Origin of the sequence: Aeromonas sp. R5-3 (genome assembly GCF_040908225.1) — a bacterium.
Lineage (GTDB): Bacteria > Pseudomonadota > Gammaproteobacteria > Enterobacterales > Aeromonadaceae > Aeromonas > Aeromonas dhakensis.
Map to the genome: position 1 here is coordinate 59,711 of NZ_JBFODH010000027.1, position 56,652 is coordinate 116,362.

General features: G+C 63.6%; 53 protein-coding genes (1 of these 53 running past the window's edge). 24 read left to right on the forward strand and 29 right to left on the reverse strand.

The window, feature by feature from the left end; all coding sequences use genetic code 11:
- From AB5Y95_RS18785 to AB5Y95_RS18820, 8 genes are all read left to right on the forward strand, one after another.
- Positions 1–886, forward strand: an 886-nt coding sequence (locus AB5Y95_RS18785) for a class II D-tagatose-bisphosphate aldolase, non-catalytic subunit (protein ID WP_368161805.1), incomplete at its 5' end; no start/stop codon positions are given.
- A gap of 12 nt (positions 887–898) precedes the next feature.
- The gene (locus AB5Y95_RS18790; protein ID WP_368161806.1) at positions 899–2,068 is read left to right on the forward strand and encodes an SIS domain-containing protein; all 1,170 of its coding nucleotides are present in this window, start codon (positions 899–901) and stop codon (positions 2,066–2,068) included.
- Positions 2,068–2,541, forward strand: a complete 474-nt coding sequence (agaV, locus tag AB5Y95_RS18795; RefSeq protein ID WP_005309404.1) for a PTS N-acetylgalactosamine transporter subunit IIB — start codon at positions 2,068–2,070, stop codon at positions 2,539–2,541. The genes AB5Y95_RS18790 and agaV overlap by 1 nt, the downstream gene beginning before the upstream one ends.
- Before the next feature lie 15 nt (positions 2,542–2,556).
- A complete protein-coding gene (gene agaW, locus AB5Y95_RS18800; RefSeq protein WP_368161807.1) occupies positions 2,557–3,333 on the forward strand; it encodes a PTS N-acetylgalactosamine transporter subunit IIC in 777 nt (258 codons plus the stop codon).
- Positions 3,323–4,201, forward strand: coding sequence for a PTS N-acetylgalactosamine transporter subunit IID (agaE, locus tag AB5Y95_RS18805; protein WP_368161808.1), 879 nt, complete (start codon positions 3,323–3,325; stop codon positions 4,199–4,201). Before agaW ends, agaE begins: the two co-directional genes overlap by 11 nt.
- Before the next feature lie 46 nt (positions 4,202–4,247).
- Complete coding sequence (gene agaF, locus AB5Y95_RS18810) at positions 4,248–4,682, forward strand: PTS galactosamine/N-acetylgalactosamine transporter subunit IIA (RefSeq protein WP_010635027.1); 435 nt, start codon at positions 4,248–4,250, stop codon at positions 4,680–4,682.
- The gene (nagA, locus tag AB5Y95_RS18815; protein ID WP_368161809.1) at positions 4,683–5,882 is read left to right on the forward strand and encodes an N-acetylglucosamine-6-phosphate deacetylase; all 1,200 of its coding nucleotides are present in this window, start codon (positions 4,683–4,685) and stop codon (positions 5,880–5,882) included.
- Entirely contained in the window at positions 5,873–6,727 is an 855-nt protein-coding gene (locus tag AB5Y95_RS18820; RefSeq protein WP_368161810.1) for a tagatose bisphosphate family class II aldolase, read from the forward strand. Before nagA ends, AB5Y95_RS18820 begins: the two co-directional genes overlap by 10 nt.
- Positions 6,728–6,852: 125 nt before the next feature.
- Here the strand turns inward: AB5Y95_RS18820 and pdxJ are convergent, their stop codons facing one another.
- From pdxJ to rpoE, 10 genes are all read right to left on the reverse strand, one after another.
- Complete coding sequence (gene pdxJ, locus AB5Y95_RS18825) at positions 6,853–7,590, reverse strand: pyridoxine 5'-phosphate synthase (protein ID WP_017779321.1); 738 nt, start codon at positions 7,588–7,590, stop codon at positions 6,853–6,855.
- 128 nt (positions 7,591–7,718) lie between these two features.
- Positions 7,719–8,429 (reverse strand): DNA repair protein RecO, encoded by a 711-nt coding sequence (recO, locus tag AB5Y95_RS18830; protein ID WP_017779322.1) that lies wholly within the window; start codon positions 8,427–8,429, stop codon positions 7,719–7,721.
- Positions 8,430–9,329: a GTPase Era gene (era, locus tag AB5Y95_RS18835; protein WP_005309385.1), complete on the reverse strand. Its 900-nt coding sequence runs from the start codon at positions 9,327–9,329 to the stop codon at positions 8,430–8,432.
- Entirely contained in the window at positions 9,326–9,997 is a 672-nt protein-coding gene (rnc, locus tag AB5Y95_RS18840) for a ribonuclease III (protein ID WP_005309383.1), read from the reverse strand. Before rnc ends, era begins: the two co-directional genes overlap by 4 nt.
- Positions 9,998–10,921 (reverse strand): signal peptidase I, encoded by a 924-nt coding sequence (gene lepB, locus AB5Y95_RS18845; RefSeq protein ID WP_005309381.1) that lies wholly within the window; start codon positions 10,919–10,921, stop codon positions 9,998–10,000.
- A 3-nt stretch (positions 10,922–10,924) separates the two neighbouring features.
- Positions 10,925–12,718 (reverse strand): translation elongation factor 4, encoded by a 1,794-nt coding sequence (gene lepA, locus AB5Y95_RS18850; RefSeq protein WP_005309379.1) that lies wholly within the window; start codon positions 12,716–12,718, stop codon positions 10,925–10,927.
- A gap of 118 nt (positions 12,719–12,836) precedes the next feature.
- On the reverse strand, positions 12,837–13,298 hold the full coding sequence (locus tag AB5Y95_RS18855) for a SoxR reducing system RseC family protein (RefSeq protein WP_005309378.1): 462 nt from the start codon (positions 13,296–13,298) through the stop codon (positions 12,837–12,839).
- Positions 13,299–13,391: 93 nt separating this feature from the next.
- Complete coding sequence (locus AB5Y95_RS18860; RefSeq protein WP_368161811.1) at positions 13,392–14,372, reverse strand: MucB/RseB C-terminal domain-containing protein; 981 nt, start codon at positions 14,370–14,372, stop codon at positions 13,392–13,394.
- A gap of 18 nt (positions 14,373–14,390) precedes the next feature.
- Positions 14,391–14,990, reverse strand: coding sequence for an RseA family anti-sigma factor (locus AB5Y95_RS18865; RefSeq protein WP_041203163.1), 600 nt, complete (start codon positions 14,988–14,990; stop codon positions 14,391–14,393).
- Between the two features lie 22 nt (positions 14,991–15,012).
- On the reverse strand, positions 15,013–15,594 hold the full coding sequence (gene rpoE / locus AB5Y95_RS18870) for an RNA polymerase sigma factor RpoE (RefSeq protein WP_005309371.1): 582 nt from the start codon (positions 15,592–15,594) through the stop codon (positions 15,013–15,015).
- Positions 15,595–15,776: 182 nt separating this feature from the next.
- Here rpoE and nadB point away from each other — a divergent pair, with 182 nt between their 5' ends.
- A complete protein-coding gene (gene nadB / locus AB5Y95_RS18875; RefSeq protein WP_017786464.1) occupies positions 15,777–17,384 on the forward strand; it encodes an L-aspartate oxidase in 1,608 nt (535 codons plus the stop codon).
- Positions 17,385–17,577: 193 nt separating this feature from the next.
- Here the strand turns inward: nadB and AB5Y95_RS18880 are convergent, their stop codons facing one another.
- Together AB5Y95_RS18880 and AB5Y95_RS18885 are read right to left on the reverse strand one after the other, a co-directional pair.
- Positions 17,578–17,955, reverse strand: coding sequence for a protein YgfX (locus tag AB5Y95_RS18880; RefSeq protein ID WP_017779326.1), 378 nt, complete (start codon positions 17,953–17,955; stop codon positions 17,578–17,580).
- Between the two features lie 19 nt (positions 17,956–17,974).
- Positions 17,975–18,244: a succinate dehydrogenase assembly factor 2 gene (locus AB5Y95_RS18885; protein ID WP_005309363.1), complete on the reverse strand. Its 270-nt coding sequence runs from the start codon at positions 18,242–18,244 to the stop codon at positions 17,975–17,977.
- A 113-nt stretch (positions 18,245–18,357) separates the two neighbouring features.
- Here AB5Y95_RS18885 and ygfZ point away from each other — a divergent pair, with 113 nt between their 5' ends.
- Positions 18,358–19,263, forward strand: a complete 906-nt coding sequence (gene ygfZ, locus AB5Y95_RS18890; RefSeq protein ID WP_368161812.1) for a tRNA-modifying protein YgfZ — start codon at positions 18,358–18,360, stop codon at positions 19,261–19,263.
- Positions 19,264–19,281: 18 nt separating this feature from the next.
- On the opposite strand, the gene AB5Y95_RS18895 is transcribed toward ygfZ, so the two are convergent.
- Entirely contained in the window at positions 19,282–20,160 is an 879-nt protein-coding gene (locus tag AB5Y95_RS18895) for a LysR family transcriptional regulator (RefSeq protein WP_010635038.1), read from the reverse strand.
- 124 nt (positions 20,161–20,284) lie between these two features.
- On the opposite strand from AB5Y95_RS18895, the gene AB5Y95_RS18900 reads away from it, so the two are divergent.
- Complete coding sequence (locus AB5Y95_RS18900) at positions 20,285–20,722, forward strand: PACE efflux transporter (RefSeq protein ID WP_005309357.1); 438 nt, start codon at positions 20,285–20,287, stop codon at positions 20,720–20,722.
- Positions 20,723–20,817: 95 nt separating this feature from the next.
- On the opposite strand, the gene AB5Y95_RS18905 is transcribed toward AB5Y95_RS18900, so the two are convergent.
- Positions 20,818–21,156 (reverse strand): hypothetical protein, encoded by a 339-nt coding sequence (locus AB5Y95_RS18905; protein ID WP_019839856.1) that lies wholly within the window; start codon positions 21,154–21,156, stop codon positions 20,818–20,820.
- A 193-nt stretch (positions 21,157–21,349) separates the two neighbouring features.
- Here AB5Y95_RS18905 and cutA point away from each other — a divergent pair, with 193 nt between their 5' ends.
- The 4 genes from cutA (at position 21,350) to AB5Y95_RS18925 (ending at position 24,469) form a co-directional block, all read left to right on the forward strand.
- Positions 21,350–21,667 carry a divalent-cation tolerance protein CutA gene (cutA, locus tag AB5Y95_RS18910; RefSeq protein ID WP_195879562.1) on the forward strand — a complete coding sequence of 106 codons (318 nt, stop codon included), beginning with the start codon at positions 21,350–21,352 and terminating at the stop codon, positions 21,665–21,667.
- The gene (locus AB5Y95_RS18915; RefSeq protein WP_323992741.1) at positions 21,664–23,454 is read left to right on the forward strand and encodes a protein-disulfide reductase DsbD; all 1,791 of its coding nucleotides are present in this window, start codon (positions 21,664–21,666) and stop codon (positions 23,452–23,454) included. The genes cutA and AB5Y95_RS18915 overlap by 4 nt, the downstream gene beginning before the upstream one ends.
- Positions 23,444–23,977, forward strand: coding sequence for a GNAT family N-acetyltransferase (locus AB5Y95_RS18920; protein WP_323992743.1), 534 nt, complete (start codon positions 23,444–23,446; stop codon positions 23,975–23,977). Before AB5Y95_RS18915 ends, AB5Y95_RS18920 begins: the two co-directional genes overlap by 11 nt.
- Before the next feature lie 78 nt (positions 23,978–24,055).
- Complete coding sequence (locus AB5Y95_RS18925) at positions 24,056–24,469, forward strand: hypothetical protein (RefSeq protein WP_005309347.1); 414 nt, start codon at positions 24,056–24,058, stop codon at positions 24,467–24,469.
- Positions 24,470–24,499: 30 nt separating this feature from the next.
- On the opposite strand, the gene AB5Y95_RS18930 is transcribed toward AB5Y95_RS18925, so the two are convergent.
- From AB5Y95_RS18930 to AB5Y95_RS18980, 11 genes are all read right to left on the reverse strand, one after another.
- Positions 24,500–25,039 (reverse strand): hypothetical protein, encoded by a 540-nt coding sequence (locus tag AB5Y95_RS18930; protein WP_279973934.1) that lies wholly within the window; start codon positions 25,037–25,039, stop codon positions 24,500–24,502.
- Positions 25,040–25,269: 230 nt separating this feature from the next.
- Positions 25,270–26,571, reverse strand: a complete 1,302-nt coding sequence (locus AB5Y95_RS18935) for an FAD-binding oxidoreductase (protein ID WP_337077137.1) — start codon at positions 26,569–26,571, stop codon at positions 25,270–25,272.
- Between the two features lie 221 nt (positions 26,572–26,792).
- Complete coding sequence (fbaA, locus tag AB5Y95_RS18940; protein ID WP_005309342.1) at positions 26,793–27,872, reverse strand: class II fructose-bisphosphate aldolase; 1,080 nt, start codon at positions 27,870–27,872, stop codon at positions 26,793–26,795.
- Positions 27,873–27,987: 115 nt separating this feature from the next.
- Complete coding sequence (locus AB5Y95_RS18945) at positions 27,988–29,151, reverse strand: phosphoglycerate kinase (RefSeq protein WP_005309339.1); 1,164 nt, start codon at positions 29,149–29,151, stop codon at positions 27,988–27,990.
- Between the two features lie 62 nt (positions 29,152–29,213).
- Entirely contained in the window at positions 29,214–30,224 is a 1,011-nt protein-coding gene (gene epd, locus AB5Y95_RS18950) for an erythrose-4-phosphate dehydrogenase (protein WP_010635047.1), read from the reverse strand.
- A 49-nt stretch (positions 30,225–30,273) separates the two neighbouring features.
- Entirely contained in the window at positions 30,274–31,203 is a 930-nt protein-coding gene (locus AB5Y95_RS18955) for an ROK family protein (protein WP_368161813.1), read from the reverse strand.
- A gap of 181 nt (positions 31,204–31,384) precedes the next feature.
- Positions 31,385–32,452: a uroporphyrinogen decarboxylase gene (hemE, locus tag AB5Y95_RS18960; protein WP_010635049.1), complete on the reverse strand. Its 1,068-nt coding sequence runs from the start codon at positions 32,450–32,452 to the stop codon at positions 31,385–31,387.
- Positions 32,453–32,595: 143 nt separating this feature from the next.
- Complete coding sequence (gene nudC / locus AB5Y95_RS18965; protein ID WP_368161814.1) at positions 32,596–33,375, reverse strand: NAD(+) diphosphatase; 780 nt, start codon at positions 33,373–33,375, stop codon at positions 32,596–32,598.
- 200 nt (positions 33,376–33,575) lie between these two features.
- Positions 33,576–36,740 carry a bifunctional proline dehydrogenase/L-glutamate gamma-semialdehyde dehydrogenase PutA gene (gene putA, locus AB5Y95_RS18970; protein ID WP_368161815.1) on the reverse strand — a complete coding sequence of 1,055 codons (3,165 nt, stop codon included), beginning with the start codon at positions 36,738–36,740 and terminating at the stop codon, positions 33,576–33,578.
- Between the two features lie 269 nt (positions 36,741–37,009).
- Complete coding sequence (locus tag AB5Y95_RS18975) at positions 37,010–37,615, reverse strand: TIGR04211 family SH3 domain-containing protein (protein WP_005309324.1); 606 nt, start codon at positions 37,613–37,615, stop codon at positions 37,010–37,012.
- A 151-nt stretch (positions 37,616–37,766) separates the two neighbouring features.
- Positions 37,767–38,588 (reverse strand): potassium channel family protein, encoded by an 822-nt coding sequence (locus AB5Y95_RS18980; RefSeq protein ID WP_017764773.1) that lies wholly within the window; start codon positions 38,586–38,588, stop codon positions 37,767–37,769.
- 31 nt (positions 38,589–38,619) lie between these two features.
- On the opposite strand from AB5Y95_RS18980, the gene AB5Y95_RS18985 reads away from it, so the two are divergent.
- From AB5Y95_RS18985 to AB5Y95_RS19000, 4 genes are all read left to right on the forward strand, one after another.
- Positions 38,620–39,870, forward strand: coding sequence for a methyl-accepting chemotaxis protein (locus tag AB5Y95_RS18985; protein ID WP_005309321.1), 1,251 nt, complete (start codon positions 38,620–38,622; stop codon positions 39,868–39,870).
- A gap of 77 nt (positions 39,871–39,947) precedes the next feature.
- Entirely contained in the window at positions 39,948–40,388 is a 441-nt protein-coding gene (locus AB5Y95_RS18990; protein WP_368161816.1) for a GNAT family N-acetyltransferase, read from the forward strand.
- Positions 40,389–40,518: 130 nt separating this feature from the next.
- The gene (glnE, locus tag AB5Y95_RS18995; RefSeq protein WP_368161817.1) at positions 40,519–43,392 is read left to right on the forward strand and encodes a bifunctional [glutamate--ammonia ligase]-adenylyl-L-tyrosine phosphorylase/[glutamate--ammonia-ligase] adenylyltransferase; all 2,874 of its coding nucleotides are present in this window, start codon (positions 40,519–40,521) and stop codon (positions 43,390–43,392) included.
- A 246-nt stretch (positions 43,393–43,638) separates the two neighbouring features.
- Positions 43,639–44,730 carry a type I restriction endonuclease gene (locus AB5Y95_RS19000; protein ID WP_042008926.1) on the forward strand — a complete coding sequence of 364 codons (1,092 nt, stop codon included), beginning with the start codon at positions 43,639–43,641 and terminating at the stop codon, positions 44,728–44,730.
- Positions 44,731–44,790: 60 nt separating this feature from the next.
- Here the strand turns inward: AB5Y95_RS19000 and AB5Y95_RS19005 are convergent, their stop codons facing one another.
- From AB5Y95_RS19005 to AB5Y95_RS19015, 3 genes are all read right to left on the reverse strand, one after another.
- Positions 44,791–45,327 (reverse strand): GNAT family N-acetyltransferase, encoded by a 537-nt coding sequence (locus tag AB5Y95_RS19005; protein ID WP_368161818.1) that lies wholly within the window; start codon positions 45,325–45,327, stop codon positions 44,791–44,793.
- 152 nt (positions 45,328–45,479) lie between these two features.
- Positions 45,480–47,636 carry an AsmA family protein gene (locus tag AB5Y95_RS19010; RefSeq protein WP_368161819.1) on the reverse strand — a complete coding sequence of 719 codons (2,157 nt, stop codon included), beginning with the start codon at positions 47,634–47,636 and terminating at the stop codon, positions 45,480–45,482.
- 189 nt (positions 47,637–47,825) lie between these two features.
- The gene (locus AB5Y95_RS19015; protein WP_368161820.1) at positions 47,826–49,973 is read right to left on the reverse strand and encodes a prolyl oligopeptidase family protein; all 2,148 of its coding nucleotides are present in this window, start codon (positions 49,971–49,973) and stop codon (positions 47,826–47,828) included.
- Between the two features lie 235 nt (positions 49,974–50,208).
- Here AB5Y95_RS19015 and AB5Y95_RS19020 point away from each other — a divergent pair, with 235 nt between their 5' ends.
- From AB5Y95_RS19020 to AB5Y95_RS19040, 5 genes are all read left to right on the forward strand, one after another.
- The gene (locus tag AB5Y95_RS19020) at positions 50,209–51,420 is read left to right on the forward strand and encodes a threonine synthase (protein WP_368161821.1); all 1,212 of its coding nucleotides are present in this window, start codon (positions 50,209–50,211) and stop codon (positions 51,418–51,420) included.
- Positions 51,417–52,082: an amino acid ABC transporter permease gene (locus tag AB5Y95_RS19025; protein ID WP_368161822.1), complete on the forward strand. Its 666-nt coding sequence runs from the start codon at positions 51,417–51,419 to the stop codon at positions 52,080–52,082. The genes AB5Y95_RS19020 and AB5Y95_RS19025 overlap by 4 nt, the downstream gene beginning before the upstream one ends.
- 74 nt (positions 52,083–52,156) lie before the next feature.
- Positions 52,157–52,819 (forward strand): amino acid ABC transporter permease, encoded by a 663-nt coding sequence (locus AB5Y95_RS19030; protein ID WP_258120048.1) that lies wholly within the window; start codon positions 52,157–52,159, stop codon positions 52,817–52,819.
- Positions 52,816–53,577 (forward strand): amino acid ABC transporter ATP-binding protein, encoded by a 762-nt coding sequence (locus AB5Y95_RS19035; RefSeq protein WP_368161823.1) that lies wholly within the window; start codon positions 52,816–52,818, stop codon positions 53,575–53,577. The genes AB5Y95_RS19030 and AB5Y95_RS19035 overlap by 4 nt, the downstream gene beginning before the upstream one ends.
- Positions 53,574–54,410 carry a transporter substrate-binding domain-containing protein gene (locus AB5Y95_RS19040; RefSeq protein WP_106553347.1) on the forward strand — a complete coding sequence of 279 codons (837 nt, stop codon included), beginning with the start codon at positions 53,574–53,576 and terminating at the stop codon, positions 54,408–54,410. The genes AB5Y95_RS19035 and AB5Y95_RS19040 overlap by 4 nt, the downstream gene beginning before the upstream one ends.
- Positions 54,411–54,715: 305 nt before the next feature.
- On the opposite strand, the gene AB5Y95_RS19045 is transcribed toward AB5Y95_RS19040, so the two are convergent.
- Positions 54,716–56,652 carry the 3' portion of a MacB family efflux pump subunit gene (locus AB5Y95_RS19045; RefSeq protein WP_368161824.1) on the reverse strand. Its footprint extends 10 nt past the window's final position, so the window shows 1,937 of its 1,947 coding nt (coding positions 11–1,947); its start codon lies beyond the right edge, outside the window; the stop codon is at positions 54,716–54,718.

Below are 56,652 nucleotides of genomic sequence, written 5' to 3' on the forward strand. Positions count from 1 at the left end.
GGTGGCGGCGCGCGCCGCCCGGCTGGCAAACGTGGCCGAGCAGACCGCCACAGAGCAATTTGGCCACTGCGACCTGGTCTATGTGATTGGCACCGAAGTGCCGGTGCCGGGCGGCGCCCACGAAGAGCTGGCCGAGCTGGCGGTCACCACGCCGGAGGCGGCACGCCACACCCTGGCCGCCCACCAGCAGGCCTTCGAGCAGGCCGGGCTGGCCCAGCTCTGGCCAAGGGTGATCGGTCTGGTGGTGCAGCCCGGGGTGGAGTTCGACCATACCCACGTCATCGACTACCACCCCGAGCGGGCCGCCCCCTTGAGCCGGATGATCGAGGCCTATCCCCATCTGGTGCTCGAAGCCCACTCCACCGATTACCAGACCCCGGACGCCTACCGCCAGCTGGTGCGCGATCACTTCGCCATCCTCAAGGTCGGCCCCGCCCTCACCTTCGCCCTGCGCGAGGCGCTGTTTGCCCTCGCCGCCATCGAGGAGGAGCTGGTGGTGGCCAAGGCCTGCTCGGGCCTGCGCCAGGTGCTGGAAGAGACCATGCTGGATCGGCCCGACTTCTGGCGCAGCCACTATCAGGGCAGCCCCAACGAGTGCCGGCTGGCCCGTGGCTACAGCTACTCCGATCGCATTCGCTACTACTGGCCCGACAGCCGGGTCGACGACTGTTACGCCCGGCTGCTGGCCAACCTGGCCGCCGAACCCATTCCCCTGCCGCTGCTCAGCCAGCACCTGCCGCTGCAATACCGCAAGGTGCGTCAGGGCTCGCTCTCGGCCAATCCCCATGACCTCATTCTCGATCAGGTGCAGGAGGTGCTGCGCCAATACGCGGCGGCCTGCAGCGCCGCCCCCGCCAGCCACTCCCGGCTGACCCCGGTTGTATAAGGAGTTGTAGAGATGATCCTTGGTTATCCAGAAGAGACGCTGCGGTCGGCCAACGGCCTGGCCACCGCCCGTGAAATTCGCCAGCAACCCGCCACCTGGCTGGAGACCCTCACCATGGTGGAGGAGTGCCGCGCCACCATTGAACGCTTCCTGCTGCCCCTGCTGTCACGGGGCAACCTGCGGGTGATCCTGACCGGAGCCGGCACCTCCGCCTTTGCCGGCCGCGCCCTCGCCCCCTATCTCAGTGCCCGCCTCAACGGCCGTTTCGAGGCGATCGCCACCACCGACATCGTCACCGATCCGGGCGAATACCTGGCACAGGACTGCCCGACCCTGCTCATCTCCTTCGCCCGCTCCGGCAACAGCCCGGAGAGCGTGGCGGCGGTCGAGCTGGCCAGCCAGCTGCTGAGCGAGTGCCACCACCTGGTGTTGACCTGCAACGGTGAGGGGGAGCTCTATCGCCGCTGTCAGAAGGATGCCCGCTCCCTGGCGCTGCTGATGCCGCCCCAGACCCACGACCGCAGCTTTGCCATGACCAGCAGCCTGACCAGCATGATGCTGAGCTGTCTGGCGGTGTTTCTGCCACGCCAGTTCAACCCGATCGCCAGCCAGCCGCTCATCGCGCTGGGGGATGCCATCCTGCCCCAGGCCGAACTGAAGGTGCCCGAGTGGGATCGACCGTTGCCGGAGCGGGTCATCTACCTTGGCAGCGGCAGCCTACAGGGGGTAGCCCAGGAGGCGGCCCTCAAGCTGCTGGAGCTCACCGCCGGCCAGGTGATGGCCATGCACGACTCCCCCACCGGCTTTCGCCACGGGCCCAAGTCGGCCATCAATCGGCAGACCCTGATCGTGCTGATGGTGTCCAACGATCCCTATACCCGCCAGTACGACCTGGACCTGCTCGGCGAGCTGCGCCAGGACGGCCATGCCGCCCGGGTGGTCGCCCTGGCCGACCGGCCGGATCCGCTCATCAGCGCCGGCGAACACATCTATCTGCCCGCCCCCCTCAACGGTGACGACGCCGAGCTGGCGCTCTGCTACCTGCTCTACGCCCAGTACTACGCCTTCCACACCGCGCTGGTGCTGGGCATCACCCCGGACAACCCCTGCCCGAGCGGGCGGGTCAACCGGGTCGTGCAGGGGGTCAACATCTATCCGTTCAACCAGCAAGGAGGCGCCTGATGCCGAACATAGTGCTGAGCCGTATCGACGAGCGCCTGATCCACGGTCAGGTCGGCGTGCAATGGGTCGGCTTCGCCGGCGCCAATCTGGTGCTGGTCGCCAATGACGAAGTCGCAGAGGACCCCATCCAGCAGAACCTGATGGAGATGGTGCTGGCAGAAGGCATCGCAGTGCGCTTCTGGCCGCTGCAGAAGGTGATCGACAACATCGGCAAGGCCGCCGATCGCCAGAAGATCCTGTTGGTGTGCAAGAGTCCGGCGGACTTTCGCACCCTGGTAGAGGGCGGGGTGCCCATCCCCCGCATCAACGTCGGCAACATGCACTACGCCGACGGCAAGCGTCAGATCCACAAGACGGTATCGGTGGACGAGTCGGACATAGCGGCGTTTCGCGCCCTGCAGGACGCCCACGTCGCCTGCTTTGTCCAGGGGGTGCCGACCGAACCGGCACAGGACATTTTCAACCTCATCTAATTAAGGACAATTGTGATGGAAATCAGTTTGTTGCAAGGGCTCTTGCTGGGCATGCTGGCGTTCTTCGCCGGGCTTGACCTGTTCAACGGCCTGACCCACTTCCACCGGCCCGTGGTACTGGGCCCGCTGGTGGGCCTGATCCTCGGCGACCTGCCCACCGGCATTCTGGTGGGCGGCACCCTGGAGCTGGTCTGGATGGGGCTGGCCCCGCTGGCGGGGGCGCAGCCGCCCAACGTCATCATCGGCACCATAGTCGGCGCCACCTTCGCCATCACCACCGGGGTCAAGCCGGATGTGGCGGTCGGGGTCGCGGTACCGTTCGCGGTGGCGGTCCAGATGGGGATCACCTTCCTCTTCTCGGTGATGTCGGGGGTCATGTCCCGTTGTGACCGGATGGCGGAACAGGGGGATGTGCGCGGCATCGAGCGGGTCAACTACCTGGCACTGCTGGCGCTCGGTTCCTTCTACTTCCTGTGCGCCTTCCTGCCCACCTACTTCGGGGCCGAACACGCCAAGACCGCCATCGACGTGCTGCCTGCCCGTCTCATCGACGGCCTCGGCGTCGCCGGCGGCATCATGCCCGCCATCGGCTTCGCCGTGCTGCTCAAGATCATGATGAAGAACGTCTACATCCCCTACTTCATCCTCGGTTTCGTTGCCGCCGCCTGGCTCAAGCTGCCGGTGCTGGCCATCGCCGCGGCCGCCCTGGCCATGGCCCTGACCGATTTCATGCGCAAGGACCCGGCGTCACAAGCCCGCCCCATCCAGGAGGAAACTGAAGATGGCATCTAACAACACCGCCACCCGGCTGGCCCAGGCGACCGAGCCGCAACCGACCCGCACCGTCTCCGACGACGTCTACGAAGATCAGCACCTCGGGGCCGAGCTGACCCGCCAGGACATCAACCGCTTCGCCTGGCGCTCCCTGCTGCTGCAGGCCTCCTTCAACTACGAGCGGATGCAGGCCTCCGGCTGGCTCTACGGCCTGCTGCCGGCCCTGCAAAAGATCCACACCAATCCCAAGGATCTCTCCCGGGCGATGAAGGGGCATATGGGCTTTTTCAACACCCACCCCTTCCTGGTCACCTTCGTGATGGGGATAGTGCTGGCGATGGAGCGCTCCAAGCAGAACGTCAACAGCATCCAGAGCACCAAGATCGCGGTCGGCGCCCCGCTCGGCGGGATCGGCGATGCCATGTTCTGGCTCACCCTGCTGCCCATCTGCGGCGGCATCGGCGCCGATTTGGCGCTGCAGGGTTCCATCATGGGGGCGGTGGTCTTCTTCCTGCTGTTCAACCTGGTGCACTTCGGCCTGCGCTTCGGTCTGGCGCACTACGCCTATCGCATGGGGGTGGCCGCCATTCCGCTCATCAAGGCCAACACCCGCAAGGTGGGCCATGCCGCCTCCATCGTCGGCATGACGGTGATCGGCGCCCTGGTCGCCACCTATGTGCGGCTCGGCACCACCCTGGAGATCACCGCCGGCGATGCGGTGGTGAAACTGCAGGCGGACGTGCTCGACAAGCTGATGCCCGCCTTCCTGCCGCTGCTCTACACCCTGGCCATGTATGGGCTGATCCGCCGCGGCTGGAGTCCGCTGCGCCTCATCGTCATCACGGTCGTGCTGGGCATCGTCGGCAAGTTTGCAGGCTTCCTCTAATCCGGTGCCGGCACCAGGCCGGCCCTTTGCTGTAAAGGAACAGATTATGTTGGGCATCATCATTTGCGGACACGGCGGCTTCGCCAGCGGCATGGAACAGGCCATGTTGCAGATCCTCGGCGAGCAGGAGGCGGTGGTCGCCATCGACTTTCCCGAGTCCTCCACCACGGCCCTGCTGCAGGATCAGTGCGAAACCGCCCTGACCCAGGTGGAACGAGGGGATGGGGTGGTCTTTCTGACCGATCTGCTGGGGGGAACCCCGTTTCGGGTCGCCTCCACCCTGGCGCTGCGCCAGCCCGGGCGAGAGGTGGTCACCGGCACCAATCTGCAGCTGCTGCTGGAGATGGTGATGGAACGCGGCGAGCTGACCCCGTCCCAGTTTCGCGAACAGGCGCTGTGCTGCGGTCATCGCGGCCTCACCAGCCTGGTGGACGAGCTGGCGCGCGAGCGGGCCGAGACCCTGGCCGAGGAGGGGATCTAGATGGCAGAGCGGATCCGCGCCCGCCGCCTGCTGACCGAGCAGGGCTGGCTGGAACATCAGGTACTGACCCATGAGGGGGGCGTCATCACCGCCATCGGCCCCATCCCGGCCAACGACCCGGTGCGGGAGGTCGAGCTGCTGGTGCCCGCCCTTATCGATGGCCATGTCCACGGCGGGGCCGGCGTCGACGTGATGGACGAGGCGGCCGACGCCCTGGCCCATCTCTCCCTTGCCAAGGCGGCGGAAGGGGTGGGTGCCTTCCTCGCCACCACGGTCACCGCCCCGCTGCCCGCCATCCTCAGCACCCTGGGTCGCATCGCCGATGCCATGGCGAGCCCCCTGCCGGGCGCGCAACTGCTCGGCAGCTATCTGGAGGGGCCCTATTTTACCCCGGACAACAAGGGTGCCCATGACCCGGCCCTGTTCCGGGAGCTGGACCTGGCGGAGCTCGACCGGCTGCAACAGGTGGCGCGAGGCACCCTGAAAGTGGTCGCCCTCGCCCCCGAGAAGGCCGGGGCGCTGGCCGCCATCCGTCATCTCAAGCAGGCCGGCATTCGGGTGATGCTGGGTCACTCCGCCGCCGACCACGACACCACCATGGCGGCGTTGGCGGCGGGGGCCTCCGGGCTGGTGCACTGCTTCAACGGCATGCGCGGCCTGCACCACCGGGAACCCGGCATGGTCGGCGCGGGGCTGGTGCATCCCGGTGCCTGGCTGGAGCTCATCGCCGACGGCCACCACGTTCACCCGAGCGTGCTCAGACTCTGTCACTGCTGCGCCAGGGATCGCCTGCTGCTCATCACGGATGCCATGCGCGCCGCCGGCATGCCGGACGGCCACTACCTGCTCGGCGACTATCGGGTGGAGATGAAGGACGGGGTGGTGCGCACCGAAAGCGGCGGCCTGGCGGGCAGCACCCTCACCCTGCTCGGCGCCGTGCGCAACATGGTGCAGCTGGCCGGCGTGCCGCTGGAGGAGGCCATCCGCATGGCTTCGCTGGCACCGGCCAGGATGCTGGGGATGGAACATCGCCTCGGCTCGCTGGCCGTCGGCAAGCAGGCCAACCTGCTCGCCCTGACAGCGGAACTCAATCAACAACACATCTGGGTGGCCGGCCGGGAGATCCTCCCCGCCCCAACCCCGCTCTCTTTCCCTGAAGCTGGTGCCCGCCAGGGTGCCAAGGAGTCCTCATGTATCTGATCTCGTCCCACGAAATGCTTAAAGATGCCCAGCGCCGCGGCTATGCGGTGCCCGCCTTCAACATCCACAACCTGGAGACCGTCGAGGTGGTGGCTCGCACCGCCGCCAAGCTGAACTCCCCGGTGATCCTGGCCGCCACGCCCGGCACCTACCGCCACGCCGGGGTCGAGTACCTAGTTTCCATCTGCGCCTCGGCCGCCCACCAGTACCGCATTCCGCTGGTACTGCATCTGGACCACCACGAGGACGAGCAGGATATCCACTACAAGGTCGAGGCCGGCATCCACTCCGCCATGATCGACGCCTCCCACCTCTCGTTCGAGGAGAACGTCGCCAAGGTGCAGCGGGTCGTCACCTTCTGCCACCGCATGGGGGCGAGCGTGGAAGCCGAGCTGGGCCAGCTCGGCGGCCAGGAGGATGACCTCATCGTGGACGCCGCCAACGCCCATCTGACCGACCCGGACAAGGCGGCCGAGTTTGTGGCGCGCACCGGCATCGACTCCCTAGCCGTCGCCATCGGCACGGCCCACGGCCTCTACAAGGAGGAGCCGCGCCTGGACTTCGAGCGCCTCGCCGCCATCCGGGCCAGGGTAGCGGTGCCGCTGGTGCTGCACGGTGCCTCCGGCATTCCCGACCGGGACGTGCGCCGCTGCATCGAGCTCGGGGTGTGCAAGGTCAACGTGGCAACCGAGCTCAAGATCGCCTTCTCCGACGCCATGAAGGCGTTCCTAGCCTCCAACCCCGATGCCAGCGACCCGCGCCAGTATCTGGTGCCCGCTATGGCCGCCATGGAGGAGGTGGTCGCCGCCAAGATCCGCATGTGCATGAGCGACGGCAAGCTCTGAACATCGCAGGAGGCAGTGCAAGTCTGACCGCCACCGACCTTTCCATCATGCTTGGTTACAACAAAAAGGGACGCCGTGGCGTCCCTTTTCTCTTCGTATGGCGGGGCTCAGCCCCTGCCGACAGATCAGATCCCCTGACGGGCTTCCTGCATCAACAGGCGCATGTCGCTGACCGCCTTGGCCAGGCCGTCGAAGGCAGCACGGCCGATGATGGCGTGGCCGATGTTGAGCTCATAGAGCTCGGGGATGGCGGCGATGGCCTTGACGTTGTGGTAGTGCAGGCCGTGGCCGGCATTGACCTTCAAGCCCTTGCCGGCGGCATAGGAGGCACCGGCGGCGATGCGCTTGAACTCGGCGTTGCGTTCGGCATCCGTGGTGGCATCGGCGTAGCGACCGGTGTGGATCTCGATGAAGGGTGCACCGCTCGCGGCGGCCGCATCGATCTGGATGGGGTCGGCATCGATGAAGAGCGACACCTGGGCGCCGACGGCGGCCAGACGGGTCACCGCATCGGTCACCTTGTCCAGCTGGCCGGCCACGTCCAGGCCCCCCTCGGTAGTCACCTCGGTGCGCTTCTCCGGCACCAGGCAGACGAAGTGAGGCTTGATACGGCAGGCGATGCCGACCATCTCCTCGGTCACCGCCATCTCCAGGTTCATTCTGGTCTGGATGGTCTGGCGCAGGATCTCCACGTCACGGTCGGTGATGTGGCGGCGATCTTCCCGCAGGTGCACCGTGATGCCATCCGCACCGGCCTGCTCGGCCACGAAGGCGGCCTGTACCGGATCCGGATACTGGGTGCCCCGGGCATTGCGCAGGGTGGCGATATGATCGATGTTCACACCCAGATAGATTTCGCTCATTGACGACTCCTTGAAGCTCTTCACTGTTAACTGTGCAGCTGGCGCCTAGGCGCCAGCGCCGATATCCGTATGTCACGTGGGGGGTTGCAGGTTGCAACCCGCGGCAGAGGCACAAGGCCGGCAGGCGTTCAGCCCTGGCCTGCGCCTCTGCGCTTTAAAAACAGCTCCCGGCTCTTCAACTGACGCCGTCCCAGATAGGGTTGCAGCGCCAGCCGGCTGAAACGCTTGGCCGCCTGCAACAGGGGGGGAGTATCGAAGCGCCCCTCGGCAAAGGCCAGCAGGTGCGCGCCGAGAAACAGGGTACGGGGATCCGGCGCCCGCTCGCAAGCGACAAAGCCCAACTCCCGCTCGAAGCCGTAGAGCAGGGTTGGCTCAATTGGCGACTCGTCATCCGCCGTGTACTCGAAGTCCACCGCATAACCCAGCGCCTGCAACAGCAGGAACTCGAAGCGGCGCAGCGGCAGCTCCGGCGTCTCGCCGTCGGCCAGCGCCATGATGGCGCGGGCATAGGCATCGAACACCTCGGGGAAGGGGGTGTGCGCTTCCAGCAGGTAGTAGACCAGCTCGTTGAGATAGAGGCCGTAGAAGAGGCGATCGCCACCGAGGCGCAGGGAGTGATCCGGGCACTCGACCTGGGTGAGATTCTTGAGATCCCCCTTGCCACGCCAGGCGATGGTGAGCAGGGTAAAGGGTTGCAACAGCCCCTTCAGAGGCGAGCGTGGCCCGCGAGAACCGCGAGCCACCAGGGTAAAACGGCCACTATCCTGGGTGAAAACCTCGACCAGCTGGCTGGTCTCCCGATAGGGCCGACTGTGGATGACGAAAGCCGGGGTCAGCAATCAGTCGTCGCCATAGCCGAGACTGCGCAGGGCGCGCTCGTCGTCAGCCCAGCCGGACTTGACCTTGACCCACAGCTCGAGGTGCACCTTGTTTTGGAACAGCCGTTCCATGTCGATGCGGGCCTCGGTGCCGATGGTCTTGATCTTCTCGCCCTTGTTGCCGATGACCATCTTCTTCTGGCCTTCGCGCTCCACCAGGATCAGGCCGTGGATGTGGTAAAGGCCGTTCTCTTCCACCTTGAAGCGCTCGATCTCCACCGTCACCGAGTAGGGCAGCTCCTCACCGGTGAAGCGCATCAGCTTCTCGCGGATGATTTCGGAGGCCATGAAGCGGGAGGAGCGGTCGGTCACGTAATCTTCCGGGAAGAAGTGGACGTTTTCCGGCAGCAGATCCTTGGCCCACTCGCGGATTTTCTCCACGTTGGTGCCCTTCTCGGCGCTGATGGGCAGGATGTGAGAGAAGTTCATCTGCTGGCCCAGCCACTCCAGGTGGGGCAGCAGATCCTCTTTCTCTTTGACGTTGTCGATCTTGTTGACCGCCAGCACCACGGGACACTTGAGGTTGCGCAGTTTACCCAGCACCATCTCGTCGTCTTTGGTCCAGTGGGTGCCGTCGACCACGAACACCACCATGGCCACGTCCCCCAGCGAACTGGTGGCGGCGCGGTTCATCAGGCGGTTGATGGCCCGTTTCTCTTCAATGTGCAGACCCGGGGTATCCACGTAGATGGTCTGATAGTTCTCCTCGGTGTCGATCCCCAGGATCCGGTGACGGGTAGTCTGGGGCTTCTTCGAGGTGATGCTGACCTTCTGGCCAAGCAGCTTGTTGAGCAGGGTGGACTTGCCCACGTTGGGGCGGCCCACGATGGCGACAAAGCCGCAATAAGTGCTATCTGTCATGACAGTTTTTCCAATGCTTGCTGCGCAGCGGCCTGTTCGGCCTTGCGACGGCTGGTGCCGACCCCGACCAGCGGACCATCCAGGCCTTCCACCTCACACTGGACGGTGAACTCCTGGTTGTGGGCTTCGCCCTTGACGTTGGTCACTGTGTAGGTCGGCAGGGATTTGCGGCTTCCCTGCAGAATTTCTTGCAGACGGGTCTTGGGATCCTTCTGCTCTATGCCCGGCTTGATCTCGTCCAGGCGGCTGGCGTACCAGCCCAGCAGCAGGGTCCGTACCGTCTCAAGATTGGTATCCAGATAGACGGCACCGATCACCGCCTCGACCGTGTCGGCCAGAATGGATTCACGGCGAAAACCGCCGCTTTTCAGCTCGCCCGGCCCCAGGATCAGGTGATCCCCGAGGTCGAACTCCCGGCCCAGTTCGGCCAGGGTCTTCTCGCGCACCAGGGTGGCGCGCATCCGGCTGAGATCCCCTTCCGCCGCCTGCGGGAAGCGGTGGAACAGATCGTCGGCAATCACCAGACTCAAAATGGAGTCACCCAGAAATTCCAGTCGCTCGTTGTGACGGGAGCCGGCGCTGCGGTGAGTCAGCGCCCGGGTCAGCAGTTCTTGATCCTGAAAGACATGCCCGAGACGGGACTGCAGTCTGTTCATCTTGATATTCATTTACTTGATTCCGCCAATGCGGTTGAAGCGCACCCCTGTCGGTACCCAGCTCGGCAGCAGGGAGCCTTCTTCGCGCTCGAATTCAAAACTTATCCAGATAGCGACCGCCTTGCCCACCAGGTTCTGCTCGGGCACGAAGCCCCAGAAACGGCTGTCGGTACTGTTGTCACGGTTGTCCCCCATGACGAAGTACTGACCTTCCGGTACGACCCACTCGTCGGGGTAGGTGCCGGGCTGGCGGTAGTAACGGCCGACCATATCGGGCATCAGCGGGTTGCGCAGGGTCTCGTGAGACACCTCGCCCAGCTGCTCGGTATAGCGGTCAAGCGGGATCCCCATCTGGGTAAATTCACCCCTTTGTTCAAACTTGACGTCGAGCTTCTGGAAGCCCGGGCACGTTTTCCCTTCCTGTTCCTCGCATTTGGGCCGGATCATCAGCTCCTTGTTGCGATAGATGACCCGATCCCCCGGCATGCCGACTACGCGCTTGATGTAGTCCACCCGGGTATCCAGCGGATACTTGAACACCACCACGTCGCCGCGCTTGGGTTCACCGGTCTCGAGAAACTTGGTATTGGTCACCGGATCCTTGAGGCCGTAGGCAAACTTCTCCACCAGGATGAAATCGCCCACCAGCAGGGTGGGCATCATGGAACCAGACGGGATCTGGAACGGTTCGAAGATGAAGGAGCGCAGGATCAGTACGAGGGTGATGACCGGGAAGACCCCGGCGGTCTGTTCGATCCAGACCGGCACGGGGGCCACCTTGGCCAGGGTTTTCTCGTCCAGATGGGCGCCGCCGTGGGCACGGGCCACGGCAATCTTGGCGGCCCGCTGCTTGGACCAGATCATCTTGTCCAGACACCAGATAACACCGGTGATCGCGCAGACCACCACCAGGATCAGGGAAAACGTGCTTGCCATCTATTAATCCTTTCCGACGTGGAGAATTGCGAGGAAGGCTTCCTGCGGCACGTCGACACGGCCCAGAGACTTCATCCGTTTCTTGCCTTCTTTCTGCTTGTTCAGCAGCTTCTTCTTACGACTCACGTCACCACCGTAGCACTTGGCGGTCACGTCCTTGCGCAGGGCCTTGACGGTACTGCGAGCGATGATCTGGTTGCCGATGGCAGCCTGGATGGCGATATCGAACATCTGGCGCGGGATCAGCTCGCGCATCTTCTCCACCACCTGGCGACCGCGGTACTGGGCGTTCTCCTTGTGGGTGATGATGGCCAGGGCGTCGACCCGCTCGCCGTTGATCATGATGTCCAGACGGACCATGTCGGAGGTTTCGAAACGCTTGAAGCCGTAGTCCAGCGAGGCGTAACCGCGGCTGGTGGACTTGAGGCGGTCGAAGAAATCGAGCACCACTTCCGCCATCGGGATCTCATAGGTCAGTGCCACCTGCTTGCCGTGGTAGACCATGTTGGTCTGCACGCCGCGCTTCTCGATACAGAGGGTGATCACGTTGCCCATGTACTCCTGCGGCAGCAGGATGTGACACTCGGCGATCGGCTCACGCATCTCCTTGATGCTGGTGATGGCGGGCATCTGGGCCGGGCTGTCGATGTGGATGGTGGTGCCGTCGGTCTGCTCGATCTGGTAGACCACGGTCGGCGCCGTGGTGATCAGATCCAGATCGTACTCACGCTCCAGCCGCTCCTGGATGATCTCCATGTGCAGCATGCCGAGGAAGCCGCAACGGAAACCGAAGCCCAGTGCGGTGGAACTCTCCGGCTCGTAGAACAGGGAGGCGTCGTTGAGCGACAGCTTCTCCAGTGCATCGCGGAAGGACTCGTAGTCATCGCTGGAGATGGGGAACAGACCGGCATAAACCTGCGGCTTCACCTTCTTGAAGCCAGCCAGCGCCTTCTCGGCACCGTGTTTGGCCAGGGTCAGGGTATCGCCCACCGGCGCGCCGTGGATGTCCTTGATGCCGCAGACGACCCAACCTACCTCGCCGCAGCCCAGACCGTCGGTATCCACCTGCTTGGGTGTGAAGATACCGATACGATCGACACCCCAGGTCTGGCCGGTGCTCATTACCTTGATCTTGTCGTTCTTCTTGAGCGAACCGTTCTTGATCCGCACCAGAGAGACGACGCCCAGATAGGAGTCGAACCAGGAGTCGATGATCAGCGCCTGCAGCGGGGCATCCGGATCCCCTTCCGGAGACGGGATCTTGGCCACGATCTCTTCCAGCACCAGATCGACACCGAGGCCGGTCTTTGCGGAGCAGCGCACCGCGTCGACCGCGTCGATGCCGACAATGTCCTCGATCTCTTCGGCAACCCGCTCTGGCTCGGCGGCCGGCAGGTCGATCTTGTTCAGCACCGGCACCACTTCCAGGTCCATTTCCATGGCGGTGTAGCAGTTGGCCAGAGTCTGTGCCTCAACCCCCTGGCCGGCATCCACCACCAGCAGTGCCCCTTCACAGGCCGCCAACGAGCGGGAGACCTCGTAGGAGAAGTCCACGTGGCCCGGGGTGTCGATAAAGTTCAGCTGGTAGGTGTTACCGTCTTGTGCCTGGTAGTTCAGGGTCACACTCTGTGCTTTGATGGTAATGCCGCGCTCGCGCTCCAGTTCCATGGAGTCAAGCACCTGAGCCTGCATCTCGCGGTCGGACAGGCCGCCACAAGTCTGGATCAGACGGTCCGACAGGGTCGATTTACCGTGGTCGATGTGCGCAATAATCGAAAAGTTACGAATGTGTTTCATCGAGCAAGAATCACTCAAAATTAGGTTAGGGCCGGATATGGAGGCAGGATTTTACTGGATAACCCGGTCGACGGCCAATCTTTAGTCGACGAAGCACCAGAAATAGCGGCCTGCACGGTCAGGAGAGGTGGCGGGTGGGCAAGACCACACCCAGCATGCGGGGACCATAGGCCCCCTGATCGAGCCGGTTGGAAAAGTAACGAACCAGTGAAAAACCGACGAGGCCCCCCAGCAGGCAGCAGAGGATGGTGACCCCCTCCCCCGCAGAGAGCAGGGGGGCCAGCCAGAGTTGCCCCAGCAGGGCCCCCGCCAGCAGACAGAACAGTGGCAGCACATAGACCAGCGCGGCCCCCTGCAGGATGCTCGCCTGGGGAATGCCGAGCCTCACCTGCTGGCCGACGCTCACCTCGGCGGTGAGCGCCACCCGCAGTCGCTGCGCTTTCAATGGAAACGCCTTGGCCACCGTGCCGGTGCCGCAGTTGGACTGTTGATGACAACCGCTGCAGGCGGAGCGCCGTTCGCACTCCACCCAGGCATGTTCTCCATCAATGGCCACCACGGTCGCCAGCTCTTCGCTCATTCCACTCACAAGACGGTTCCACAATAACGAAAGATAGATTGACCCAATCTGAACACGGCTGCCGGCCTTGGGCAAGCAGCCGCGTCTGACGGCTTACTGTACGGCCTCGTTGCGGGCCAGCGGCTGCACCGATTCGGCAATCCGCTTGGCGGTCTCGGCCGGCACTTCCCCGACCACGGTTATCTCGACCCCTACGTCATTGACGAAGCTCACCAGCGAGGTGGCGCCCTGGCGGATCAGCTGCTGACGCACCGCCTGCTTGGGATCGACCCGGGCCACGTAGACCGAGAGATCCACCAGCCCGTCGGAGAGCATCATGTAATCCACCGGCAGACTGGTAGTCACCAGCTGGTGACGATCCCGGGAGAGCACCTTGAAGCCTTCAGGCAGCCAGGTGAGGTGCCAGTTCAGCTGCTGCTGCGGCGCCGGATAGGCATCTTCCAGCGCCAGCGCCTGGGGCAGCTTGCTGCTGGCCAGCTTCACCAGCCAGGGAGCCGGCGCAGGGAGCCGATCCAGATCCACCCCCAACACCTGCTCCACCAGATTTCCTTCCCGATCCACCATATCCACCCGCAGCAACAAGCTGCTCTGCTCGTCAATCCAGAGCACGAAGCCGTACTTGTCGGCCTCCTTGGGCACCAGCCGCACCACCTGTGCCACCAGCCCGGCAGCCCGGCTGCGGCCGGCCAGCACAGGATCATAGCTCTCCAGCACCCGTGGCAGCGGCATTCTCACCAGGGTGACCCACACGCCGGGGAAACGCGCCCCCTTGAGGGTGTAGGGTTCATGGGTATTTTCAAAAAAGGTGTACTCGTCCTGGCGCTGCAGGTACTCGATGGTCTTGCCATCGAGGTAGCTGAGGTGAGCCACCTCCTTGCCATCGATCACGCCGTGGCTGAAGCGGATAGGCTCGAGTCGCCCCTGCCGGGCCTTGACCATGGACAATTCGAAATTCTGTTGCGAGACGGCACTCTGCATCTGCTGCAACAAGGCCTCGGCCGACTTGTCGTCGGCCGAGGCCTTGGCACTGATCAACAGGAGAGAGGCCAGCAAAATACGGCTGGACTGGCGCACGTTCTGATCCCTAATCCGTTATTCCTGAATCTGCTTGTCTTGCAGCAGACGCTGTTGCAACTGGTGGTCGCGCAGGAAAGCGTTGATGCGCTCGCGCTGCTCCTGCATCTGCTGTTCGCTCAACCCCTGCTGACGCTGGGTCGCACGATTGCCGTCCTGCGGATAGTGCACGCTCACCGGCGAGGCACTGCCACCAACGGGGATAGTGTTGAGTACCGGGTTGGTCGGCACACCGTCCTGCCCCTGATACTGCTGCACCCCGAAGATGACAGCGGCAGCGACCGAGGCGGCGATGGCGTATTGCCCTACCTGCTGGCCGGCGCGGCGCAGGAACGGCACTATGGTGGCGGTCTTGGCGGTACCCGGCTGCGGTGCGGCAGGTTTGCTCTCCACCGGCTTGGGCGCCAGTATGGTAGGCTCATCTTCCAGCGCAGCCATGATGCTGTCGCTCAGATCCAGTTGCAGATTGACCGGCAGGTCCCCCCGCATGGCATCACCAATCAGGTGGTAACGAGACCAGGTCTCTTGCAGAGCCGGATCCGTTCCCAGCTCGTTCAGAACCTCAACATCGCTCAAGTCACCGTCCATCAGGGCCGAGAGTTGCTCTTTATTTGCCATAAGTTAACCTGTCTTTCCCCAGTTAATTCTCGATCAGAGGTTGCAGCTTTTTATCGATTGCTTCCCTCGCCCGGAAGATGCGGGATCTCACCGTACCCACCGGACAATCCATGATTTCGGCAATCTCTTCGTAGCTCAGCCCTTCCAGTTCTCGAAGGGTGATAGCTGTCCTCAAGTCTTCCGGCAAAGCTTCTATGGCAGAAAACACGGTGCGCTTGATCTCGTCGGTCAGCGTCAGGTTTTCCGGGGTGGCCACCTCTTGCAAGGCTTCGCCACCGCCATAGTATTCTGCCTCTTCTGCCTCTACGTCACTGCTGGGCGGCCTGCGCCCCTGAGAGGTCAGATAATTCTTGGCCGTGTTCACGGCAATCCGGTACAACCAGGTGTAAAAGGCGCTCTCGCCACGGAATGTCGGCAGCGCGCGGTAAGCCTTGATGAAAGCCTCCTGCGCCACATCCGGTACATCGCCCGGATTGTTGACATACCTGGCCACCAGGTTGACCACCTTGTGCTGGTATTTTTTTACCAACAGGTTGAATGCATTTTTATCGCCACGCTGGACCCGTTCAACCAGCTGTTCGTCCAGTAGATTCTGGTCGCTCATCAGAGCCGTAAAACCCCCATCAGGTTATCGTTTTTCTTTTCCGGCCCTTCCTAAGCGCACAAGTTCAGACAGGAGGAATCAGGGAAAGTTCGCTTGCATTGAAAAAAATGTGACGCAGGCTGCATCACCACCCTCGCTTGGGCTACCATGGTGCCAGTTCTTAATCCAGGCCAATGATACTTATGAAAGCAAGTGTTGAATACCTTTGCGACGTACTGATCATTGGCAGCGGTGCCGCCGGTTTGTCTCTCGCGTTGCGATTGGCAGACCAGGCCAAAGTCCTGGTTCTGAGCAAGGGGCCCATCAGTGAAGGGGCCACTTTCTATGCGCAAGGAGGCATCGCTGCCGTGTTCGACGAGACCGACAGCATCGAATCCCACGTGAGCGACACGCTCAACGCCGGGGCCGGGTTGTGTGACCCGGCCGTGGTGGAGTTCACCGCCCGCAACGCCCGCGACTCCATCCAGTGGCTGATCCAGCAGGGGGTCCCCTTCGATCAGGAGGAGGACGCCGAGGGCGAATCCCACTATCACCTGACCCGCGAAGGGGGCCACAGCCATCGCCGCATCTTCCACGCGGCGGATGCCACCGGCAAGGCGGTGCAGCTCACCCTGATCGACCAGGTGCGGGCTCACCCCAACATCCAGCTGATGGAGCGCTTCAACGCGGTCGACCTTATTACCACCCGCAAGCTGGGTCTGCCGGGCAACCGGGTACTGGGCGCCTATGTCTGGAACCGCAACGCCGAGCAGGTCGAGGTGATCCGCGCCCGTTTCGTGGCGCTGGCCACCGGTGGTGCCTCCAAGGTGTACCAGTACACCTCCAACCCGGACGTCAGCTCCGGTGACGGCATCGCCATGGCGTGGCGCGCCGGCTGCCGGGTGGCGAACCTGGAGTTCAACCAGTTCCACCCCACCAGCCTGTTCCACCCCGATGACCCCAACTTCCTGCTGACCGAAGCCCTGCGCGGCGAGGGGGCTTACCTACGTCGCCCCGACGGCAGCCGCTTCATGCCCGACTTCGACGAGCGGGCCGAGCTGGCCCCGCGGGACATAGTCGCCCGCGCCATCGACCACGAGATGAAGCGGCTCGGTGCCGACTGCATGTATCTGGACATCAGCCACAAGCCAGCCGATTTCATCATCAAGCACTTTCCCACCATCCATGAGCGCTGCCTCGCGGTCGGCATCGACATCACCAAGGAGGCGATGCCCATCGTCCCTGCCGCCCACTACACCTGCGGTGGCGTGATGATCGACAACAACGGCCAGACCGACATTCCCGGCCTCTACGCCATCGGCGAGGTGACCTACACTGGGCTGCATGGTGCCAACCGGATGGCCTCCAACTCCCTGCTCGAATGCGTGGTCTATGCCCATCAGGCGGGGGCCGACATCCTGGCCAAGCTACCGATGAGCGTGGAGCCGCCCCGTCTGCCGGTGTGGGACGAAAGCAAGGTGGAAGATTCGGATGAACTGGTGGTGATTCAGCACAACTGGCACGAGCTGCGGCTGATGATGTGGGACTACGTGGGGATAGTGCGTACCAACAAACGTCTGGCCCGCGCCAAGCGCCGCATCGACCTGCTCAAGCAGGAGGTGCAGGAGTACTACGCCAATTTCCGGGTCTCCAACAACCTGCTGGAGCTGCGCAACCTGCTGCAGGTGGCCGAGCTCATCGTCAACTGCGCCCTGCAGCGCAAGGAGTCGCGCGGCCTGCACTACAACCTGGACTACCCGGACATGCAGCCTGACTCCAAGCCGACCGTGCTGACACCGGAGCGGGATTGATCTTTTCGCTCAGCAATGAGCCTGAAGGTCCCGCGGCCTGCACTGCTGCAACCCGGACTATCCGGACATGCAGCCGGACTCCAAGCCGACCGTGCTGACGCCGGAGCGGGACTAACCTCTGCCGCAAGCAACAAGCAGTAACACCAAGATGACCTCGCTCCGGCGGGGTCATCTGTTTTATGGGGAAGAGAGGCTAGCGGGTCGGCTGGGAGAAGTGGATGGCGCGAGCCAGCGTGCGGTAGTGGGCCGGTGCCAGCGCATCGCTGAACAGCCAGAGCCGGCTGGCGGGACGCTCCAACGCTACCAGCTGCAGCCAGAGTACCCCGGGCCAGATGCGGCTACCCGCCCCCAGCTGATAACGGTTGCCCTGCCAGCTGAGCCACTGCCCGTCCCACTCCAGCACGCCGGTCATCCGGCTCGTGTCGAGCCAGGCTCGCCACAACCCCAGACCCCAGCAGGGTAGCAACAGTGCCCACTGCCAGCCGTGGATCAGGGCGGCCAGCGGCCACAGGATCAGCAGAAACAGCGACAACAGCAGCAGACGCTGCTGTCTGGAGACGGTGACGGGCATCGACACCCGTACGGATGGATCAGCGCTGGCGATCGTGACGGGCCTGATTGCGTTCCAGGATCAGCGGGATCATGGCGGCGAAGGCGGGGTCTTCCGGCACGCCGTGGCCCATGCTCCAGCGGAACAGCTCCGGATCCTCGCACTCCAGCAGGCGGATAAAGGTCTGCTGATCGGCCTCGCTCAAGCCATCGAACTCGTGCTCGAAGAAGGGCATAAAGATCACATCCAGCTCGAGCATGCCACGGCGGCAGGCCCACTTCAGGCGGGATTTTTCAATTGGGCTCAACATGGAACTCTCCTTACAAAGACCCGGCGATGGTACCAGCTGGATTTTCCGGCTGACAAACATTCCTTACGTCTTTACCATGCAGGTCACATACTTTCTGTCTCTGGAATGCCATCGTGAGCCTGCCAATCCTTCCTGCCGAGCCAACCCTGTTCCCTCTGACCGATCTGGCCATCACCAGCCTGAGCGGCCCGGATCGCGCCAAATACCTGCAGGGTCAGGTCACCTGTGACGTCAACGCCCTGCAGCCAGGCCAGCACACCCTGGGCGGCCACTGCGATCCCAAGGGCAAGCTGTGGAGCGATTTTCGCCTGCTCTGCCTGAGCGATCGCCTGCTGATGCTGACCAAGCCGTCGGTACTGGCCCGCCAGCTACCCGAGCTCAAGAAGTTCGCGATCTTTGCCAAGGTCGAGATCAGCGAAAATCACGGCCAGGCGGTCGGCGTGGCCGGTCAGGGAGCCGATGGCTGGATCGCGGGGCAATACGACCTGCAGCAGAGCGGCCTCATCGAGGGTGGCATGGCGGTGCGGATCGAAGCCGATCGCTGGCTGCTGATCAGCGAACAGCCGCTGGCGCTAACCCTGCCCAGCGGCCCCGAGTCGCTCTGGTGGGGACTGGAGATCAAGGCCGGCATCCCCCATCTGGAGGCGGTGCATCAGGGTGAGTACATTCCCCAGATGCTCAACCTGCAGGCGCTCGATGGTATCAGCTTCACCAAGGGCTGCTACATGGGGCAGGAGACGGTGGCCCGCGCCAAGTATCGCGGCGCCAACAACCGCGCCCTGTTCGTGCTGAGCGGCACCGCCACTACCCCGGTTACCAGCGGCGACACCCTGGAGATCCAGCTCGGTGACAACTGGCGCCGCAGCGGCATGGTGCTCAACGCCTGGCAGCAGGATGGCGAGCTGTGGCTCACCGCCGTGCTGCCCAAGGACACCGAGGCCGACGCCCGCTTCCGGCTCAAGCAGGAAGAAGGCTCAAGCCTGACACTGCAGCCCCTCCCCTATCAGCTGACCGAGTAAGCGAAGCCAAGCGCCCTGCTAGCGCACCCGCGCCAGCAGGGCCTCCTTCAGCCAGCGCCCCGCCTGCCCGAGTGGGCGGGCGCGATGCCACTGCAGCTCCAGCGCCAGCTCGGGCTGGGTGATGAAGTCCGGCTTGAGCACCACCACCTCGCCCCGAGCCAGCGGCCGGTGCAGCAGAAAATCGGGCACTGCCGCCCACCCCAGCCCCAGTTTCACCAGCTCCAGGATCCCGAGATCCCCCTCTACCCACCACACCTGCGCCGACAGGCGAAAGCGATGGCGCTCCGTCCCCTCCCGTCGCCCTGTCACCAGCAGCTGGCGAGCCCCCTGCAGATCGCTCTCCCGCAGCGGCGCCTTGTGGGCCAGCGGATGTTCGGGGGAGACCACCAGCGGCATGGCGACGCCTCCCAGCGAGCGGGCCACGATCTCCTGCTGCGGGTGCTCCTTCTGATAGCTGATGCCGAGCTGGGCGCGGCCGCTGATCAGCATCTCGGTGAGATCCTCCATCAGCGGAAACAGCAGCTCCAGCTCAACCGTCGGGTAGTGGGTGGCGAACTCCTCCAACACGGCGCCGAGCCAGGGCAGGTGGGAGTCATCATCGATGGCCAGGGTCAGGCGCGACTCGACGCCGCTGGCCAGCTCGCCGGCGATGGCCTGCAAGCGGGCGCTCTGGGCCAGCAAGATGCCTGCCTCCTGGCTGATGCGCACGCCCGCCTCGGTCAGCACCGGATAGCGGCCGCTGCGATCGAACAGCTCCAGCCCCAGATCTATCTCCAGATTGGCGATGGCGGTACTGACTACCGATTGCGCCTTGCCCAGCTGGCGCGCGGCCGCCGAGAAGGAGCCCGCCTGCGCGGCGGCCAGCAATACCCTGAGTTGTTCCAGCGATGGGTTCATCGTCCTGCTCCTGCAAATGCGGTAATCCATCTATTTTAGCGATGGATACCAACGTGAAACTATCAACAAATAGGGATAGATTGCCAACCAGTCAGTCAACATAGCTGTTTAAAGAGAGGAATTTATGCGTACCCGCAATGACCGTATCCGCCACGCCATCGGCTTTGAAGTGATAGGTCTGCTCATCGCAGCCCCCCTGGCCAGCTGGATCACAGGCATCGAGCTCAGCCACATGGGGCCGCTGGCCGTCCTGTTCTCGGTACTGGCCACCGTCTGGAACTATGTCTACAACATCGGCTTCGACAAGCTGCTGCTCAAGTACCAGGGTCACCCGCACAAGACCTTGTGGCAGCGCGTGGTCCATGCGTTCGGCTTTGAAGGGGGCTTCATGGCGCTCACCCTGCCGGTCATCGCCTGGTGGCTGGATCTCGCCCTGCTGGCGGCGCTGGCGCTCAATATCGGCTTCGTGACCTTCTATCTGGTCTACGCCTTCGTCTACAACTGGAGCTACGACAAGGTGTACCCGATCCCGGGTCAGTGGCAGCAGAACGCATTGGGTTGAACGACGGCAAAAAACGGTGGGAAAAACGAGGCACCATCATGCAAGAGGCATGATGGTGCTGGGGGAGGACAAGCCCGGCGGGCCTGCCGCGGCCTTCAGGCTTGTGCCTTCAGCTCTTCGGTCTGGGCCTCTGCCTCGGCCTCCTGGGTCAGCATGGCCTCAAGGTCGCTCTGGTACTGGGTCAGCAGACGCTGGGCCGCCACCATGTCACCCTTGTGCAGGCGCTCGAACAGATGGTGTTGCACCACACCGTTGAGATACTCCACCGTGACCGGTTGCTCCAGGGTCTCCAACAACTCCTCTTTTTCCAGCTCGGCATTGATTTCATCGGCACTGGTACGCAGCAGACCGGCCAGTTGCACCAACATACGGCGCTCACCTTCGCGCAACAGGCTCAACATGCGGTTTCTCTGCTGCTCATTCTGTTGGGTCATACATTTCCTTACGTCGAATGGGAACAAGCCCGCTCATTCTGCCTTGTCGCTCTGACAGCGTCTATCTCATGCCCCCCACTTATTTTCATGTCGCAGCCGCAAAGTGCGCCAGATGCTATTTGACCCGTCGCTAGGTATAGTAGCCACTGGTTTGCGGGCGCCTTGCCGCCCGGTACGGACGAGAAATTTCATCATGACTGACGCCATTCTGGTGCTTTGCACCTGCCCGGATGAGGCCAGTGCCGACCTCATCTGCGAACAACTGCTCGACCGGCGGCTGGCAGCCTGCATCAACCAGCTGCCCGGCCTCACCTCCGTCTATCGCTGGCAGGGCCGGATCGAGCGGGCCACGGAGATCCAGCTCATCATCAAGTCGCAAGCGGCCCTGTTCGAGCCGCTGCGCCAGTGCATTCTTGCTCATCACCCCTATGAGGTGCCCGAGATCCTGGCGCTGCCGACAAGCCTGGGCCACCAGCCCTATCTCGACTGGATAAAACAGGAAACCTCATGACACCGTTTCGCCTGCTCTCTTCCCTGCTGTTGCTCTGCGCCCTGCTGGCCGGCCTGGGCTCACTGCCGGCCCGGGCCAGCAGCACAGATCTGCTGAGTGCCCTCGGCATCGAGGCCAGCGCCCAGCCCAAATTTCTGAAAGTGGACGAGGCGTTCGTCCTCGAGAGCGAACAGCAGGGCAACCGGCTGCTGCTGCGCCTGCGCATCGCCGACGACTACTACCTCTACCGCCACCGCTTCAGCTTCCAGGGCGAGAACCTCACCTTCGAGGAGCCGGTGCTGCCTGCCGGCACCGATCATGAAGACGACTTCTTCGGCAAGACCCAGGTCTATTACCGGGAGGTGCAGATCCCCGTCACCCTGACCGAGGCGGGCCAGCAGGCCAGCCTCAAGATCAGCTATCAGGGCTGTACCGATGGCCTCTGCTATCCCCCGACCGACAAGCGGATCGCCGTCGAGCCCCTCGTCGCCGAGCCGCCGCATGATCAGGTCGATGCACCCACGCCGGCCCCGGCCAGCAGTCAGCAGGATCAGCTGGCGGCCGCCCTCGGCAACCAGGGTTTCTGGCTCAGCGTCGCCGCCTTCTTCGCACTGGGGCTCGGCCTCGCCTTCACCCCCTGCGTCTTCCCCATGTATCCCATCCTGACCGGGATCATCGCCGGGGCCGGCCATCGCCTCTCCACCCGCCGCGCCTTCCTGCTCTCCTTCGTCTACGTGCAGGGGATGGCGGTCACCTACACCCTGCTCGGGCTGGTGGTGGCGTCGGCAGGCTTGAAATTCCAGGCCGCGCTGCAGCACCCCTATGTGCTGATCGGGCTCTCGGTGATGTTCGTGCTGCTGGCCCTCTCCATGTTCGGGCTCTATACCCTGCAGCTGCCGAGCAGCCTGCAGACCCGACTCTCCGGTCTCTCCAACCGCCAGCAGGGCGGCTCCGTGCTCGGGGTCGGCATCATGGGGATGATCTCCGGCCTGGTCTGCTCCCCCTGCACCACGGCCCCCCTCTCCGGCGCCCTCATCTACGTGGCCCAGAGCGGCGATCTCTGGCTCGGCGGCGCGGCCCTCTACGCCCTGTCGCTCGGCATGGGGCTGCCTCTGCTGCTGCTCGGCACCTCGGGCGGCAAGCTGCTGCCCAAGGCGGGCGCCTGGATGGACGTGATCAAGCAGCTGTTCGGGTTTGCGCTGCTGGCGGTGCCCATCCTGCTGCTCTCCAGGCTGTGGAGCGATCAGGTCGCCACCCTGGCCTGGCTCGGCTGGGGGCTGCTGCTGTGCGGCTACCTCTACCATCACAACCAGCACCAGCAACATTCGGTGGGGCGCAGCCTGCGCGGTTTCGTGCTGCTGCTGGCGATGATCAGTGCCGTGGTGGTGGGCAAGGATCTGCTGCTGCCCTCCCAGGGCGCCAGCGTCGCCGCCCAGGCCGAGACGCCGGCCTTCATCCGCATCAAGACCCTGGACGATCTCAAGACCCAGCTGGCCGCCGCCCGCGGCAAGCCGGTGCTGCTCGATCTCTATGCCGACTGGTGCGTGGCCTGCAAGGAGTTCGAACACAAGACCTTCAACGACCCCGCCGTGCGCGAGCGCTTCGGCCAGATGGTACTGCTGCAGGCGGACGTCACCGCCAACGACGATGCCGATGTGGAACTGCTCAACGGTCTCAACGTGCTGGGCCTGCCGACCCTGATCTTCTTCGACCGCGCCGGCAATGAAGTGAGCGGCCAGCGGGTGACCGGCTTTATGGGGCCCGCCGAGTTCCTCGGTCAGCTGGACAGGATTGGCGATGCCAACTGAGCTGCGTCAGCTGCAGGCAAGCGATGCGCCCGCCCTGCAGCGGCTGTTCGAACTGGCTCCAGCCTATCAGGCGGCGATAAGTCACGCGCCGCTCTGCGCCCAGGCGGCAGAGGAGGCGCTCACGGCCTGTCCGCCGACGCTGCCCTTCTCTGCCAAACAGGTGATCGGGCGCTGGGAGGCGGGGGAGCTCACCGCCGTGCTCGATCTGCTGCGCGGCTACCCCGAGCCCGCCACCGCCTATCTGGGGCTGCTGCTGGTGGGCGAGCCCTGGCAGGGGGCCGGCCGCGGTCAGGCGCTCTATCTGCACGCCTGCACGCTGGCTCGCGCCTGGGGCGCAACCCGGCTGCGCCTGTCGGTCATTGCCAGCAATGAGGTCGCCTTGTCCTTCTGGCAGCGCCGAGGGTTCACCGAGTGCTATCGCCGCGAGCTGGCCGGCTACCGGGCCGAGGCGATCGTGCTGGAGCGTGCCATCGACCCTGCCCCTTCCGGGCACGCCCCCTCCCTCTCGCCCCTTACTGACTGATTTTTCTGGCAATCCCTTGTATATGGTCGGCAGCATGGCAAAATTTGCCCTTTCCCGTCTCGTTCGTCCGGAGTTTTGATGAAAAAGTGGTTCATCCCCCTGCTGGCCCTCTGGCTCTATGGCTGTTACGCAGGTCCAGGTGAAGAGGCAATCCGGACCCAGGTCACCGCCAAGTTGCAGGCAGACACCGACGCCAATCTTTTCGAGATCAGCGACTTCGCCATCCTCGATAAAGAAGAGCGCATGGAGGGGGTCTATCTGGTCAAGGTGAGCTACCAGCTCCACTTCAAGCGGGGGCTGGAGCAGTTGCAGGTACTGCAGGACGAGGATCTGGTCTATGACAGGGTCGGCCCCTTCCAGCAGGAGATGGGGCTGATGGAGCTGGAACGCAAATACGGCGAGTTCGAGGCGGGCCAGGTGCTGCCGCAGCAGGCCGAGGTGTGGATGATGAAGACCGAGCAGGGCTGGCGTCTGGCCGAGCCCGCTCACTGACGCGGCCCCGGCCAGGCAACCCGGGCCGACTCAGGCCTGGGTATCCACCATATAGCCCTTCCGGTCGGGCGCGTCGCTCGGGATCTTGCTGGCAAAGGCCGACAACAGATCCATCAGAGTCACCCCGCTACCGCTGTTGCCGCTGCTCTCCAGCAGGCTGGAGAATTGACTCTGCAGGGCGCTCACCTCGCTGCCAGGCTCCCCTTCCCCATCCAGCTGACCCAGCAGGCTCTGCAGATCCAGCTTCATGGGATTGTCATTGCTGCCAGTGGCGATGGCCTTGCTCCCCTCCTGCTGAGCGTGCAGGGCATCCATCAGGCTCGCCATGAAGGAATCGAGTGAACCACCGCTGGCGGCGGTACTCTCGGTACTCTCACCGCTCTCTTCCTCGCTCTTGCCCGACAGGCCTAGCTCGGCCAGCACCGACTTGAGATCCTGCTCCATCTTGTTGCTCGCACCGGGGGGCGGCGGGGGCGGCATCTCTGGTCTCTCCTGCCGTTCGCCGCTGCGCGTTGCCAGCAGTTGCGCCAGCGAGCCGACGCTTCCCGCGGCTGTTACGTTTGTTGTCATTGTCCTGATCTCCTGAGCGGGGCCGCCGCTGATCCTCAGCGGCTCGAACCCCGTTCACAGATGGCAAACCCCGCGCCAATCCGGTGTATTCCTCTGATCAGCACAAGAAATTGGCGCACGATGGATTTTTGACAACTCCGGCTATAAAGCGAGGCAACGGCAGGATAAATCCGGCTGGCCGGCAAACGGGGCGGCAACCGCTTGCCGAGCCGTGGCAAGCCCTGACTCGCTTAGAACAGATCCTTGAAGCGGTACCAGAGCATGCCGAGCGCCAGCAAGGGCGAACGCAGCGCCGGGCCGCCGGGGAAGGTCATGTGCGGCACGCGGCCAAACAGATCCAGCCCCCGGCTCTCCCCCCTGATCGCCTCCGCCACCAGCTTGCCCGCCATGTGGGTAGCGTTGAGGCCGTGGCCGGAATAGGCCTGGGCATAGAAGACGTTGGGATGATCCGCCAGGCGGCCGATCTGGGGCAGCCGGTTGGCCCCTATGCCTATCATGCCGCCCCACTGGAACTCGATGGCGGTCTCCGCCAGCTCGGGAAACACCCGCAGCAGCTTGGGCAGCATGAAGGCCTTGATGTCGCGAGGATCCCGTCCCGAGTAGTTGCAGGCCCCGCCAAACAGCAGCCGGCCGTCGGCGGAGAGGCGGTAGTAGTCGAGCGCCACGTTTTGATCGCACACCGCCATGTTTTGCGGCAGCAACCGCTGGCGCAGCCGTTTCTCCAGCACCTCGGTGGCGAGAATGTAGGAGCCCGCCGGCAGCACCTTGCCCCCCAGCTCGGGGTTGAGGTCGTTAAGATAAGCGTTGCAGCCGATCACCAGGTAGTCGGCGCTGACCCGGCCATGAGCCGTGGTGACCTGCAGCCGTTCACCATAGTCGATGTGCACCACTCTGGATTGTTCAAACAGCGCCACCCCCAGGCTGGCCGCCGCTCGCGCCTCACCCAGCGCCAGATTGAGAGGGTGCAGGTGGCCGGAGCCCATGTCGATCATGCCGCCGATGTAGCGATCCGACCCCACCACGCTATGCATATCTTCGTGCGCCACCAGTTTCAGCTCGTGCCGGTAGCCGAGGCTCGCCAGGTGCGCCGCCTCCTCTGCAAACCCGGCCAGATGGCGCTGGCGGGTGGCGAGATCGCAGTAGCCCCAGCGCAGGTCGCAGTCGATGTTGAAGCGCTCGACGCGCTCGCGCACCAGCTCGACCGCCGCCAGCCCCATCAGATCGAGCTCGCGCACACCCTCTTCACCAATCCAGCGGGCGAACTGGCTGGTGTCGTGACCGATACCACGGATGAGCTGACCGCCGTTGCGCCCGGAGGCGCCCCAGCCGATACGGTTGGCTTCCAGCAGCACCACCTTGTAGCCCGCCTCGGCCAGATTGATGGCGGTGTTGAGACCGGTGAAGCCGCCGCCGATGATGCAGACCTCGGCATTGCACTCCCCGCTGAGCTCTGGCCACTGCTGATTGTCATTGCGGGTGGCCGCGTAATAGGAGGCCACGTGTTCCTGATGTGTGTTGTGCTTTCCCTGCATGTTCAGCATCCTGCCCTGGTCCCGTTGCGTTTACTAAAATAAACGGCCTGTCATCGATAATACGCAGGCCCCCGCCGCCAATCCAGCCCGCCGGGATCACAGAAATGCAAAAGGCGCCCCAAAGGACGCCTTGTCACGAGCCGACCGCCCATCGCGATCCGCACTCATGCAAAAGGCGCCCCGCAGGGCGCCTTTTCATGCAATCAAGGTGCTGTAACGAATTACAGTACGTTGATGGCGTTCAGGTCGGAGAAAGCCTGTTCCAGACGCTTGATCATGGAAGTCTGACCGGCACGCAGCCATACGCGCGGATCGTAGAACTTCTTGTTCGGCTTGTCGGCGCCTTCCGGGTTGCCCAGCTGACCTTGCAGGTAGGCTTCGTTGGTCTTGTAGAAGTCCAGGATGCCTTCCCAGGTCGCCCACTGGGTGTCGGTGTCGATGTTCATCTTCACTACGCCGTAGGAGATGGACTCGCGGATCTCTTCCAGAGTGGAACCTGAGCCACCGTGGAATACGAAGTCCAGAGACTTGGCCGGAATGCCGAACTTCTCGGACACGTACTTCTGGGAAGCGTCCAGGATGGACGGGGTCAGCTTGACGTTACCCGGCTTGTAGACACCGTGCACGTTGCCGAAGGAGGCAGCGATGGTGAAGCGCGGGCTGATCTTGGACAGACGCTCGTAGGCGTAGGCCACGTCTTCCGGCTGGGTGTACAGAGCGGACTGATCCATGTGGCTGTTGTCGACGCCGTCTTCTTCGCCGCCGGTGCAACCCAGTTCCAGTTCCAGAGTCATGTTCATCTTGGCCATGCGGGTCAGGTACTCGCAGCAGATGTCGATGTTCTCTTCCAGAGACTCTTCGGACAGATCCAGCATGTGGGAGGAGAACAGCGGCTTGCCGGTTTCAGCGAAGTGCTTCTCGCCCGCTTCCAGCAGACCGTCGATCCACGGCAGCAGCTTTTTGGCAGCGTGGTCGGTGTGCAGGATGACCGGTACACCGTAAGCTTCGGCAACGGCGTGCACGTGCTTGGCACCGGAGATGGCACCGATGATGGCAGCCTGCTGACCTTCCAGCTTCAGACCCTTACCAGCGGTGAATGCAGCACCACCGTTGGAGAACTGAACGATAACCGGCGCTTTCACCTTGGCGGCAGCTTCCAGCACGGCGTTCACGGAGTCGGTACCGACGCAGTTGACTGCCGGCAGAGCGAAGCCGTTCTCTTTCGCGATGGCGAACACTTTCTGAACGTCATCACCAGTGATCACGCCCGGTTTTACGAAGTCGAAAATTTTCTTAGACATGTTTAATCGTCCTGTCTCGTATGCCGTTAATAAAAAATGGGGGGTTCATCATGAACCGGCACAGCGGCCACATGATAAACGAAACGGGAGGCTTTTGCCCCCCGTCTCGGGTCAATTAGGCTTTGGCGCGCTGTTCCAGAATCGCAACAGCCGGCAGTACCTTGCCTTCCACGAACTCCAGGAAGGCGCCGCCGCCGGTGGAGATGTAGGAGACCTTGTCGGCGATGCCGAACTTGTCGATGGCGGCCAGGGTGTCACCACCGCCAGCGATGGAGAAGGCCGGGGATTCAGCGATGGCGCGAGCGATCACTTCGGTACCCTTGGCGAACTGGTCGAACTCGAACACGCCGACCGGGCCGTTCCACAGGATGGTCTTGGCGTTCATGATGATGTCGGCCAGGGCCTTGGCAGAGTCAGGGCCGATGTCGAAGATCATGTCGCCGTCGGTCACGTCAGCAACGGACTTGATGGTGGCCGGAGTGGACTCGGAGAACTCGGCACCCACAACCACGTCGGTGGTCACCGGGATATTGGTTTCGGCAGCCAGTTTCTTGGCGGTGTCGATCAGGTCGTGCTCGCACAGGGACTTGCCGACGTTGTGACCGGCAGCAGCGATGAAGGTGTTGGCGATGCCACCACCGACCACCAGCTGGTCAGCGATCTTGGAGAGGGATTCCAGTACGGTCAGCTTGGTGGAGACCTTGGAGCCACCAACGATGGCAACCATCGGGCGCTCGGGCTTCAGCATGGCTTTGCCCAGAGCTTCCAGTTCACCAGCCAGCAGCGGGCCGGCACAGGCGACCGGAGCGAACTGGGCCACACCGTAGGTGGAACCTTCGGCGCGGTGAGCAGTACCGAACGCATCCATTACAAAGACGTCACACAGGGCGGCGTATTTTTTGGCCAGCTCTTCGGTGTTCTTCTTCTCGCCTTTGTTGAAGCGGCAGTTTTCCAGCACAACCAGCTCACCGGCGGCGACTTCTACGCCATCCAGGTAGTCTTTGGCCAGACGAACCGGGCAGGACAGTGCGTCTTTCAGATAGTTGACAACCGGAGCCAGGGAGAATTCTTCGTTGTATTCACCCTCGGTCGGACGACCCAGGTGGGAGGTGATCATCAGCTTGGCGCCCTTTTCCAGAGCCAGCTTGATGGTCGGCAGAGTCGCCACGATACGTGCATCGGAGGTGACCTTGCCGTCTTTTACCGGCACGTTCAGGTCAGCACGGATCAGAACGCGTTTGCCCGCCAGATCCAGGTCAGTCATCTTGATAACAGACATATTCAGTCCTCTATATTTTCAGGTAATGTTAAAAACAGTAACCTTGCGCCCGGTGCAGGCTCTCAGCCTGCGGCCATCATGGCCCGGGTGGTATCCAGCATGCGGTTGGCGAAGCCCCATTCGTTATCACACCACATCAACATCTTGACGAGGTTGGCATCGCTGACCCGGGTCTGGGTACCATCAATGATGCAGGAGTGAGCATCATGATTAAAGTCTACGGAGACCAGTGGCTCTTCCGTGTAATCCAGAATACCGCTTAATGTACCTCTGGATGCCCGTTGCAGGGCTTGATTTACGTCAGTAACCGTCACTTTTTTACGAACAGTAATACTGAGATCCATTGCCGTTACATTGATGGTCGGTACCCGTACCGCGATCGCCTCGAACTTGCCGGCGAAGTGGGGAAGGATCCGCTCCAACCCCTTGGCCAGCTTGGTATCCACCGGGATGATGGACTGGCTGGCGGCGCGGGTTCGGCGCAAGTCGCTGTGGTAGGCATCGATGACTTGCTGATCATGCATGGCCGAATGAATTGTCGTAATAGTACCACAATTTATCTCGAATTCTCGATGCAATGTTTCGATGACGGGGACCACGCAGTTGGTGGTGCAGGAGGCGTTCGAGACGATCCGCTCGCGCCCGGTCAACACCTGATGATTGACCCCGTAGACGATGGTGGCGTCCACGTCCGCCTCGGCCGGATGGGAGAACAACACCTTGCCCGCCCCCGCCGCCAGATGCAGCTCGGCATCGGCCCGCGAGCCGAACACCCCGGTGCAATCCAGTACCACGTCCACCCCCAGCGCCCGCCACGGCAACCGCGACGGATCCCGCTCGGCGAACAGGGAGATGAGATCCTCCCCCACCAGCATGCTGTTGCCGGCCAGCTGCACCGGATGGTGGAAGCGACCGTGGCTGGTGTCGAAGCGGGTCAGGTGCACCATGGCTTCGGGGGCGGCCAGCTCGTTGATGGCCACTATCTTGATGTTCTTGTCGCGGCCGCTCTCGTAGAGGGCCCGCAGCACGTTGCGGCCGATCCGCCCGTACCCGTTGATGGCAATCTTGATCATGAAAATTCCGGGTCCTCAGCATGGACAAAGGGACAAGCGGATGGCTGACTCACGACAGCAGGGCATCCTGAAATTCACCGCGGGCCAGCAGTGCCGCCCCGAATACCCCGGCGCTGTCCCCCAGGGCTGGAGCAATAATGGGGGTGGCGAAGCGGGGATTAAAGAGGAAGGGCAAAATAGTCTCCCGTCCCGCGCTGTACAGGCTCTGCACGTTGCCCACCCCGCCGCCGATGACGATCACGTCCGGATCCAGGATGTTGACCACGTTGGCCAGCGCCTGGCCAAACAGCAGATGCAGCCGGTCGATGGTGAGCTTGGCCACGTGGTCGTGAGCCGTCGCCGCCGCTATCTTGGCCAGTGGCAGGTGACGCTTGGCCTTGGCCTCGTACCAGGCCTCCAGCGCCGGGCCGCAGATGAAGGTCTCGACGCAGCCGCGCTTGCCGCAGTAGCACTCGGGGCCGTCGGGTGAAAGCACGTTGTGGCCCCACTCGCCGGCGATGCCGTGGTGGCCGTTGAGGATGCGGCCGTTGATGACGATGCCGGAGCCCACTCCGGTGCCCATGATGATGCCGAACACTACCTTGGCATCAGGGTGGTGCTGGCGCACGGCTCCCAGATGGGTTTCCGCCAGCGCGAAGCAGTTGGCGTCGTTGGCGATAAGCACCGGCACGCCGAGCCGGCGCTCCAGATCTTCCTTGAACGGCTTGCCGTTGAGCTCGGTGGTGTTGCAGTTCTTCATCAGGCCGGTTTGCGGATCCCGCGCCCCCGGCGTCCCCATGCCGATGAGGGTCGGCCGCTGGCCGAGCTTGTCGGCGCACTCTGCCACCAGCTTGGCGATCTGGCCGATCATGTGGTCATAACCGCCGGCACGCTCGGTGGGAATGCGATGGCGCAGCAGCACCTCGTCCCCGTCCAGTACCACGCACTCGCACTTGGTACCGCCAAGGTCGATACCCCAATCCAACAACCTGTTGCTCATCCTGCCTCCAGCCATGACCGCAGGGCGCCAGCTCCGGGGTGCACGCTGCCGTGCCCGCCTGAAGTCGACCGCCCTCTACCGGGTTGCAGTGTAACCCGAGCGGCGGTCAGGATGCAGCCCCCGCCGCAGGCAGCAAAACGGGGCCCGCAGGCCCCGTTGTTCATTGTGTTGTCGGCGGCGCTCAGCGGCCGTGGTACTGGGCGGAGAGCTCATGTACCGCGTTGACGAACACGCCGGCATGCTCCGGGTTCACATCCTGATGGATGCCGTGACCCAGGTTGAAAACGTGGCCGTTGCCGTGACCGAAACCGGCCAGGATGGAGGCGACCTCTTCACGGATGCGGGCCGGGCTGGCGTAGAGCATGGAGGGATCCATGTTGCCCTGCAGCGCCACCTTGTCGCCGACCCGGCGCTTGGCGTCCGCGATGTCGGTAGTCCAGTCCAGACCCAGCGCATCGCAACCGGTGGCGGCGATCTGCTCCAGCCACTGACCACCGTTCTTGGTGAACAGGGTGACCGGCACGCGGCGACCGTCATGCTCGCGGATCAGGCCGTCGACGATCTTGTGCATGTACTGCAGGGAGAAGTCGCGGTAATCGCGCGGGGTGAGCACGCCGCCCCAGGTGTCAAACACCATGACCGCCTGGGCACCCGCCTTGATCTGGGCGTTCAGATAGGCAATCACGCTGTCGGCCAGCTTGTCGAGCAGCAGGTGCAGAGTCTGCGGCTCGGCGTACATCATCTGCTTGATCTTGGTGAACGCCTTGGAGCTGCCCCCCTCCACCATGTAGGTGGCCAGGGTCCAGGGGCTGCCGGAGAAGCCGATCAGCGGCACTTCGCCCTTGAGCTCACGGCGGATGGTACGCACCGCGTTCATCACGTAGCCGAGTTCGTCTTCCGGATCCGGCACCGGCAGCGCCTGCACGTCGGCCATGGAGGTGATCGGACGCTCGAAGCGCGGGCCTTCACCCTGTTCGAAGTAGAGACCCAGCCCCATGGCGTCGGGCACGGTGAGAATGTCGGAGAAGAGGATGGCGGCATCGAGCGGATAGCGGCGCAGCGGCTGCAGGGTGACTTCACAAGCCAGCTCGGCGTTGCGGCACAGGGACATGAAATCCCCCGCCTGGGCGCGGGTGGCCTTGTATTCCGGCAGATAGCGGCCAGCCTGGCGCATCATCCATACCGGGGTCATGTCCACTTCCTGGCGCAGCAGGGCACGCAGGTAACGATCGTTCTTCAGCTCTTTCATCCCAGTTCCTGAGTTCATATCCAGCATAAAATGGCGGATATGATACCACTTTGTGCGCGGCGGGGGGCGGCTCAAACGCCTGCCGCCGCCGTTGGAGTGCAAAGATGTGAAGGGGCGCAAACAAGCGCCCCTCTTTGCATCCCTCAAGCTTGGTCGTCGAGGCAGAGCGCGATGAGTCGCCGCGCTATGGTGCCGTGGGGCGGCAGCCGTGGTAGCCCGTCGGCCTCGAAGAAATCGGCCGCCACCAGCTCTTCGTCCTGCACCCGTATCTCGCCGCTCTCATAATCGGCGGTGAAGCCCATCATCAGGCTGTGGGGAAACGGCCAGGGCTGGCTCGCAACGTAACGCACGTTGGCCACCCGGATGCCGCTCTCCTCGAACACCTCCCGTGCCACGCACTGCTCAAGATTCTCTCCCGCCTCCACGAAGCCGGCCAGCACGGTATACATGGGATCCTCGGCCTGATAGTGACGGCGGTGGGCCGCCAGCAAGATGGCCGGCCCCTTGCGCACCGCCACGATGATGCAGGGGGAGATACGCGGATAGACGACGTGGCCATGGCGGCACCCTTGCGCCCACTCCCCCGCCTTCGGGCTCATGGGGGCGCCGCACTCGCCGCAGAAACGGTGGGTCCGGCGAAAGGTGGCGAGCTGCCAGGCACGGCCGGCCAGGCGAAAGCCCTCTTCATCCCCGGCCACCATCAGCTGGCGCAGCGGGGTCAGGGGTGCGAGGTCCGCCTCTTCCCCCAGATCCAGCAGCAGGCAGGGCAGCCCGTCCCACTCGTCAAAGCGCTCAAAGGCGGCATGCTGCAGGTGGTTGGGCAGACAGGCTCGAGGGCCTTGTGGAATGCGCCCCTGGTCATCCAGCAGGACGAGGTGATCGCCCCCCAGCACGAACCAGCGGGCCTGTTCGGTTAATGGCATAGATGCAGCACTCTTTGTTGTGACGTCGGTCGGGATGCGCGCCCGGGACTGGGCGGCGGTGACGGATGAAAGCGACAACCGGCCACCATCTTAAGGCGCGGCAAGCCGGGTGGCGACCCCAAGATGGCGGCTTTTCAATGCGGACAAGAACGCCCATGAAAAAGGCCGCCCGCAGGCGGCCTGATGTCGGTCACGGTCAATCAGGCATCGCCCATCGCCAGCAGGGAGGCGTTGCCGCCCACCGCCGTGGTGTTGATGGTGCGGGTCTTCTCGGTCACAAAGCGGCTCAGATAGTGAGGGCCGCCCGCCTTGGGACCGGTGCCGGAGAGGCCCTGCCCACCGAACGGCTGCACCCCGACCATGGCGCCGATCTGGTTGCGGTTGATGTAGACGTTGCCCACGTTGATGCGGCTCGCCAGCTCCTCGGCATGGGATTCGTTGCGGCTGTGGATCCCCAGCGTCAAACCGTAACCTGTGCCGTTGATGTCGCTGATCACCTTGTCCAGATCCCGGGCGGCATAGCGCACCACGTGCAGGATGGGGCCGAACTGCTCGCGGGTCAGCTCGCGGATGGAGCCGATCTCCAGCGCGGTCGGCTGCACGAAGTGGCCCCTTAGGGTCACCGCCGGCATCGGCGCCTGTGCGATCAGACGGGCACGCGGGATCATGTGCACCAGGTGTGCATCCAGCCCGGCCTTGGCCTCGGCGTCGATGACCGGGCCGACGTCGGTGTTGTGCTCGGCCGGGTTGCCCACTTTGAGCTCCTGCAGGGCACCGGTCAGGATCTCCAGCACCCGCGGCGCGATCTCTTCTTGCAGGTAGAGCACCCGCAGGGCGGAGCAGCGCTGGCCGGCGCTCTGGAAGGCGGCGCTCACCACGTCGCGCACCACCTGCTCCGGCAGGGCGGTGGAGTCGACGATCATGGCGTTCTGGCCGCCGGTCTCGGCGATGAGCGGCAGGATGGCGCCATCGCGCTGAGCCAGGGTCATGTTGATGAGCTTGGCGGTCTCGGTGGAGCCGGTGAAGCAGACGCCGCCGATGCGGGCATCCGCCGTCAGCTTGGCACCCACGGTGGCGCCGTCGCCCGGCAGCAGTTGCAGCACGTCGCCCGGAATGCCGGCCTGATGGGCCAGGGTCACCGCCAGGTGGGCGATGAGACCGGTCTGCTCGGCAGGCTTGGTGATGACGGTGTTGCCGGTGGCCAGCGCCGCGGCGACCTGGCCCAGGAAAATCGCCAGCGGGAAGTTCCACGGGCTGATGCAGACGAACACGCCGCGCCCCTGCAGGAACAGCTCGTTCATCTCGCCGGTGTAACCGGGCAGCAGGGTGGCCTGCCCCATCAAGCCACGGGCCTGCACCGCGTAGTAGCGGCAGAAGTCCACCGCCTCGCGCACCTCGTCGATGCCATCCTGCAGCAGCTTGCCCGCCTCGCGGGTACAGAGGGAGATGAACTGCTCGCGGTTCGCTTCCAGCAGATCTGCCAGTTTTTCAAGGGCGGCGGCACGCTCGCTCACCGGGGTCTCGCGCCAGCGCGGGAAGGCGGCATGGGCCGAGGCCAGCGCCTGCTCCACCGCCTGCTCGTCAGCCCAGTGGATCTTGCCGACGGTCAGGCTCACATCCTGCGGGCTCAGCACCACGCGGGCCTCGCTGCGCTTGAGGGTCTCGCCATCGACGATGGGGCCCGCCAGCCACTGCTTGCTCTCCAGCTCCTTCAGCTTGGCGAAGAAGGGGCGCTGGATGGAGACGATGTTCATGTTGACGCCGCTGGAGTTCTTGCGGTCGCTGAACAGATTCACCGGCTGCGGAATGCGATCGTTGGCCAGGCTGGAATAGCGCTTGAGGGTGCGCAGCGGGTGCTCGGCCAGGGAGTCGACCGGGGTGTTGGGGTCCACCAGCTTGTGGACGAAGGAGGTGTTGGCCCCGTTCTCCAGCAGGCGGCGCACCAGGTAGGGAAGCAGATCCTTGTGAGCCCCAACCGGCGCATAGATGCGGCAGTGCAGACCGGGCTGCTCGTTCAGTACCGCGTTGTGCAGCTCCTCCCCCATGCCGTGCAGGCGCTGGAATTCGAACTGGCGATCACCGGCCATCTCCAGAATGCTGACCACGGTATTGGCGTTGTGGGTGGCGAACTGGGGCGAGATGAAGCCGCGGGTCGGCTCGCTCAGCAGGTAGCGGGCGCAGGCGAGGTAGGAGATGTCGGTGCCCGCCTTGCGGGTAAACAGCGGGTAGCCTGGCAGGCCGGCCTGCTGGGCATATTTCAGCTCGCTGTCCCAGTAGGCCCCCTTCACCAGCCGCACCGGAATGATATCTCCCTGCTCGCGGGCCAGCGCGGTGAGCCAGCAGAGTACCGGCAGGGCGCGCTTGGAGTAGGCCTGCACCACCATGCCGAGCTTGCCCCAGCCGCGGTTGGCATCGGAGCGATAAAGCTGCTCGAACAAGTCCAGGGAGAGCTCGAGGCGGTCCATCTCTTCGGCGTCGATGCTGATGGCCACGTCCTTGTCGCGGGCCAGACGCACCAGTCCCACCAGCCGCTCGCACATCTCGCCGAGCACCCGCTCGCGGTTCGCCACGTCATAACGCGGATGCAGCGCCGACAGCTTGATGGAGATGGAAGGGGCCGGGCCGCCGTCACTGATGCGCTCACCGCCCACCGCCTCGATGGCGCGCTGGTAGTCGCCGAAATACTTGTCGGCATCGGCCAGGGTCAAGGCGGACTCCCCCAGCATGTCGTAGGTGTGGGTGTAGCCCTTCTCGCGGGACTTGCGGCTCGCCTTGAGGGCTTCCTTCATGTCGCGCCCCAGCACGAACTGCTTGCCCATGATCTTCATGGCGGCGTACATGGCGGAGCGCACCACGGGCTCCCCCAGCTTGTTGACCATGCGGCCCAGCAGGTTGGCCGGGTTGCCGTCCAGCTTCTTGTCCAGCTTGATGATCTTGCCGGTCAGCATCAGCCCCCAGGTGGAGGCGTTCACCAGGGTGGAGTCGCTCTTGCGAAAATGGGACGACCAGTTGGCGCCGGAGAGCTTGTCCTTGATCAGGGCATCGGCGGTCTCGGCATCGGGAATGCGCAGCAGCGCCTCCGCCAGGCACATCAGGATGATCCCCTCCTGGGTATCCAGGCTGTACTCCTGCAGGAAGGCGTCGATGCCATCGCCGGAGCCGCTCTCCTTGCGCACCTTGGTTACCAGGGTGCGGGCACGCTGGGTCACCCGTTCCAGCGAGGCGCCATCCCCCGGCAGCATGGCCGACAGTTCGGCCAGATAGGCATTTTCATCCACCACGTAGTTTTGGGTGATGGCTTCGCGCAGGGCGGCCAGATCGGAGGGAATGTAGTCAGCGGCAAGCACTTGGGTAGCTTTGAACATATGGGGTCTTCCTGTACGCCCTAGGGCTGATATCGACGAAGGCGGTCGTGCCGCCGAAATGCCGATAATGTATACAATATCAACCCATAGATGAAATGAAATTGTTGCCTGTTATTAACAAAGATCGCTGATTGGCTCATATGGCGCACTATATCGGCGCCATATGCCTACCAGGCAAAATTCATCGCCTTATTTTGTATACAATTTTCCGCCAGGCAAAAAAGAAGGGTCGCCATGGCGACCCTTCACGCTGCTGCCGACAGCGGTTGTCAGTTCATCCAGCGATCACCACGGCTGCGACGACGGGGCAGCATGGGCAGCAGGATGCCGAGCAGGATGCCGCCACCCACCATGGCACCACCGCGGATGAACCAGTCCATCTGCATGTCGTGCTCCTGGTTGTCGTAGCTCTGGGTCAGGGCGTCGTTCTGTTCCTTGAGGTTGCCCATCTCCTCGCCCTGGCTGGCCAGCTGGGCCTTGAGGGTGGCGATCTCCTTGCTCTGCTCGGCGATCTTGCCATCCTTCTCGGCGAAGCGTTTCTCGTTGTCACCGTTGAGGTTCAGCAGGCGGGCCTTGGCCTCCTCCAGCTCTTTCTGTACCTGGGGCAGCCGCTCGCGCAGGCTGATCTCGCCCTGCAACTCGCTGCTCTTGATCCAGCCCTCACGGCCGCGACCGTCCACCACCTGGGTAAAACCGGCCTCGTTGTTCACTGCCTTGACGTCCAGCGGCTCACCCGCCTTGACGCTGCCAAGGATCCGGTACTGGGTGCCCGGACCATTGTGAATAAAGGTAAAGATGTTGTCTGAAACATAGCGGGTATCCGCCAGTGCCTGTTGGGCACACAAGCAGATCAGGATCCCGAGAAGGGCGCGCATGGTCGATCGGTTCTCTTCGTTTGGTTAGGTGACTGGCGAATGTTAAGCCGCCGGCGGGTCAAAGGACAAGCAAAGAAAAGGGCTCCCCCCGAGCTGAGAGGTGGCTCGCAACTTGTCTCTATCGCGACGCGACCATTCCGGACGCCGCTGCCTATTTCTGTTTCAGTGCCTTCACTTCGGCCCGCAGGGCACGCAACTCCTGCAGCAGCAGATCCTGCTGTGCGCTCTGGTGATGGCGCCACTTCTCCAGCTCCACATCCCCCCGTCCCGGCTGCAGGAACAGGCTGGCCATGAAACCGCTGATGGCACCGAACAGACCGACCCCGAACAGGATCAGCAGGCTGGCGACGAAGCGCCCCTCCTCCGTCTTGGGCACCAGATCGCCGTACCCCACGGTGGAGAGGGTCACCAGCGTCCACCAGAAGGCATCGTAGGGAGTCTGGATCTGGCTGCCGGGCTGGCCCGACTCGACCCAGTACATCACCCCTGAGCCCACCCCCAGCAGCAGGAAGAACAGAAACAGGATGCCGGAGAGGGTGGTCTCGTTGCGCTCGCGGCGAAACATGGCCAGCAGATCCGGCTGATCCCGCAACAGCTGGTAGATCCGCCACAACTGGATGAGTCGGGCCCAGCGCAGCTGCTCCACCATGGGCAGACTGCCCGGCAGATAGAACCAGTTGGCCTTGAAGAAGGCCATCCGGTCGGGGGCCCGGATCCAGCCATAGGCGAAGTGACCGAGGAAGAAGTAGCAGATCAGGCTGTCGACGTCATAGAAGAGCTGCAGGGTCTGAGGGGCCAGGGTTTGATGACCCCACCAGCGGGCCGTGACCAGCACAACCGAGATCACCGACAGAAACGCCATCAACAGATCCATGGCGCGTAGATGAGTTAAGTGATGGCGCATACATTTTCCCACTTTAGGCACGGTGCGAATTAATAAAAAGGAAGATAATGCCGATAGCCCTGAGGACAAAGGAAAACCGGTCATTAAAAGGAGAAATATTATGCAGTTAAACCCGCTGGAGAGGCGAATGAGCAATATCCGGCTGGTACCCAAAGTGGTACTGCTCATGGTGTTCAGTACTGTGCTGCTGCTGATCAAGCTCTGGTTCGACGCCAGCAATCTGGAAACCACCCTGCTCAGCGAAGGGATCGCTCCCGACAAGGCAGACACCATCGCCAACAGCCTGCTCTGGACCGGGCTGATGGAGACCGCCATCATGGGGCTGGTCTTCGTGGTACTGCTGCTGACCGGCTCGCGCCTGATGGTCAAGCAGGTGCACTATCTGGTGGGCCTGCTGGAACGCTTCGCCCGCAAGGATCTGAGCCACCGGGTGCTGCTCAAGTCCCGTGACGAATTCGGCGACATCGCCAAGGCGGTGGCCCACTCCCAGGAGAACCTCAAGGAGGTGTTCGGCACCCAGCGCGTCGCCTGCAAGGAGCTCAACGACATCGCCTCCCAGGTGACCCTTTGCATGGAGGAGGCCAACGAGGCCATCAGCGAGGAGTTCACCCAGATTGAGCAGCTGGCCAGCGCCATGAGCCAGATGGTGGGCGCCATCCGCGAGGTGGCCGCTCATGCGGAGCAGGCCTCCCACGCCACCGCCGAAACCAGCCAGCTGGCGGAAGAGGGGAGCCGCTGCGTGGCCGCCACCGTCAACACCATCGACACCCTCTCCGGCAACATTCAACGCTCCTCCACCGTGGTCAACCAGGTGGAACAGGGGGTCGATCAGATAGGCTCCGTCGTGGACACCATTCGCGGCATCTCGGAACAGACCAACCTGCTGGCGCTCAACGCCGCCATCGAAGCCGCCCGTGCCGGTGAAGCGGGCCGTGGCTTCGCGGTGGTCGCCTCCGAGGTACGGGAGCTGGCCAACCGGGCTCAGGCCGCCACCGTCGAGATCCAGAAGATGATCGAACAGTTGCAGGGCAACGCCCGCCAGGCGGCCGAGCTGATGGCCCAGAGCGTGCAGCAGGCCGACAAGGGAGTGGAGCAGGTGACCCAGGCCGGCGACCAGCTCGCCACCATAGTGCAACGGGTACAGGGGGTGGCCGACATGAACCGCCAGATCGCCGCCGCCTCCGAGCAGCAGAGCTCGGTGGCCGAGGAGATGAGCGGCAACCTGGAGCAGGTCAAGCAGGTGGTGGAGGGTTCCGTCGTGGTGCTGCGCGAGCTGCAGGAGGCTTCCGAACTGGTGGAGCGCCACAGCCAGACCCTGGATACTCATATTCAGGCCTTCAAGCTGGCCTGACTTTCACTCAACAATCTGGTTAGACTGGAAGGCCCCCACGAGGGGCCTTTCTTTTTCCATCGCGGCAAGGAGCCAGGATGCAGACCACAGTACTTGCGCTTGAAATCAGCGCCGACCAGGGGCGGCTCGACGTGCCGCTGATCCACCGTTTCCTGTCTGAAGAGGCCTACTGGTGCCGTGGCATCCCCCTTGCCACCCTGCAGCGGGCCATCAACCATTCGCTCTGCTTTGGTGGCTACCTCGGCGGTCAGCAGGTCGCCTTCGCCCGGGTCATCACAGACCGGGCCACCTTCGGCTATCTGGCCGACGTGTTTGTCCTGCCTGAACATCGCGGCCGCGGCTACAGCAAGGCACTGGTGGCAGCCATACTCGACCATCCCGAGCTGCAGGGATTGCGTCGCCTCTCCCTCGCCACCTCCGATGCCCACGGCCTCTACGCCGGTTTCGGCTTCGTGCCGCCCGCAAGCCCCGGCAGCCTGATGGAGATCTACCACCCCGATATCTACCTGCGCAGCTGAATGGCCGGCTGCCGATAATTCCCGCCGGATCATGCTTCTCACCCCTGCGCTGTGACGCGGGGGCCCGACAGTGCTAGATTGGCAGCCAGCTTTTTATCCGGCAGTTTCGTTAATCACAAGGACGGCAACCGTGGCTCAGCACTCTCCCTCTTTCTCCGCCTTCTCCCCCCTGCTGCAGGAGCTGGCCCAGCGCCACTGGCAACGGCTGACTGAACTGGCCCCCGACTACGGCACGCTGCCCGAACCGGTGCGCCAGACCCTGCTGACCCTGCTCGGTCTCTCCGATTTTGTCGCCGATTCCCTCTTCAAACAGCCGGAGTTGCTGACCGAGCTGCTCTCCTCCAGAGATCTGGATCAGGCCGAGCGCTGGCCCGCCTACCAACGCGATCTGGCCGCCCTGCTGGCCGAGGTGGATGACGAGGAGGCGCTCAAGCGCATCCTGCGCCAGTTCCGCCGCAGCCGCATGCTGGTGATCGCCTGGCGCGAACTACTGGGTCACGCCGAAGTGGAAGAGAGCTTTATCCACCTCACCAAACTGGCGGATGCGCTGATCTGCTCCGCCCGCGACTGGCTCTACGCCAAGCAGTGCAACGAGCTGGGCACCCCGATGGATGGCAACGGCAACCCGCAGCCGCTGCTGATCCTCGGCATGGGCAAGCTGGGGGGCGGCGAGCTCAACTTCTCCTCCGACATCGACCTTATCTTCACCTTCCCCGAGAACGGCTACACGGCGGGCGGGCGGCGCGAGCTCGCCAACCAGCAATTCTTCATCAAGCTGGGCCAGCGCATCATCAACGCCCTCCACCAGCCCACCCAGGATGGTCAGGTGTTCCGAGTCGATATGCGGCTGCGCCCCTTTGGCGATGCGGGGCCGCTGGCCATCTCCTTTGCCGCCATGGAGGATTACTACCAGCACCACGGCCGCAACTGGGAGCGCTACGCCATGGTCAAGGCGCGGGTACTGGGCCCCCAATGCGAGCACGCAGTGGAGCTCGCCGAAATGCTGCGCCCCTTCGTGTTTCGCCGCTATATCGACTTTGGCGTCATCGACGGTCTGCGCCAGATGAAGGCGATGATCGCCGCCGAGGTGCGCCGCAAGGGGCTGGAGGGCAACATCAAGCTGGGGGCTGGCGGCATCCGTGAAGTGGAGTTTATCGCCCAGGCGCTGCAACTTATTCGCGGCGGTCGTGAACCGGCGCTGCGGGTGCGCCACCTGCCCGAAGCGCTGGCCGCCATCGCCGGGTGTGGCGCCCTCGAAGCCGCCCATTGCGATCGCTTGCTGGAGGCCTATCGCTTCCTGCGCCGGGTCGAAAACATATTGCAGGAGATCGGCGATCAGCAGACCCAGACCCTGCCCACCGAAGAGCGGGATCGCCAGCGGCTCGTCGCCGCCCTCGGCTTTACCGACTGGGCTGCCTTCATGGCCCATCTGGATGAGGAGATGGCGGCCGTCCATCAGGAGTTCGCCGCCGTGGTGGGGGAAGAGAAAGAGGCCCCCGCCCATCTGGAGCAGCTCTGGCTCGATCTGTGGCGCACCGAGCTCGACGCCGCCGAGCTGGAAAAACTGCTGACCGCGCAGGGGGTGGCCGAGCCCGCCCCGCTCTGCGCCGCGCTGCTGCGCTTCAAGGAGGAGTACAAGCGCCGTCAGGTCGGCCCACAGGGGCGCATCGCGCTGGACTGGCTGATGCCGGAGCTGCTGCGACTGGTGGTGGCCAGCGAGCAGCCCGCCCGCCTATTCGAGAGGGTGTGCGAGCTGCTGACCCGCATCTTCACCCGCAGCGCCTATCTGCAGCTGCTGGCGGAGAACCCGGGCGCCCTGCGCCAGCTGGTGCGGCTGTGTGATGCCAGCCATTTGGTAAGCGAGCAGCTGGCCCGCTACCCCATCCTGCTGGACGAGCTGCTCGATCCCCAGCACCTCTACCACCCCACCCCGCTCGATCAGTACAAGCCCCAGCTGCGCCAGTTCCTGCTGCGCATCCCCGAAGAGGACGTGGAGCAGCAGATGGAGGCGCTGCGCCAGTTCAAGCAGGTGCAGTTGCTGCGCATCGTGGCGGCCGACATCGCCGGCGCCCTGCCGCTGATGAAGGTGAGCGACCACCTCACCTGGCTGGCGGAGGCGATCACCGAGGAGGTGGTCAATCAGGCCTGGGCCCAGATGAGCGAACGCTACGGGGTGCCGCCCGAGGTGGCGGTGAGCGGCCAGCGCGGCTTTGCGGTGGTGGCCTATGGCAAGCTGGGTGGCATCGAGCTGGGCTACGGCTCGGATCTCGACCTGGTGTTCCTGCACGGCGGTGACCCCAACAGCTACACGGATGGGCGCAAGCCCATCGACAGCCGCCAGTTCTACCTGCGCCTGGCCCAGCGGATCCTGCACCTGTTCAGCACCCGCACCCCGTCCGGCATCCTGTATGAGATCGACATGCGGCTGCGCCCCTCCGGCGACTCAGGCCTGCTGGTCTCGTCGCTGTCGGCCTACGAGCTGTATCAGCAAAACGAGGCCTGGACCTGGGAGCATCAGGCGCTGGTGCGGGCCCGCCCCATCTATGGCGATGAGGCAGTGATCGCCGAGTTTGCCCGTATCCGCCGCGCCGTGCTGGCCAAGGAGCGGGAGCTGCCGACCCTGGCCCGCGAGGTGCGCGAGATGCGCCACAAGATGCGGGCTCACCTGCTCAAGGCGGGCGCCGGCGAGTTCGACCTCAAGCAATCCCCCGGCGGCATGGTGGACATCGAGTTCATCGCCCAGTACCTGGTGCTGGCCCATGCCTGCGGTGAACCCGAGGCGCTCACCCGCTGGTCCGATAACGTGCGCATCTTCGACGAGTGCGTGCTGGCGGGAGTGCTGACCCTGGAGCAGGCGGAGGGGCTCAAGCACGCCTATCTGGAGATCCGCAACCTCGGCCATCGCCTCAACCTCTCGGAAGTCTCCCGCAAGGTGGGGGACGACCAGTTGCTGACCGAACGAGGCCATGTGCTGGCGGTCTGGCAACAACTGCTGGGGGAGTAAACAGCAGGGGCGCCGAGGCGCCCCTTTTAATTGCTCTTTGCGACAATGAGCCAAATATTCTTCACATAAAACTCAATAGCGGTGAGCTAGATCCTGTTTCAGGCATACAAACCTTGGAATCGTATGGCACTTTGCTGAATATAAGCAGAGGTTATGGGTATCCAGTCTCCATTATTCAGCCCGGAAATGATGGAGGGGAATATAGCGTTAAAAAGTACCACCTTGCCGCCATACAGAGAGGAAGAAATGGATTTTTCAGAACAGCTACAGAGTCTATCCAAAAAAATTGCGCAACAAGCATCGATGATCACCACTGAAGAAGCAACCAAAAATGCCTTTGTCATGCCATTTCTCAATCGTGTTCTCGGTTATGATGTCTTTGACCCCACCGAGGTCATCCCCGAGTTCACCGCAGATACCGGTATCAAAAAGGGAGAAAAGGTTGACTATGCCATTCTGAAGGATGGCCAGATTCAAATTCTGGTTGAATGTAAAAAATACAGTGAAAAGCTGTCTGCAAAACATTCAGGACAACTCTTTCGTTATTTCTCGGTCACCAATGCCAGAATTGGCATTCTCACCAATGGTGCTCAGTATGAATTTTATACCGACCTGGATGCACCAAATAAAATGGATGAAAAGCCATTTCTAACATTGGATCTTGAGGACATAGATGAGCATGTCGTTCCTGAGGTATTAAAACTGACTAAAACCGCCTTCGATGTTGAGTCCGTTGTTGATGCTGCAGGAGAACTCAAATATCTTAGCCAGATCAAAAAACTACTTGCCGAGCAATTTGCTTCTCCAGAAGAGGATTTCGTCAAATTCTTTGCATCTCGTATTTATGATGGCGTACTGACAGCCAGGGTGAAACAGTCGTTCACTGATATCAGCAAGAAAGCACTGAACCAATTCCTCAACGATAGCATCAATGCAAGATTGAAGTCTGCAATAGGTAATAGTGTCAGTACTTCAACTGTCTCATCAATCTCAGAGAGCGATCTGCCTGGTGACAACAGCGAAAATGATAACAATAAAGAAAAATCCAGAGTAGACACCACTATTGAAGAAATGGAAGCGTTCAATGTGGTTAAAGCAATACTCAGGCAGCAATTTGATGTCGCCAGGATTGCCCCCAGAGATACCCAAAGTTATTTTGGAATCCTGCTGGATGACAATAACCGGAAACCACTTTGCAGATTACATTTTAACTCTCGCCAAAAATATATAGGCCTGTTTGACGCGGAAAAGAAAGAAACTCGACATCCAATTGGCTCAATAGATGAGATTTTCACTTTTGCAGATCAACTGCTTCATACTACTGCCGTCTACGAATAATCCTGCTATCAGGGGGAGAGACCTCCCCCTTCACTTCACAATAGAGTGCCTGTCACTGATTCAGGCCGGGCCGTGATCCATCACTGTCTCCACCAGCACCTTGTTGAAACGCAGATAATCCTCCTTGTCGAGCGGGGCCGGATAGCTCAGCACCCGCAGCGCATGGCCTTGATGACCCGGCTGATAGGGCGGGTGCACGTGATCATGCTCGTTCAGGCAAAAGCCCAGCGACTGATAGAAGCGCAGCCGGCGAAGGGAAATATCGTCCTCTGGCGGATCTATCTCCAGGATGACGGGGCACCCCGCCGTCTCGCAGAAGGCGGTAAGCAGGCGTGAGCCGTGGTTCTGGCCGCGCAGGGCCGGGTTGATGGCCAGATGCTCGATGTAGATCTGCTCGCCGCAGTCCCACCAGAAGATAAAGCCGAGCAGCTGCTCGCCCTGATAAAAGAGCTGACAGTGAAAGCGGGAGTCCCCCATCTTGCGTTGCTGATGCTGCGGCAGGCGCTGTTCGTAGCGGGGAAAGCTGCTGCCGTAGATCTGCCAGACCAGTGGCCAGTCCGGATGGGATATCTCTCTTGCGATTTCACTTCGACTCATTCATCTGCTCCTTGGTAAAACCACAGTGATACCATCTTTATCCGGCCCAAACACCCCTCTCTTTCACTACCGGCGCGTCCCCACCTCCCGGCCAAAACGCACAGAGCCCGCACGGGGCGGGCTCTGCATGGCGATAAAACAACAGGGCTAGGCTATTTGAACAAGCCCTTGAGCAGCTGATCGGCCATCCCCTTCACCCCTTCGTTGTCGGCCTTGCCACCCAGCAGCTTCTTGAGACCGCGCTCGGCCTCCTTGCGGGCCTTCTCCTCCAGCAGCTTGTTGTTGCTGAGCAGTGCCTTCACGTCGAGCCGGTAGCTCGGCGCCTGCCAGTGGCCGCCGATGCGCACCGGTATGGTGATGTCCTTGAGCTCGTCCACATCCTTGCCCCCCTGCCCCTTGCTGCTCTCCACCACTGAGGTAAGGAACAGGAAGTCGAGGGTCTCCGGCACCAGGGCGGTCTGGCCCTGCCCCTTCACCCGCAGGGCGGGGGCAAACAGCTGGATGTCGTCGCTCTGGGCGACCCCGTCGGCAATCCGGAAGCTGGCGGTGAGGGCGCTGAAGTCGGTCTTGCGCGCCTCCTTCACCTGATCTGCCCCCTTGCCGGTCAGGGTGGCCCGCGCCTCGCGGATCATCTCCGCCAGGTTGATGCCGTGCAGGGCGCCATCGCTCAACTTGAGGTTCACCTTGCCCTGCATCCGGCTGCGCAGCGCCAGTTCGGAGAGGCCGGCCCCCTGCACCTGCACCTCCAGATCCCCCTTGCCCTCCAGCAGATCGGTCTGGGCCAGGGTCTGCAGCAGCGGCCGCACATCCACCCCCTGCACCCGCTTGTGGACCTGATAGCGAGCCGGCTGCTGGCGGGCATCGAGCACGCCGTTTGCCGTCACCTTGCCCCCGAGCACCCCGGCGCTGAACTGCTTGAGGGTGAGCTGGCCACCGGCCAGGGCGAGCTGCAGGTCGACGGCGCTCAGATCCAGTCCCTTCAACCGCACACCGTCCAGCTGCAACCGACCGGCCAGATCCACCGCCTTGAGGGCGGTCAGATCCGGTTCGGCCGTGGAGAGCGCCTTAGCGGCGGGTGCGGCAGCCTGCGCCGTCGTCCCGGCCGGGGCTGCAGCGCCCGAACTGGCCGCGGCGGGTGCGGTCTTGGCCGGCTGACCGAGCCAGCCGTCAAGGTCGAGCTTCTCCCCCTTGAGGTCGAATTCCACCCTGGGCACGGCGCCCAGCTGCACGCTGCCGTTGCCGCTCAGCAGGGCGTCATCCACCCCCATCACCAGGTTGGTCAGGATCACGTTCTGCTTGTCGAGCTCGGCACGGGCAAAGCCCGCCAGCTTCACCTGCAGTTGCGGGCGTGGCAGGGCGTCACCACTGAGCTTGGCGGCCAGCACGGCATCCGACACCTCCAGCAGTTGCCGGTTTTCGTCGAGGCGCGCCTTGAGAGTACCCTCCAGGGTGCCGGCCAGGGTCGGCTTGTCCGCCGCTCCCTGGGCGCCCTGCAAACTGAGCGTGAGGCTGCTCCACTCCCCCAGCGCCAGCCGATCGGCCTTGAGGGAGAAGGCGTCGAGCCGCTGCACCGGGTCCTTCAGGCTCCCCTCCAGGCTGAGATCCTTGAGTTCGCTGCGGCTCTCATCCTGGGCCAGCTTGAGCTGGGCCTGCCCCTTGAGATCAAATGCCAGCTCCCCCTGGGCCCCCTTGGCAGCCAGGGTCACCGGCACCCACTGATCCACCACCAGCTGACCCAGGTTCAGGTCCAGCTGTTCGAGGCTGGAGACGGTGCCGTTGCGATCATCCTGCAGCAGGGCGCTGGCCTGTTGCAGCTCCACCCCTTGCAGGCTGATCTGCCAGGGCTGCTTGTCACTGGCGGCCGGGGCAGCCGGCTGACTCTCGCCCGCCGGCGAGGCATCCGCCCCCTGTTTGGTCGTCTTGATGAGATCGCTCAGGTTGGAGCTGCCGTCAGCCTTGGTCTGGATAAACAGGTGGGCACCGCTCAGGGTCACCTTGCCTATCTCAAGCTTGTGGGAGAGCAGCGGCAGCAGGCCCACCGAGGCCTCCCCGCGCTCGAAGCGCACCAGGTCGGGCTCGGCGAAACCGGCGGGGTTGCGCAGCGCCACCTTCTCGAGGGAGAGGCCAAGGCTTGGCCAGAAGCGCCAGCCGATCGCCCCCTCCATCACCAGCTCGCGGCCGGTGCTCTTGCGCACCTGCTCCACCAGCTGAGGCTTGAACTGATTGGGGTCGATGAGGGACACCAGGGCGGTGATGGCCACCACGGCCGCCAGCGCCAACCCCAGCAGGATGTAGATGATCTTCTTCACGATGGACTCCTTGAATGCGGATCTTGTGACTGACTATACCACCGGGGGGATAACAGATGGGGCCCGTCTGCCAAAACGGGCCACCGGCGAGACAGGGATGGTCGCAGGTCGGCGTTCAAACGCGCGGCAATAAAAAGGGCCCCGCAGGGCCCTGATGATAGTGGATGGCTGACGCCCCTCTCGCCCGGATCAAGGCTGACGCGGCAACTGCTGATAGCCCATCTCGTACAGGGTGAAGGCATAGATGTCCGCACTCTGCTCGATAAGCTTGGCCACCGGCGTACCCGCCCCGTGCCCGGCATTGGTCTCGATGCGGATGAGCTGGGGATGGGGGCCGGCATTGTCGGCCTGCAGGGTGGCGGCAAACTTGAAGGAGTGGGCCGGCACCACCCGATCGTCGTGATCCGCCGTGGTCACCAGGGTCGAGGGGTAGCTGACCCCGGGTCGGACGTTGTGCAGCGGCGAGTAGCCCTTCAGGTAGTCGAACATCGCCTCGCTGTCGGCACTGGTGCCGTAGTCATAGGCCCAGCCCGCACCGGCGGTGAAGGTGTGGTAGCGCAGCATGTCGAGCACCCCCACCGCCGGCAGGGCGACCCTCATCAGATCTGGCCGCTGGGTCATCACGGCCCCCACCAGCAGACCGCCATTGGAGCCACCGCGGATCGCCAACCGGTCGGTGCGGGTGTAGCCCTCGGCCTTGAGGTACTCGGCCGCCGCGATGAAGTCGTCAAACACATTCTGTTTGTTCTGCTGGGTGCCCGCCAGGTGCCAGGCCTGGCCGTACTCGCCGCCCCCGCGCAGGTTGGCCACCGCATAGACGCCCCCCAGATCCAGCCAGTTGGCCACCGACACGCTGAAGCTCGGGGTCAGGCTCACATCGAAACCGCCATAGCCGTAGAGGATGGTCGGGTTGCTGCCATCGAGTTTCAGCCCCTTGCGGTAGCTGATGATGAGCGGCACCCGGGTACCGTCCTTGCTCTGGTAGAAGCGCTGCTCGGAGACGTAATCCTCCGGCTTGAACGGCGCCGCCGAGGCGCGATAGAGGCTGATGGCGCCGCTCTTGGGCTCGAACCGGTAGAGAGTAGGCGGCTGGGCATAGTTCTCGAAGCCAAAGTAGAGGGCGGGGTCGTCGTGCTTGCCGTTGAAGCCGCTGACGCTGCCAAGGCCGGGCAGCGTCACCTCGCGCACCCGCTTGCCCTCGTAGTCGAACTGCTCGACCCGGGCGGTGGCATCCACCATGTACTCGGCGAACAGATAGCCGCTGCCGCTGTGCACCGTCAGCACCTGCTGACGCTCGGGGATGAGGTCGCGCCAGTGGGCCGGCCCCGGGTTGGCGGCATCAACCGTCACCAGCCGACGGTTGGGGGCGTCCCGGTTGGTCAGCAGGTAAAGGGTGCCGCCCTTGTTGTCCACCAGGCTCACATCCGCATCCAGATCCCCCTGCACCGTCAACAGCGGCGCGTTCTCCTGGCTCAGATCCTTCACATAGAGGCGGTTGCCGGAGGTGGAGTTCGCCGCCGAGATAAGCAGGAAGCGGTCATCTTCGGTGACGGTCGCCCCCACGTAGCGGTGGTGCTGGGCCGGGATGGCGCCGAACACCAGCCGGTCATCCTCCTGCGCCGTGCCGAGCCGGTGGAAATAGACCTTGTGCTGATCGGTCCTGGCCGACAGCTCGCTGCCGTCAGGCTTGTCGTAGCTCGAGTAGAAGAAGCCCTCGTTGCCGAGCCAGCTGATGCCGCTGAATTTCACATCCTTGAGGGGCGCCTCCAGCGGCTGCTTGCTCTCCACGTCCATCAGGTGGATCTCGCGCCAGTCGCTGCCGGCCAGTGACAAGGAGTAGGCCAGGATGCGGCCATCGCGGGAGAAGCTCAGCTGATCCAGCGCCGTGGTGCCGTCGGGGCTGAGGGTATTGGGATCGAGGAACACCTCGGCCGGCTTGCCCTCCTGCTGGCGCCACAGCACGTTCTGGTTCTGCAGGCCGTCGTTCTTGAAGAAGTAGTGGTAGCGCCCCTCGCGAAACGGCGCCCCCTCCTTGGCGTAGTTCCAGGAGGCGGCCAGCTTCTCCTTGATGGCGGCGCGATACGGGATCTGCGCCAGATAACCCTGAGTCACGGTGTTCTGGGCCTTGACCCAGGCCTCGGTCTCGGGGCTGCGATCATCTTCCAGCCAGCGATAGGGGTCGGCCACGGCCTGGCCGAAGTAGTGATCCACCTGCTCACCCTGGCGGGTGACGGGGTAGTGAAGGCGCGCTTTCCCTGACATGGCATCCTCTTTGGTTGACTGGCCGCTGCACGCACACAGCAGTGACAGGGCCAGCAGGCTGACAATGGCTCGCATCGATGCGGCTCCCTGCGATTTCGGGTGAAGCGGGCAGGTTAGCAAAGAGTGCCGGACGGCCCAACCCCCCAGTGGGTGACCACGCGACATGAGCAGGAAGCCGCCACAACCCTGACCAATCGGAGTCATATGAATTTTTTCGCTTAGGTTTGCCAGTTTATTTTGTTTGTTATCCGGCACTTGGGTCACAGGATGGAATAAGCGACTGACCATCTCGACTCATTCAGGATAAAGCATGCCGTACAGCTACCTATCACATCTGCGTTGCAGCAAGACCGGCGAGATTGTGGATGCCGATCAGCCCCAGCAGCTGAGCCCGGTCGGCGCCCCCTTGCTGGCCAGCTACGACCTCGAGGCCCTGAAGCAGGCCTGGCATCCGGCCGCCCTGCTGGGTCGCCCCGCCAGCTTGTGGCGCTACCACGAGCTGCTGCCAGTGCGCGACCCCGCCCAGGTGGTCACCCTGGGGGAAGGCTTCACCCCACTGTTGCCGCTGCCGCGCCTCGGCAAGCAGGTCGGCATTCCGGATCTCTGGATGAAGGATGAGAGCCTCACCCCCACCAGCTCCTTCAAGGCCCGCGGCGCCGCAGTCGGCGTCTCCCGCGCCCGCGAACTCGGCATCACCCACTTCGCCATGCCCACCAACGGCAACGCCGGTGCGGCCTGGGCACTCTACGGCGCCCGCGCCGGCTTGCGCAGCACCATAGTCCAGCCGCAGGCGGCCCCCGCCATCACAAGGCTGGAGAGCGCCCTGGCCGGTGCCCGCCTCTATCTGGTGGACGGCCTCATCAGCGACGCCGGTCGCCAGGTGGTCGAAGCGGTGGCCGAGCAGGGGCTGTTCGATGCCTCCACCCTCAAGGAGCCCTATCGCATCGAGGGCAAGAAGACCATGGGGTTTGAAATCGCCGAGCAGCTCGGCTGGACCCTGCCGGACGTGATCCTCTACCCCACCGGCGGCGGCGTCGGCCTCATCGGCATCTACAAGGCGCTGCGGGAGTTGCAGGAACTGGGCTGGGTGCAGGGACCGCTGCCGCGCCTGGTGGCGGTGCAGGCGAGCGGCTGCGCCCCCATCGTCCGGGCCTGGCAGCAGGGGGAGCGCGAGTCGCGCTTCTGGCCCGACTCCCAGACCCTCGCCTTTGGCATCAACGTACCCAAGGCGCTGGGGGATTTTCTGGTGCTGGACGCCCTCTATCGCACCGAGGGCTGCGCCGTCGCGGTGGAAGATGGCGCCATCCAGCGCGAGCTGCGTCAACTCGCCTCCCAGGAGGGCTGCTTCGTCTGCCCGGAAGGGGCGGCCGCCTTCGCCGCCGCCCGCCAGCTGCGGGAAGCGGGTTGGATCCAGGGGGGCGAGCGGGTGGTGGTACTCAACACCGGCGCCGGCATCAAGTACCCGGACGCCATCACGGTCGTGCCCCAGCGACTGCGCCGCGACGGGAGGATCCCGGCATGAGCTTCGACTGGTCCTTTGTTCTCAGCACCCTGCCGGCGTTCGGCCAATCGGTTTGGGTCACCCTGCAGCTCGGCGCCATCGTGATCCTCACCTCGCTCGCCGTGGCGCTGCTCAATGTGACGCTGCAAAGCCTGCATCGGCCCTGGCTGAACAGGGGGATCCGCGCCTATGTGGAGCTGGCCCGCAACACGCCGCTCTTGATCCAGCTGTTCTTTCTCTACTTCGGGCTGCCGGCGCTCGGCCTGTCGCTGTCGGGCTTTGCCACGGCGGTGATCGCCATGACCTTCCTCGGCGGCGGCTACCTGACCGAGGCGCTGCGGGCAGGCGTTCAGGCAATCCCCCCCAGCCAGCTGGAGGCAGGGCGAGCCATCGGCCTCTCCCGCTGGCAGCTGCTGCGCCACGTCCAGCTGCCCCAGGCCTGGCTCGCCAGCCTGCCGGCGCTGTTTGCCAACTTCATCTTTCTGCTCAAAGAGACCACGGTGGCCTCGGCGGTGGCGGTGCCGGAGCTGCTCTACACCACCAAGAACTACATCGCCCTCTACTACAAGACCTACGAGATGCTGGCGGTGCTGACCTTGATGTGCGTGCTGATCTTTCTGCCGCTCTCCCTTGCCCTGCGCGTCGTTGAAAGGAGGCTGCAACATGGTCAGTTCAGTCATTGAATCGCTGATGCAGGCAGCGATCGTCCTGCTACCGCGGTCACTCACCACCGATGCAGAGGAAAGGAGGGCTCAATATGGCCAGTCCGGTCACTGAGCAGCTGACGCAGGCGCTGCCACTGCTGGCGGTGGGCGCGGGCCAGACCCTCGCCATATCGCTGCTCGCCATCCTGTTCGCCACCCTGGGCGGGGTCGGTTACGGCGTGCTGGCCCAGCAAGGGGGAAGGCTGACGCGGGTAGTGTTGCGAGTCTATCTGGAGCTGTTTCGGGTGGTGCCCGTGCTGGTCTGGCTCTACCTCTTCTTCTTCGGGCTGCCGATCTTCTTTGGCCTGGATATCCCGGCCTTCTGGTGCGCCGTGCTGGTGCTGGCCCTGTGGGGCGCCAGCGAGGTGGGAGAGGTGGTGCGCGGCGGCCTCAACTCCCTAGCCCGTGGTCAGCAGGAGGCCGGCCTGGCGCTCGGGCTCTCTCGCTGGCAGCTCTATCGCCACGTGCTGCTGCCCCAGGCGCTGCAACGGCTGACGCCGCCGACCATCAACATCTACACCCGCATCATCAAGACCAGCTCGCTGGCGGTGCTGATCGGGGTGGTGGAGGTGATCAAGGTGGGCCAGCAGATCATCGAGCGCACCTATGGCTCGCTGCTCATCTACGCTCTGCTGTTCCTGTTCTTTTTTCTGGTCTGCTATCCGCTCTCGCTCGCCTCACGCCGGCTGGAGCAACAATGGGGTAATGCGGTATGACACCTCTGCTTGAGCTCAATGCTGTCAGCAAACAATTCGGCCAACACCGGGTACTGGATGAGGTCAGCCTCACGGTGAACGCCGGGGAAGTGATCGTCATCCTGGGGCCGAGCGGCTGCGGCAAGAGCACCTTGCTGCGCACCCTCAACGGGCTCGAACCCATTCAGGGGGGCGAGATTCGCTTCGATGGAGAGCGGCTGGATGGCAATACCGACTGGCAGCGGCTGCGCCAGCGCATCGGCATGGTGTTCCAGAGCTATCACCTCTTCCCCAACCTGACGGTGCTGGAGAACGTGCTGCTCGGCCCCCTGCAGGTGCAGAAGCGGGAGCGGGCCGAGGCCCTGCTGCAGGCGGAACAGCTGCTGACCCGCATCGGCTTGTGGGAGCGGCGCCATGACTATCCGCGCCAGCTCTCCGGCGGCCAGCAGCAACGCATCGCCATCGTGCGGGCGCTCTGCATGAACCCGCAGGTGATGCTATTTGACGAGGTGACCGCTGCGCTGGATCCCGAGATGGTGCAGGAGGTGCTGGAGGTGATCCGCGATCTCACCGGCAGCGGCATGACCCTGCTCATCGTCACCCACGAGCTGGCGTTCGCCCAGGCGGTGGCGGATCGCATCGTCTTCATGGATGGCGGCCACATCCTGGAGCAGGCCGCGCCCCATCAATTTTTCGAGAACCCGCGCAGCCAGCGTGCCCGCCAGTTCCTCGCCAAGTTTTCTTATACAAATGTCATCAAACGAAAGGAGTCAGCATGAAAAAAATCACCTCGGTTCTGTTCAGTGCCTTGTTGGGACTGGGTCTCGCCAGCGGCGCCGCCCATGCGGCGGACGGTTCCCTTGCCAAGATCAAGGCCCGCGACAAGCTCATCGTCGGCGTCTTCACCGACAAGCCCCCGTTTGGCTACGTGGACGAGAAGGGCAACTACGTCGGCTTTGACACCGACCTCGGCCGCCGTTTCGCCAAGGATCTGCTGGGGGACGAGAACAAGGTCGAGTTCGTGGCGGTGGAACCCGCCAGCCGCATCCCCTTCCTGCAAAGCGACAAGGTGGATCTCATCCTCGCCAACATGACGGTGACCCCGGAGCGGCGGCAGGTGGTGGACTTCACCAACCCGAACCTCAAGGTCGCGGTGCAGGTGCTGGTACCGGAGAAGAGCGCCGCCAAGGGACTGAACGATCTCGCGGACAAGACCCTGATCGTCACCACGGGCACCACGGCCGACATCTGGCTGACCCGCAACCACCCGGACTGGAAGGTGCTCAAGTTCGAGAAGAACACCGAATCCCTGCAGGCACTGGCCCAGGGCCGTGGCGACGCCTATGCCCAGGACAACCTGGTGCTGTTCAGCTGGGCCAAGGAGAACCCGGGCTATCGGGTGCTGCCCGAGAAGCTGGGCTCGGAAGACCCCATCGCGCCGGCGGTGAAGAAGGGCAATATCGAGCTGCGGGACTGGGTCAACGACCGTCTCGCCAAGCTGGGGGAAGAGAAGTACCTGCTGAAACTCTACGACCAGTATGTGCGCGAACACTTAAGCGCCGATACCGATCCCAACGACGTGATAGTGGAAGGAGGCAAGTGGCAGGGCTGAACCTGCGAAGTGCTGAGAGTGTGAATGTGTGTGAAATCTTGGTTCCGTTGGTCCGCAAACCGCAAGGTTTGACCTTTCAGGCGTCCCCCTCGGGTGGCGCCTTTTTTTCGCATGGGAAAAAGAACCGGGCCACGGGGCCCGGTTGAAAACCCGCGCAGAGCAGGCTGTGTCACGTCGATGACACGGTTCAGGCTGCCGGACTGGCACGGGATGCCGTCCGGCCAATTCGCCGCGCCGCCGAGGGCGGGATGAGCCCTCGGCAACGCCGGCGAATGGGGTGGCGCAGCGGGCGCCGAAGAGGGTGCCTACTCCCGCTCCAGAGCGTGGATGGGGTCCATCCGCGCCGCCCGCCGCGCCGGGAAGAAGCCGAACAGCACGCCGATGAGGCTCGAGCAGAAGAAGGCCATCAGCACGGCGTCCAGGGAGTAGCTCAGGCTGAACTGGCTGCTGAAGTGCTCGAACAAGACGCCGACCAGCAGGGAGAGCAGCACCCCGGCCGCCCCTCCCAGCAGGCAGACCAGCACCGCCTCGATCAAGAACTGCTGCAGTATGTCGCCGGTTCTGGCCCCCACCGCCATCCGCACGCCGATCTCGCGGGTGCGCTCACTCACCGACACCAGCATGATGTTCATCACCCCGATACCGCCCACCACCAGGGAGATGAGCGCAATCATGGCGATCAGCAGGGTCAGGGTGGCATTGGTGCTGGTGATCGCCTGACGGATGCTGTCGGTGTTGAGCACGAAGAAATCCTGACTGCCGTGCCGCTCACGCAGCAGGCGGGTGATACCATCCTCGGCGGCGGCCAGCGCCACCTCATCCTGCACCCGCACGCTGATGCTGCGCAGGTGGCTCTGGCCCAGCATCCGCGTCATGGCCGTGGTGTGGGGGATCCAGACGTTGAGGTTCTCGTCGCTGCCAAAGCCGCTCTGGTTGCGGGCCACCACCCCGATCACCCGGCACGGCAGGCTACCCAGCAGGATCACCTGACCGAGCGGCGACTCCCCCGCGGCAAACAGGCGCGCCAGGCTGTTTTCGTCGATCACCACCTCCTGCGCCATGTCGGCCACGCTGGTGGCATCGAACAGCATGCCTTGCAGCAGTCGATAGCCGCGCACCTGGAAGAACTGCTCCCCCACCCCGTTCACCGAACCCAGCACCGCCTGACTGCCCCGGCGCAGGGTGACGCTGGTGGCCAGGCTGGGGGTCACGCTGTGCACATAACCAAGCCCGGCGAGGGCCTCGGCATCCTCCACCCTGAGGGTCTGGACCGCCTCGGCCCGCCGATCGCCGAAGCCGCTGCCGGGGAAGATCTCCAGGGTGCTGGTGCCCATGGCATTGATATTGGCCAGTACCTGCTGCTGGGATCCGCGCCCGAGCGCCACCACAGACACCACGGCGGCGATGCCGATGATGATGCCGAGCATGGTGAGGAAGGTGCGCATGCGCTGGGCCTGCATGGCCAGCAGCGCCATCTTGAAGGCGGCGCCGAGCCGCCCGGCCAGACCGCCACGCGCCCCTTCGCCGACCCGGGACGCAATGTGCGCGGGAAGCGGCTGTGCCGGCTCATGACGACGATCGGCCACCACCTCGCCATCTTTCAGCTCGATGATCCGCTCGGCCTGCTCGGCGATCGCCATGTCGTGGGTCACGATCACCAGCGTATGCCCCTCGCGGTGCAGCCCATTCAATATGCCGAGCACCTCGGCCCCGCTCTGGCTGTCGAGGGCGCCGGTCGGCTCGTCCGCCAGGATCACCTGACCGCCATTGATGAGGGCGCGGGCAATGCTGACCCGCTGCTGCTGGCCGCCGGAGAGCTGGCTCGGCTTGTAGTCGAGCCGGCTGCCTAGCCCGAGCCGCTGCAGCAGGCTCTCGGCCCGCGCCTTGCGCGCATCGCCGGCCAACCCGGCATAGAGGGCGGGCAGCGCCACGTTGTCGCGGGCACTGAGATCCCCCAGCAGGTGGTAGCGCTGAAAGATGAAGCCGAAGTGCTCGCGGCGCAGGGTCGCCAGCGCATCGGCCGCCAGCCGGCTCGTCTCCCGTCCGGCCACCCGGTAGTCACCCTCGCTCGGCTGATCGAGGCAGCCCAGAATATTGAGCAGGGTTGACTTGCCGGAGCCGGAGGCGCCGACGATGGCCACCATCTCGCCCCGCGCTATGGTCAGGTCGATGCCCTTGAGCACCTCGACGCGCCGCTCCCCGTCGCCAAAATGGCGGCGGATACCGCTCAGTTGCAGCAGTG

Bases quoted from the DNA above. Each gene is read 5' to 3' on its own strand.
- epd (WP_010635047.1), bottom strand. From the start codon at position 30,224: ATGATCAAGATTGCCATCAACGGGTACGGGCGGATCGGCCGCAACGTG.
- AB5Y95_RS18930 (WP_279973934.1), bottom strand. From the start codon at position 25,039: ATGACAACAAACGTAACAGCCGCGGGAAGCGTCGGCTCGCTGGCGCAA.
- putA (WP_368161815.1), bottom strand. From the start codon at position 36,740: ATGTTCAAAGCTACCCAAGTGCTTGCCGCTGACTACATTCCCTCCGAT.
- AB5Y95_RS18820 (WP_368161810.1), top strand. From the start codon at position 5,873: ATGTATCTGATCTCGTCCCACGAAATGCTTAAAGATGCCCAGCGCCGC.
- AB5Y95_RS18925 (WP_005309347.1), top strand. From the start codon at position 24,056: ATGAAAAAGTGGTTCATCCCCCTGCTGGCCCTCTGGCTCTATGGCTGT.
- AB5Y95_RS19020 (WP_368161821.1), top strand. From the start codon at position 50,209: ATGCCGTACAGCTACCTATCACATCTGCGTTGCAGCAAGACCGGCGAG.
- AB5Y95_RS19025 (WP_368161822.1), top strand. From the start codon at position 51,417: ATGAGCTTCGACTGGTCCTTTGTTCTCAGCACCCTGCCGGCGTTCGGC.
- pdxJ (WP_017779321.1), bottom strand. From the start codon at position 7,590: ATGAGCGAAATCTATCTGGGTGTGAACATCGATCATATCGCCACCCTG.
- AB5Y95_RS19035 (WP_368161823.1), top strand. From the start codon at position 52,816: ATGACACCTCTGCTTGAGCTCAATGCTGTCAGCAAACAATTCGGCCAA.
- AB5Y95_RS18935 (WP_337077137.1), bottom strand. From the start codon at position 26,571: ATGCAGGGAAAGCACAACACACATCAGGAACACGTGGCCTCCTATTAC.
- AB5Y95_RS19015 (WP_368161820.1), bottom strand. From the start codon at position 49,973: ATGCGAGCCATTGTCAGCCTGCTGGCCCTGTCACTGCTGTGTGCGTGC.
- AB5Y95_RS18855 (WP_005309378.1), bottom strand. From the start codon at position 13,298: ATGAGCGAAGAGCTGGCGACCGTGGTGGCCATTGATGGAGAACATGCC.
- rpoE (WP_005309371.1), bottom strand. From the start codon at position 15,594: ATGAGCGACCAGAATCTACTGGACGAACAGCTGGTTGAACGGGTCCAG.
- fbaA (WP_005309342.1), bottom strand. From the start codon at position 27,872: ATGTCTAAGAAAATTTTCGACTTCGTAAAACCGGGCGTGATCACTGGT.
- nudC (WP_368161814.1), bottom strand. From the start codon at position 33,375: ATGCCATTAACCGAACAGGCCCGCTGGTTCGTGCTGGGGGGCGATCAC.
- rnc (WP_005309383.1), bottom strand. From the start codon at position 9,997: ATGAATATCAAGATGAACAGACTGCAGTCCCGTCTCGGGCATGTCTTT.
- AB5Y95_RS18895 (WP_010635038.1), bottom strand. From the start codon at position 20,160: ATGAACCCATCGCTGGAACAACTCAGGGTATTGCTGGCCGCCGCGCAG.
- nagA (WP_368161809.1), top strand. From the start codon at position 4,683: ATGGCAGAGCGGATCCGCGCCCGCCGCCTGCTGACCGAGCAGGGCTGG.
- agaF (WP_010635027.1), top strand. From the start codon at position 4,248: ATGTTGGGCATCATCATTTGCGGACACGGCGGCTTCGCCAGCGGCATG.
- AB5Y95_RS18905 (WP_019839856.1), bottom strand. From the start codon at position 21,156: ATGACCCAACAGAATGAGCAGCAGAGAAACCGCATGTTGAGCCTGTTG.
- AB5Y95_RS18885 (WP_005309363.1), bottom strand. From the start codon at position 18,244: ATGTTGAGCCCAATTGAAAAATCCCGCCTGAAGTGGGCCTGCCGCCGT.
- lepA (WP_005309379.1), bottom strand. From the start codon at position 12,718: ATGAAACACATTCGTAACTTTTCGATTATTGCGCACATCGACCACGGT.
- AB5Y95_RS19040 (WP_106553347.1), top strand. From the start codon at position 53,574: ATGAAAAAAATCACCTCGGTTCTGTTCAGTGCCTTGTTGGGACTGGGT.
- AB5Y95_RS18915 (WP_323992741.1), top strand. From the start codon at position 21,664: ATGACACCGTTTCGCCTGCTCTCTTCCCTGCTGTTGCTCTGCGCCCTG.
- era (WP_005309385.1), bottom strand. From the start codon at position 9,329: ATGACAGATAGCACTTATTGCGGCTTTGTCGCCATCGTGGGCCGCCCC.
- AB5Y95_RS18985 (WP_005309321.1), top strand. From the start codon at position 38,620: ATGCAGTTAAACCCGCTGGAGAGGCGAATGAGCAATATCCGGCTGGTA.
- AB5Y95_RS18790 (WP_368161806.1), top strand. From the start codon at position 899: ATGATCCTTGGTTATCCAGAAGAGACGCTGCGGTCGGCCAACGGCCTG.
- AB5Y95_RS18880 (WP_017779326.1), bottom strand. From the start codon at position 17,955: ATGCCCGTCACCGTCTCCAGACAGCAGCGTCTGCTGCTGTTGTCGCTG.
- AB5Y95_RS19000 (WP_042008926.1), top strand. From the start codon at position 43,639: ATGGATTTTTCAGAACAGCTACAGAGTCTATCCAAAAAAATTGCGCAA.
- agaW (WP_368161807.1), top strand. From the start codon at position 2,557: ATGGAAATCAGTTTGTTGCAAGGGCTCTTGCTGGGCATGCTGGCGTTC.
- agaV (WP_005309404.1), top strand. From the start codon at position 2,068: ATGCCGAACATAGTGCTGAGCCGTATCGACGAGCGCCTGATCCACGGT.
- AB5Y95_RS18990 (WP_368161816.1), top strand. From the start codon at position 39,948: ATGCAGACCACAGTACTTGCGCTTGAAATCAGCGCCGACCAGGGGCGG.
- AB5Y95_RS19005 (WP_368161818.1), bottom strand. From the start codon at position 45,327: ATGAGTCGAAGTGAAATCGCAAGAGAGATATCCCATCCGGACTGGCCA.
- AB5Y95_RS18955 (WP_368161813.1), bottom strand. From the start codon at position 31,203: ATGAGCAACAGGTTGTTGGATTGGGGTATCGACCTTGGCGGTACCAAG.
- AB5Y95_RS18900 (WP_005309357.1), top strand. From the start codon at position 20,285: ATGCGTACCCGCAATGACCGTATCCGCCACGCCATCGGCTTTGAAGTG.
- AB5Y95_RS18945 (WP_005309339.1), bottom strand. From the start codon at position 29,151: ATGTCTGTTATCAAGATGACTGACCTGGATCTGGCGGGCAAACGCGTT.
- AB5Y95_RS18865 (WP_041203163.1), bottom strand. From the start codon at position 14,990: ATGGCAAATAAAGAGCAACTCTCGGCCCTGATGGACGGTGACTTGAGC.
- hemE (WP_010635049.1), bottom strand. From the start codon at position 32,452: ATGAAAGAGCTGAAGAACGATCGTTACCTGCGTGCCCTGCTGCGCCAG.
- AB5Y95_RS18975 (WP_005309324.1), bottom strand. From the start codon at position 37,615: ATGCGCGCCCTTCTCGGGATCCTGATCTGCTTGTGTGCCCAACAGGCA.
- AB5Y95_RS19030 (WP_258120048.1), top strand. From the start codon at position 52,157: ATGGCCAGTCCGGTCACTGAGCAGCTGACGCAGGCGCTGCCACTGCTG.
- nadB (WP_017786464.1), top strand. From the start codon at position 15,777: ATGAAAGCAAGTGTTGAATACCTTTGCGACGTACTGATCATTGGCAGC.
- agaE (WP_368161808.1), top strand. From the start codon at position 3,323: ATGGCATCTAACAACACCGCCACCCGGCTGGCCCAGGCGACCGAGCCG.
- lepB (WP_005309381.1), bottom strand. From the start codon at position 10,921: ATGGCAAGCACGTTTTCCCTGATCCTGGTGGTGGTCTGCGCGATCACC.
- cutA (WP_195879562.1), top strand. From the start codon at position 21,350: ATGACTGACGCCATTCTGGTGCTTTGCACCTGCCCGGATGAGGCCAGT.
- AB5Y95_RS18920 (WP_323992743.1), top strand. From the start codon at position 23,444: ATGCCAACTGAGCTGCGTCAGCTGCAGGCAAGCGATGCGCCCGCCCTG.